This window comes from Cupriavidus sp. 05T42, assembly GCF_056396345.1.
In genome coordinates this window covers 1-57,379 of the sequence record NZ_JBFTLH010000015.1, presented here as the reverse complement: position 1 = coordinate 57,379, position 57,379 = coordinate 1, and the positions used below count along the sequence as shown (strand labels likewise).

Below are 57,379 nucleotides of genomic sequence, written 5' to 3'. Positions count from 1 at the left end.
GGAAGCACGCCAGCACGTCGAGCCCGCGCGCCAGCGCGGTCACGAAATGGCGGTCTTCCTTGCGGTTGTCCACCTTGGGCGTGGCGGGCGGGAGGTCGGGGAGGGAATCGGCCTGGCTATCCATGTGCGTGGCTCAAAGGTTGCCGGAGGCAAGCTGCTCGCGCAGCTTCGCCTTGAGGATCTTGCCGGACGGCGCCGCGGGTAGCTGCGCCACCACGCGGATTTCGGCCGGCATCTTGTAGGGCGACAGGCGGTCGCGCAGGAAGGTGCGCAGCGCGGGCTCGTCCAGCGTCATGCCGCCGCGCACCTCGACGAAGGCGATCACTTCCTCGTTGCCCTCGGTGGCCCGGCCCACTACGGCCGATTGCAGCACGGCGGGGAACGCATTGAGCGACTGCTCGACTTCCTCCGGATACACGTTGAAGCCCGAGTGGATGATGATTTCCTTCGAGCGGCCGACGATGGACACCGCGCCGTCCGGATCGATGCGCGCGAGGTCGCCCGTATGGAGCCAGCCGTCGGCATCGATGGTCTGCGCCGTGAGGTCCGGGCGCCGGTAGTAGCCTTTCATCACGTTGGGGCCGCGCACCAGCAACTCACCGCTGCCGTCCGGCAGGGGGGAGCCGAGGCGGATTTCCACGTCCGGCACCACCGGGCCGACCGAGCAGTCGGCGCGCGGGGCATCCACGCGGGTCTGGCACACGGTGGGCGAGGTCTCCGTCATGCCGTAGCCGTTGTTCAGCACGATGCCGAAGGCGTCTTCGAACGATGCCTTGAGCGACGCCGTGAGCGGCGCGCCGCCCGACTGCGCCATGCGCAGCGAAGGCGTGCGCAGCGACTGGCCCTGCGCGCGGCTCCATTCGATCACCTTGGCGTACATCGCCGGCACGCCGTGCAGCACGGTGAGCTGTTCCTCGACCAGCGTGCGCGCCAGCTTCTCCGGGCGGAAACGCGGCTCGTAGTAGACCGTGGCGCCGTTGGACACCGGGCCCACCAGCAGCACGGACAGCCCATAGACGTGCGAGATCGGCAGCACGCCGTAGACGCGGTCGCCGGCCTGTACGCGGGCCTGCAGGCGGTTGGAATGGCCGATGAACATCAGGTTGGCGTGCGTCAGCATCACCGCCTTCGAGGCGCCCGTGGTGCCGGTCGTATAGATCAGCGCGGCCACCTGCTCGCGGGCCTCGGCGGCTACCGGCTCCGCCACGGCCGTCTCGTCGATGGCGCTGACAAGCAGCTTGCCGACGTGTGGCCACACGGCAGCATCGGCCCACTGCGCGCCGCGCGCCAGCCCGTGCTCGCGGGCTTCGGGGAAATCGTTGTCCAGATAGAAGGTCACGCGCGCGCCGGCGTGCTCGACGATATTGGCAATCTCGCGCGCCGACAGCCGGGCATTGACCGGCACCGACCAGGCGTCGATGGCGCTCAGCGCCAGCAGCAGCACGGCGCAGCCGACGCTGTTCTCGGTCACCAGCACCACGCGGTCGCCGCCGCGCACGCCGAGCGCGGTCAGCGTCTGGGCGGTCTCGCGCACGGCCAGGTCCAGTTCGCCATAGCGCAACGCGCGGTGGGCATCCATCACGGCCACGCGGTCAGGATGGCTGGCCACCCACGGGCCCATGGTCTGGTGCAGGCGCTGGAAGGCGGGGCGGAAGGAGTCGGATTGGGCGGGGGTGGACGCGTGACCAGAACGGTCCGCGGGGGAAGCGGTACTGCGCATGCATGTCTCCGGGCAAGGCTTCCGGCGTGAAGTCGCCGGTATTGATGCGTGGCATCGTCCCATCGATCCCCGGAAGCTGTCAACCGCAGCGTGGAATGATGGTTCTGCAATGCAGAATTACTGAGATTTCCGTCTATGGGCTTTTCGCGACATGTCTTCAATGTCTACCCCGCCATAACCCGCCGAAATGCGAGGTCTGAAAGACAATGCATATGAGAACGCTTATCATTGCGGCTTTCACGGAATTCGCAGCAACATGAAGCAGGGCATTTCGACCGGTTATCGCGTGGCGGTCGCGTCGCGGGCGATCGCCGGCATCCTGGGCGGCTACGGGCTCGCAGCACTCGCCACGGGCTGCGTCTCGCTCGCGCTGGCACGCTGGACCGATATGGCGCGCGCCGAAGCGGTAGTCACCGCCTCCCTGCTGTCGTTCCTCTGGTACGCGCTGGCCGTGATCTGGGTGTTCGCCGTCGAGTCGGCATGGCGCGCGTGGATCGGACTGGCCGTGCCCTGCGCGGTCCTGGGACTGGGCTGGCTGGCCCTGCGGAGCGCGTAATGGCCGAATTGCGAAAGGGTCAGGGGCTGCGCCAGTCGATGGCGTGGCTGCATACGTGGGCGGGCCTGCTGGTGTGCTGGGTGCTGTTCCTCGTCTTCTGTAGCGGCACCGCCAGCTATGTGAAGGACGAGATCACGCTCTGGATGAAGCCCGAACTGCACGCGCGGCTGGGTGGCGACACAGACGCCGACGCGACCCGCCGGGCTGCCGACGGCGCCATCGCCTTCCTCCGCGAACAGGCACCCAATGCCGAGCGCTGGTTCATCAATCTCCCCGACGACCGCCGTCCCACCACCTCGGTGTTCTGGCTGCGCCAGCCGCGCCCCGAGGATGCCGGCAAGGGCAACCGCGCCCGGCTGGAGACGCGCACGCTCGACGCCGTGACCGGCACGCCCGTGCCCGGCGCCCGCGAGACGCGCGGCGGCGAGTTCCTTTACCGCCTGCATTTCGATCTCCACTACATGTCGGCGATCTGGGCGCGCTGGATCATCGGCTTCTGCACGATGTTCATGCTGGTGGCMATCCTGAGCGGCGTGATCACCCATCGGCGCATCTTCGCGGACTTCTTCACCTTCCGCGCCTGCAAGGGCCAGCGCTMGTGGCTCGATGCGCACAACGCCACCGCCGTGCTGGCGCTGCCGTTTCACCTGATGATTACCTACACGGGCCTCGTGACGCTGCTGTTCCTGTACATGCCGTGGGGCGTGCAGGCGGTCTATAAGGGCGATACGAAGCGGTTCGACACCGAGCTGGGCCTCCGCGCCCCGCGCGTGCAGGCGTCTGGCGTGCAGGTACCGCTGGCCCCGGTGGGCCCGATGCTGGCGCAGGCGACCGCCCGGTGGGACGGCGTGGCCCCGGCCCGGATCACGGTGGAGCGCCCCAACGACGCCAACGCCCTCGTCACGATGACGCGCGATGCCGGGCGCAGCCTGTCGTCGGTGCAGCCGACCGTCCTGTTCGCCGGCACCACCGGCGCGCTCAAGGAAACCTTCGGCGACGATCCGGCCAATGCCAGCGCCACGCGTGGCGTGATGGTGGGGCTGCACATCGCGCACTTCGCGCCGCCGCTGCTGCGCGGGCTTTTCTTTGCCTCCGGGCTGGCCGGCTGCCTGATGGTGGCGACCGGCGCGCTGCTCTGGGCCGTGAGGACGCGCAAGAGCCACGCCCACACGATTGCTGCCACGGGCCGCACGCCGTTTGGGCTGCGGCTGGTGGAAGCGCTCAACCTTGGCGTGATTGCCGGCCTGCCGATCGCATTCGCCAGCTACTTCTGGGCCAACCGGCTCGTGCCGGTGGGTATCGCGCAGCGGCCCGACATGGAAATCCGCATGTTCTTCGCGGCCTGGGCCATCGCGGCGCTGGTCGCCCAGATCCGCCCGACGCGCGGCATGTGGCGCGTGCTGCTGGGCATCGGCGCCGTGCTGTTCGCGGGCCTGCCGCTGCTGAACGCGCTGACCGGCACCGCCCATCTGGGCGTGACGCTGCTGCATGGGCCGGCGGTGCTGGCGGGCTTCGACCTGACGGTGCTGGCGATTGGCCTCGGGCTGGGCGCGGCGGCGTGGTGGCTCGGGCGGACTCGTCCGGCGGCACGCGGCGCAGACGCGTCGGCGCGCACCGGTGCCATGGGGGAGGCGTCATGAGCGCACCCGCCATGTGGCCGGCCTGCGTGGCCGGCATCGGATTCGCCGTGGGCGGCTTCACCTGGCTGGCCCAGACCATCGACCGGCATCACGCCGACATCTTCGGCCGGGGCGCCGAGCCCCCGCCGGCCCGCGTGCGCCGCCTGCGCTGGCAGGGCTGGATCGCGCTGGCACTGGCCCTGGCGGCGTGCGTGGCCGCCCAGGGCTGGGCCTTCGGCGTGATCTATTGGGCCGGCCTGCTCACCGTCAGCGCCCTGACAGTGGTGGGCGCCTTCTCTTATGCACCGCAGGTCACGCCGCGCATCGCGCGCGGGGCGATCGGCATCGGTGTGGCGGCTGCGCTGAGCGCGATCCTGATCGTGCAGGCGTAGCGGCACAAACGAGCGTCGCCGTCAGAGCGACGCCACCATCCAGACGGATACGGGAAAAAACCCGCCCGCCGCGATCAGCGGCGCGGACGGGCATGAAATCGTTTTACTTGGGAGTGTCACCTTGTCTTATTCCGTACCGCGTGCCGGACGTGCATCCCGCACGCCGCTGCGCCATCTCGTGGCCGCGCTGGCCGCTGCCGGCGTGCTGCCGACCATCGCCTTCGCCCAGGAAGCGGCCCAGCCCGCCGCCAGCGCGGAGAGCGCCACGCTGCCCGCCGTCACCGTCCATGCCGACGCCTCGGCAGACCAGCTGCCCGCGCCCTATGCCGGCGGGCAGGTCGCACGCGGCGGCCGCCTTGGCGTGCTGGGCAACCAGGACTTCATGGATGTGCCGTTCAGCGTGACGTCGTACACGTCCCAGCAGATCCAGAACCAGCAGGCGCGCAGCATTGCCGGTGTGCTGGCCGATGATCCGGCGATCCGCACCGCCTACGGCTTCGGCAACTTCGCCGATACCTTCGTGGTGCGCGGCTTCCCGCTGACCACCGACGACATCCAGTACAACGGCCTGTTCGGCATCGCCCCGCGCCAGCTGGTGGCCATCGAAGGGCTGGAGCGCGTGGAAGTGTTCCGCGGCGCCAGCGCCTTCCTGAACGGCGTGTCGCCGAGTGGCTCCGGCACGGGCGGCATGATCAACCTCGTGCCCAAGTACGCCACGGCGGCGGACATCACCCAGGCGACCATCGACTATACGAGCGACTCGCAGGTGGGCGGCCATGTGGATGTGGGCCGCCGTTTCGGCAAGAACAAGGAATTCGGCGTGCGCGTCAACGCCATGGCGCGTGGCGGCGATACCCCGGTGGACAACGAGAGCCGGCAGCAGCGCCTGTTCACGCTGGGCCTGGACTACCAGGGCGACGCGTTCCGCGTGAATGCGGACTTCGGCTACCAGAAGCAGCGGATCAACCGGGGCCGCAGCACGGTCCAGCTGTCGGGTACGGCTTTGCCGGCGGTGCCGTCCGCCTCGACGAACTTCGCCCAGCCATGGACGTATTCCGAGCTGGAAGACACCTACGGCACGATCCGCGCCGAGTACGACGTCACCAGGAACTGGACCACCTACGCCGCCTTCGGCGCGCACCACAGCAACGAGTTCGGCAACTACAGCGGCGCGAACGTCGGGAATAACGGCTTTGGCACGGCCACGCGGCTGACCGTTCCGTTCAAGCAGGATACCTACACCGGTGAAGTGGGCGTGCGTGGCCGCTTCGAAACCGGCCCGGTCAAGCACACGGTGAACCTGAGCTGGTCCGGCCTGGAGCAGGAGAAGAGCAGCGCGTTCCAGTCCTCGCCCGCGTTCCCAACCAATCTCTACAACGCGCCGACCGTGCCGTACCCGGCCGCCCCGACCACCGGCAATATGGCCGATCCGAACGTGACGGGCCGGGTCAACATCAACGGGGTGTCGTTCTCGGACACGCTGTCGTTCCTGAACGACCGCGTGCTGCTGACCGGCGGCGTGCGCCAGCAGGTGATGAACATCCGTGGCTACGCAACGGCCACGGGCGTGCAGACGGCGAACTACAGCGAGTCCGCCACGTCGCCGATGTTCGGCCTGGTGGTCAAGCCGCTCCAGAACGTCTCGCTGTACTACAACTACATCGAGGGTCTGGCGCAGGGCGGCACCGCGCCGTCCAACACCATCAACGCCGGGCAGGTGTTCGCGCCGGCCAAGTCGAAGCAGCATGAAGTGGGCGCGAAGTACGACGCGGGCAGCTTCGGCACCACGCTGGCGTTCTTCCAGATCGAGCAGCCGACGGGCGTCACGCAGGGCAATGTGTTCGCCGTGCGGGACCAGCGCAATCGCGGCGTGGAGTTCAGCGTGTTCGGCGAGCCGCTGCGCGGCGTGCGCCTGCTGGGCGGCGTGTCCTATATCGACTCGAAGGTGTCGAACACGGGCAACGCCAACACCGAGGGCAAGCCGGGTGTGGGCGTGCCGATCTACACGCTGACGATGAGCGGCGAGTACGACCTGCCGTTCCTCCCGGGCGCGACGGTGTCCGGCCGCTATATCCAGACCGGCCGCCAGTCCGCCAACACGACCAACACCATCAGCCTGCCGTCGTGGAACCGATTCGATCTCGGGGCGCGCTACGCGTTCAAGGCGTCGCAGCTGCGCTATACGGTGCGGGCGGGCGTCGAGAACATCGCGGACAAGGACTACTGGGCGTCGTCGAGCGGCGGCATCCTCGTGATCGGCCAGCCGCGTACCTTCAAGCTGTCGATGACCGTGGACTACTGAGTCCGCAACCAGTCGCGCGGGGACTGGCCGACCTTGGCCAGGAACGCACGCGACAAGGCCGACGGGTTGGCGTAGCCCAGCTCGTCGGCCATCAGTTTCAGCGGCACGCCGTCACGCAGGCGCGCCTGCGCAAGGCTGATGCGCCAGTCGGCCAGATAGTCKGCTGGCGTCTGCCCCACCACCTCCCGAAACGTCGCCGCGAACGCGCTGCGCGACATCCCGGCGCAACCCGCCATCGACTCCACGCTCCATGCCTCGCCCGGTGCCTCGTGCACGGCGACCAGCGCCCGCGCCAGGCGCGCATCGGACAGGCCAGTGATCAGGCCCGGCTGGATGCCGGCTTGCTCGGGATGGTCGAGCAGCCAGCGCAGCAGCTGGATCAGCACCACTTCGAACAGCCGGTCGGCCAACAGGCGCTGGCCACAGCGCACGCGCTCCGTCTCGGCGAACAGCAGCGCGAGCGCGGGATCGAGCCCATCTACCTGTGCCAACGGCAGCACGATCAGGGGCGGCAGGGCGCGTGCCAGCGGATTCATGGCCCCGCCATCGAAATCGAGCGTGGCGCAGGTGAACTGGGAACCCTCCACCGGCGGATTGTGGAAGGTGTGGACGGCGTAGCGCGGATAGAACAGCAGCGACGGTTCCTCGATCACCAGCCGGGTGGGCAGGGCGCTCGCGCCATGCGTGACCCCGGACGCCAGGCGATTCAGCCGGCACCCCGGGAGCCTCTCTCACTGTCGCTCTATATATAGGAGTTCATCATGACCGCACGTGTTTCCCTGCCCAACGCCAGCAACGCCCCCGCCGGCAGCGCCGCCGCCCTGGCCCAGATCCAGGCCGCCTTCGGCACGACCCCGCAGATGTTCCGCGCCGTGGCCAATTCGCCGGCCGCGCTGCAATCGATGTGGGGCGCGTTTGGCGCGCTCGGTGGCGGTGTGATTCCGGCGCAACTCGGCGAGAAGATCGCCGTGGCCGTTGCCGACCGTAACCGCTGCGAATACTGCCTGGCCGCCCATACGGCGCTGGGCCGCAAGGCCGGCGCCACCGCTGAGGAGATGGCTGCCGCCCAGGCTGGGCGTGCCGAGGATGCCCGGACGGCCGCCGCGCTGGCCTTCGCGCTGAAGCTGGTGAACGACCGGGGCCAGGTGTCGGACGCCGACGTGGCCCAACTGCGCGAAGTCGGCTTCGGCGACGAAGAAATCGTGGAAATCGTCGTCCACGTGGCCTTGAACCTGTTCACCAACTACGTCAACGTGGCGCTGAACGTGCCGGTGGATTTCCCCGGCGTGAAGCTCAACCCACGTTGAGCCGGTAAGCCGCCGTCTAGCGCAGCAGGTTCGACCGCGCCAGCTCGATGACCTCGTCGGCGCGGCCGTTCATCACGGCCTTCATCGCCCACAGGCTGAAGCCCTTGACCTGCTCCGCCTTCAGGGACGGCGGCATCGCCAGTTCCTGCGTGTTGGTCACCACGTCGAGCAGGGCGGGCCCGTCATGCGCCAGCATGGTGGCGATGGCCTCCGGCAGCAGCAGCGGGTCTTCCACGCGCTGGGCATGCACGCCGATGGCGCGCGCCATGGCCGCGAAATCGGGATTCTGCAGCGACGTGCCCGACTCCAGGTAGCCAGACGCCTTCATCTCCAGCGCGACAAAACCGAGCACGCTGTTGTTGAAGATCACCACTTTGACGGGCAGGCCCTGCTGGGAAAGCGTCAGGAAATCGCCCATCAGCATTGCAAAACCGCCGTCGCCGGACAGGCTGATGACCTGCCGCCCCGGATAGGCGGACTGGGCGCCAATCGCCTGCGGCAGCGCGTTCGCCATCGACCCATGCGCGAGCGAGCCGATCAGCCGGCGCTGGCCGTTCATGCGCAGGTAGCGCGCGGCCCAGATCGTCGGCGTGCCGACGTCGAAGGTGAAGACGGCGTCCTCGGCGGCCTGCTCGCTCAGCAGGCGGGCCAGGTACTGCGGATGGATGGGCTTGCGGCCACTGTCGCCCGTGGCGAGGTCGTCCAGTTGACGGCGTGCGTCGCGATAGTGGCGCAGGCTCGCCGCCAGATGGGCTTCGTCGGCCTTGGGGGCCAGGCGGGGCAGCAGGGCGTCCAGCGTGGCGCCGACATCGCCGACCAGCCCCATGTCCAGCCGCGTGCGGCGCCCGAGGTTTTCCGGACGGATATCGATCTGCACGACCTGCGCGCCCTCGGGGTAGAACTGGCGATAGGGGAAATCGGTGCCGAGCATCAGCAGCGTGTCGCATTCCTGCATGGCGTGGTAGCCGGAGCTGAAGCCGATCAGCCCGGTCATGCCCACGTCGTACGGATTCTCGTATTCGATGTACTCCTTGCCGCCCAGGGCGTGCACCACGGGTGCCTTCAGCGTGGCCGCCAGTTGCACCACCTGGTCGTGCGCGCCGGCGCAGCCGCGCCCGCACAGCAGCGTTGTGCGCTGGCTGCCGCGCAGCAGGCTGGCCAGGGCGTCGAGCGAGTCGGCGTCCGGCGTGACCACGGGGGGCCGCAAGGCGATGGCGGCGGGCGCGGACTCGGCGAACGTGCCCTCGCGCAGCGCCACATCGCCCGGAATCACGATCACGGCCACGCCCCGCCGGCCCACTGCCGCGCGGATCGCGGATTCGAGTACGCCGGGCAACTGCTCGATGCTGGTGACGAGTTCGCAGTAGTGGCTGCACTCCCGGAACAACTGCTCGGGATGCGTCTCCTGGAAGTAGCCGCGGCCGATTTCGGCGCTCGGGATATGGGCGGCGATGGCCAGCACCGGCACGCCGGAGCGGTGGCAATCGAACAAGCCATTGATCAGATGCAGGTTGCCGGGGCCGCAGCTCCCGGCGCAGACGGCCAGCTTGCCGGTCAGGTGCGCCTCGGCGCCCGCTGCGAATGCGGCGGTTTCCTCGTGGCGGGTATGGATCCAGTCGATGTCGCCGCGCTGGCGCAGCGATTCAGTGATGCCGTTGAGGCTGTCGCCGACGACGCCGTAGATGCGTTCGACGCCCACTGCGTGCAGGACGCGGGTGATGAGGTCGGCTGCGTGGTTGGCCATGGTGCTCTCCTTGTACGATCGGTGCCTGCGAGCGAGGCGGAATCCCAAGGTACAAGGGTAGGCGGTGATGGCCGGGGAGGATAGCGCGCGGGGCCGGTCCTGTCCGATCCGCACGGCGCGTCGGCATGTCGAATGCGCCCGGACCATGAAAAAGGCCGCCATGGCGGCGGCCTTGCGGGGGCGCGGCGCGTCGCTTAGGCGTGCAGCGCGGCCGGTTGCAGCGATTTGCCGGTCAGGCTGGCTACGGCGACGGCCATGGCCTGCTCGCGGGCCTCGGCGGCGGCCGGCGCGGGCATGAAGCGCTCGGGGGCTTCGCGCGCCAGTTGCTGGAGGTGGCGCAGCTTGGCCTGGAGGCCGGGTTCCACGCGCGAATCGGGCGTCACCGTCGACGGGCAGGCCACGCCGAGGATGTCCAGTGCCTGGCGGAAGTTCTCTACCGTCAGGCCCTCGACCGGATTCACCTGCACGAGGTGGCGGCGCTGCGCATCCGTCATCGAGGCCGGTGCGGCCGTCGACAGGATCACCCAGCTACCCGGCGCGGCACGCTGTGCGAACCACGCGTCGATCTCGGCGCCATGGCCGCCCGCCACGCGCGGGGTCATGCCTTCCACCTGAAGATCGAGCTGTTGCAGGATCGCGGCGGGCGTGCCACGACGCCAGGCGTCGGATACCACCACGCGGGCGCCGGCAATGCCGAACAGCCGGCGCAGGAAGCCCAGCGCGATCGGATCGAAGAAACGGACATCCCTCAGGGTGCCGCTGGTTGGCGTACCGCCCAGGCGGGCAGCGGAGCGGTCCGAGTAGAGGACGCCGGGTACGTCCAGCATGATGAGGCGTTCAGACATGATTTCCCTGTGGTAGTCGGTACTGTTTGGTCGAGACAAGCGTACTCGGCAATTCGGCTTCTGCGGCGACACAAAACGTGCGTAAGTGCAACAGTTCTGTAACTTCTACACCGGAGGCGTAAATGCCCGTTACCCCTTGTTCTCAAATGTTTCCGGCCGACACACCTGCCTGAATCCGGGGTCGATTCCGGCGCGGATGTGGGGCCAATGGAGAAGAAAACGAATGCACCAGCGCATCGGTTGACACGTCGCGATTAGGGGAATTACTAGGATTTACCCGAGGCGGGATTGGAGGCCGAGAAGGGGCGGGCAGGGACGGTGGGGCGATGGGGGGGCGGTGAGGCGGCTTACCGCTTGCGCAGTAAACGCATTTCGAAATGCTCGAATGATTGCTGGCACGCCGCGCTGCAAAACAGCACGGTCGGGCCCACGGGTTGCTCGCAGCCATGACAGGCGCCGCACGGCTTGAGCCGTGGCGCCCAGTCGCGGCCCGCCGCGTCGAGATCATCATGAAAGGACGAATCGTCCTGCACTGCCTTGCGTAGCGCCATGCCTGGTCCTTGCTGTGCGTCTCGATTGAGAGGCAAGCGATCATGCTAGCCGGGCCGTGACCCGGGGAGAATCAGCATTCGCTTATTTACGACAGCAAAGACCGGAAACTTTAACAATGGCGTGACATTGCTGCGGCGCAGCGTGGCAGGGCTACTGGAACTGGAAGCGCGACACGTCAGATTCCAGCGCGGCGGCTTCCTCGTCGAGCCGGTTGGCGTGCTGTGCCACGGTGTCCACCAGCGCGCCGTTCTGCGCCCCGGTCTGCCCGAGTTCCGCGAGGGCATCGCCCACGGTGCGGATGCCGGCGGCCTGTTCCTCGGCCAGCGCGCGCAGATGGCCCGCGAGGCTGTGGCTGCGATCGACCGCCGACTCGATCCCTTCCATCGCCGCCACCACGGTGCCGCTGAGGCTGGCGCCGCGTTCGATCTCGCGCGTGGCGTCGCCGACGATGCCGCCGATCTCGCGGGCGGCGTTGGCGCTGCGCTGGGCCAGCGCGCGCACTTCCTGCGCGACCACCGCGAAGCTGCGCCCCGCCGCGCCGGCGCGCGCGGCTTCCACGGCGGCGTTGAGCGCGAGGATATTGGTCTGGAACGCAATGCCCTCGATCACCGTGACCACCTCGGCGATATTGCGCGAATGGCCCAGCACGTTGGCCATGGTCCCGTTCATGTCGCGTACCACCGCCATGCCGGCGCCCGATGCAGTGCGCGCCTGGTTGGCCATCGTGCTCGATTCATTGGCCTGCTCATGCACCTGTTCGACGAGCGCGGTCAGGCGAGTCATGCTGGCCGCCGCGTGGCGCAGTGCCTCGGCCTGCTGCGCAGTGCGTGCCGCGAGTTGCTGGTTGCCGTCGGCAATATCGCCGCTGGTGTCCGTGATCTCGTGCGCTGACTCCTGAATGCGGGCCAGCACGCCGGCCAGTTCGTCGCGCATGCCAGCCAGGAAATAGAGCAGGCTGGTCTGATCGTCCCTGCGCAGGTTGATATGCGCGGTCAGGTCGCCGCTGGCGATGCGGTTGGCCGCCGCCGCGGCGTCGCGCGGTTCGCCGCCGAGTTCGCGCGTCAGGCTGCGCGCTGCAAACCACGCCAGCGCGCCGGCCGCCACGAAGMTGGCCACGAGCAGCGCGGCCATCAGCGTTTGTGCGCCGATCTGGCTCGCGGCAACGCCCGCCACGGTGTCGGCGGCCTGCCGCTCCAGGCCGGCGCGCGTGGCTTCCATCAGCGCGCCGAGCTTTTGCAGTTGCTCGCCCAGGAAATGGCCGTCGACGGAAACGGCGCTGTCGAACTGCAGGGCGTCCAGCGGCTGCTTGTTGATCAGCGCCACGTAGCCTTGCATCAGTTCACCTGCCGCTGCGCGCTCCTTTTGCAGCGCCTGTGCCTGGCGCGGCGCGGCCTGGCGCACGCCGTCCACGGCGGCGTCGAGCTGGCGCATGGCCTGCTGGATGTCCGCGCCGGCAGCGTCGCGCTCGGTGGTGCTCGTGGCCAGCGTCAGCGCCAGTTGCGCGCGGCCCAGCATAGCCAGTGCGGCCTGCGCGCGTTCCGCCGAAATGGCGCCGCGCATGTCGCGTTGATACAGGATGTCGGTGTCCTGCTTGAGGGAAACCAGATTGAGGATGCCGATCAGGCCGACCACGGCGCCGAAGACATAGACCAGAATGAATGCGGCGGACAGCCGCGCCGCCAGCGGCAGTCGCACCAGCCGTTGCCACACGGCTTCGCCGCGTGCGCGCGGCAGACTCAGTTGGATGGCTTGCAACACGAAACAGACTCCTGCCGGGATTGCCCCGGCCATGCCATGACCCGATGCCCGCCGCGTGGCTGCCTGACCGTGCCGCCCGGTGTGGGCGACCGGGGCATATTCCCGTTGCGGTGCGCCGCCATGCTCGGCGAACGGTGTGACGCAGGCGTGACACCGTCGCACAACGGGGAGATCGGCGCAGGCCGCAGAGGGCGGGTTACGGCTGGAGCAACGGCTGGCCGGGTGGGCCCGTCAGGTCGGCGCGGACGGTCTGGTCGAGGATGTCGAGCCGGTAGCCCTGCGCGTACACGACATTGACGGTGACGCCGTTGGCCGGGCAGAGATCGAGCGTGCGGCGCATGCGCGAGACCAGCCCCGCCAGCGCGCGCGAGAGCGGTGGCAGGTCATGACCCCAGATCATATGTTCGATCCGCTTGCTGGCCAGGATGCGGCCCGCGTTGGCGAACAGCAGCGTGGCAAGGTCGAACTCCTTCGGCGTCATGGCGATGCGGCGCCCATTCAGCATGGCGAAGCGGCCGGGGCTGTTCAGCTCGTAGGGGCCGGCGCGCATCGGCAGGTTGTTGCGGAAGCGCGCGCCGCACATGCGTCGGCGCAGAGCGGAGATGCGCGCCAGCAGCACGCGGTTGCTCAGGGCCTCGAGCACGTAGTCGTCGGCGCCGGCGTCGAGCGCCTCCACGAGGTCGTTGTCGTTGTTATGCTGCCCGCCGATCATGATGATCGGCATGTCGCGGGCGCGCACGGCGCGCACGGCACGGATCACGTCGATGGCGGAAATGTCTTGCAGGTCGCGGTCGACCAGCAGCATGTCGTAGCTGTCATGGCTGAGGCCGTGGATCAGGTCCCGGCCGGCAAGGAAGAGGGTGCACTGGAAACCCGCGAGGGAGAGCAGGTCCTGGATGGGGTGGAGGCGGGCCGCGCGGCTGGCCAGTAAGGCAATGTTGGTCGAAACACTCATGCTACAACTACCAGAAAACTGAAACGGATTGACGGAGAGGAACCGTCAGAGCGTAGCGGCGGCATGCCCGGCCGGACAATCGCCATTCCCTTAAATGTGGGATCGCCGCGAACCGGGTCAGGCTTATCCACAGAACGTGTGGATAACTGGCGGGTGGGCGGAGGCGCACCGGCGCCGGCACGCCATTGCATCGGCGCGCCTAAAAATGAGGCAGCCCGACCGGCATATGGCGATCGGGGGGATGCCCTCATGTGACGGGTATGCCAGAATACGGCTCATCCATGTACGGGCCCGCAGCGCCGAACCATCCGCCTATGTTGATGAGTCCTAGCGTGATCGCCGCAGTGATGGTCGCCTTCCATATCGTGGGCGTGATGGCCGCATTGCATGCCGTGATGACGGTCCGCACCGCGCCCGGCGCCATTGCGTGGGCGGGGTCGCTGGTGATGATGCCGTACTTCGCGCTGATTCCGTACCTGATCTTCGGCCGCAGCACCTTCGCCGGCTACGTCAATGCCCGCCGTTTCAATAATGACCGCCTGCGCGAGATCCGCCGTGGCATGACCGCGTCCGAGCGCGAGGCCATGTCAGCCTGTGTGGTGACCGCGCCGGCGCAGGCCTGCATGCGCGCGCTGCCCGGTCTGACCGGCATGCCGTGCCTGGCCAACAACGACGTGCGCCTGCTGATCAACGGCCAGCAGACCTTCGAAGCCATCTTCGCTGCCATCGACGCCGCCACGCAGGTCGTGCTGGTGCAGTTCTTCATCGTCCATGACGACGAACTGGGCCGCGAACTCCAGCGCCGCCTGTGCGAGCGCGCCCGCGCCGGCGTGAAGGTCTATTTCCTGTTCGACAGCATCGGCTGTCACGGACTCGGACGCGGCTATGTGCGCACGCTCCAGCAGGCAGGGGTGKAGGCGCGGCCCTTCGCCACGCATCCCGGCTTCGTCAATCGTTTCCAGCTGAATTTTCGCAATCACCGCAAGCTGGTGGTCGTGGACGGCGCGCGCGCCTTCCTGGGCGGGCACAACGTCGGCAACGAATACCTGGGCGCGCGGGCGCCGCTCTCGCCGTGGCGCGATACGCATATCGAAATTCGCGGCGCGGCGGTGCTGGAGCTGCAGATGGCGTTTGCCGAGGACTGGTATTGGGCTGCGAAGGAGGTGCCGTACCTGATGCTGCCGCCGCATGGCGATGTGGGCGAGATGATCTGCCAGGTCGTGCCGTCCGGCCCGGCTKACGCGCAGGAGACCTGCTCGCTGTTCTTCGTCGAGGCGATCCAGTCGGCGCAGAAGCGGGTCTGGATCACCTCGCCGTACTTCGTGCCGGACGAGGCGGTGTTCGCCATGCTGCGCCTTGCCGTGCTGCGCGGGGTGGACGTGCGCATCCTGATTCCGTCGCGCCCGGACCACCTCGTGGTGTACGCGGCGTCCACCATCTACGCCTACCAGGCGGTGTGCGCGGGCGTGAAGGTCTACCGCTACCAGCCCGGCTTCCTGCATCAGAAGGTGATCCTGATCGACGATGAGGCCGCCGCCGTGGGCACCGCCAATCTCGACAATCGCTCGTTCCGGCTCAATTTCGAGATGATGGTGATGACCGCGCATCCGGCCTTCGCGCGGGACGTCACGCGCATGCTCGAGGCCGACTTCGCCGAGGCGCGCGAGATCAGTCGCGACGAATTTTTGGCCTCGCCCGCGCTGCTCCGGGTGGCGATGCACGTGGCCAAGCTGTTCGCCCCCATCCTCTGAGCAAATCCGCTGCCGCCGTTGTCCACATTGGCGGCTGGCGCTCCTTGTGTACACTGTCTACTATACAAAGCAGAATGAGTGGACGATGTCCACATGGGAGTTTGATATGAGCCGAGTCGCCGCCACGCCGCCCACGCGGAGCACTTATCGACATGGCGATCTACGGCGCGCCTTGCTCGAAGCCGGGATCGATCTCGCACGCACTGGTGGCCCGGAGGCCGTGGTGCTGCGTGAAGCCACGCGCCGCGCGGGCGTGGTGCCGAATGCCGCGTACCGTCACTTCGCGAGCCGGCAGGACCTGTTGGAGGCGGTGCGCGCCGCGGCCTTGTCCGGCCTGGCCATGGCCATGGAGACCGAACTGGCAGCGCTGCCCGCCAATGCCTCCGCCACCGAGCGCGCGCGCGGGAGCCTGCGCGCGGTGGGTGCGGGCTACCTCCGTTATGCGCTGGCCGAGACAGGCCTGTTCCGCACCGCCTTCTCGGTGCCGGACGACGTGGAGGACGACCCGGACCCCGCCAAGGCCGGCAACAGCGGCCTCAACCCGTTCCAGTTGCTGGGCGCCGCGCTCGATCATTGGGTCGATGCGGGCCTGCTGCCAGCGGCGCGCCGMCCCGGCGCAGAGTATGTCGCCTGGTCCGCCGTCCACGGGTTAGCCATTTTGTTGATCGACGGCCCCCTGCGCAGCCGCGCGCAGGAACAGGCCGGCATCATCGGTGCGCGGCTGTTGGACATGGTGGAGAACGGCCTGACGGTGGCCTGAGACCAAAAAAATGCCACGTGGCGGGGACCACGTGGCATCCAAGTAAAAGAATGCCAGCGAGGGGTCAACTCTGGCACTCCATCGGGTGCCTGCATTGCACAGGCGGGGCCAAGTGTAAGAAGACGATTCTGATTCGTGAATAGGAATAGTCCGAAAATGGATTTCCGCCCCGCAAATACTGTCTAACGGCCATGGGGCGACGGTCGAAGCCGCCCTCGGCTTTGATGCAGGTCAATGGGAGTGCACGATGAATGGGGCGCGCGGTTGGATGATGGCGGGCATTGCGGGCGCCACATGGATGCTGGGCGGCTGCGTGGCATATCCCGGCTATGACACGTACTACGGCAGCTATCCGTCCGGCTATGCCTCGTCAGGCTATGACTCGTCGGGGTATTACGGCGGCTACTACAGCGGCTATCCCGCCTTTGCCTACGGCTATCCGTATGCCGGGTATCCGTATTACTACCGACCCTGGTATGGCGGCTTCTACGGCAGTGTCTGGTATGGCAGCGGCTATCGCGGCTACTACGGGCGTGGATATCGTGGCTATTACGGGGGCTACCACGGCTACCACGGGGGACACGGCGGGTACCACGGCGCCTATGGCGGCTACCGTGGCGGCGGTTATGGCTATGGCGGTGKGGGCGKGGGAAGAGGCGGCGGCGGGCGCGGTMGACGCTGAGTGCCAGCGCGCCCGCGCGATGCCGGCAGGAGCAATGCCTACGGCAACTGCCGAAGCTGTCCGATCACGGACATCAACCGCCCGTGTGCCACGATGACCGACGACTCGTCCTGCAGCGCCTCCTGATAGCGCTTGCGAAACGCCTCGTCCCCGCGCTCGCTGAACAGCTTCTGCGCGGCGGCGGCCACGGCCCGGCAGGTATCGTCATGATGTTCGTCGCCCTCGAGTTCTTCGTCGATCTCGATGATGAGGCGCGACAGCGGGTCCAGCCAGCGAAAGAAAGATTCTTCGGTGACCAGCTGCACGAACTGCCCGGCTGGAATCGGACCGTGCAGACGCTCGTATTGACCACGGTCGTAGCCGATGACTTCCTTGTGTACCTGGAGCAATGCCGCGCGCAGGGCGCGCAGGCCTAAGCGGCGGGTTTCCTGGGTGGCAAGGAACTGTTCGCTGGGCATGCCTTTTCTCCACTTTCCTGTTCCAGGGCAGGGCGTGTCGACATGACCCGTCGGCGGGGTCCTCCCGGGAACCGCCATCGCCTGCCCGATCGTTTTCGGTATGCATCGCCATGCGGCATGACATGGAGTATGCGTGAGTCAGTATAGGAAGCGCACGTGGCGCAGACCAGCGCGCAAGCCTAGCGAGATACCCGTATTGCGGCCCTGCGGCAAACCGTGGCGGCCATGTGGGTGAGTCTGAAACAAGATGTCGATGGTGCGATGCAAGGCACCGCTCAGGCACCCGGACCTTGCAACGATGCCCCCGCCGTGGCGATGATTTCCTCTGGGGAAGGATGTGCGCGCGCAGTCAACCGCATGCGTGCGAGCAGCGGAAGATGATCGGACGCCAGCCGCGTCAGCGCGCTGCGATGGCCCGCCACCGACACCAGGTGCGCGCGTGGCGAAGTCCAGATCCGGTCCAGCGCGAGGAAGGGCCAGCGCGACGGAAATGTCGAGACATGGGGTGTGCGTTCGAAGTACGCATGCAGCCAGCGCAGCGGGCGCCCCCACAGGAACCACTCGTTCACATCGCCGAGCAGGATGGTGGGCTGCTCGGGCGCCTCCGCCAGCGCGGTGAGCAGCCGGCGCACCTGCCAGCGCCGCTCGCCGGGCATCAGTCCGAGGTGCGTGGCAATCACGCGCAGCGCGAAGGTGTCGTGCTCCACGGCGTTGCATTCGAGCATGGCGTCGATGGCGCCGCGCGGCTCATGCCCCTTCACGCTGAGGTCGATATGGCGGATGCGCAGCGGCCGGTAACGCGTGAGCAGGCCGTTGCCGTAGTCGCCGTCCTCGCGGACCAGCGTGGGGCCGGGAATGGCGTGCAAGCCGCTGTGCGCGGCGAGGAAGCGCAGCATGTCGAAGCCGGTATGGCGCGACTCCACTTCCTGCAGGGCGATCAGGTCCGCGCGCAGTTCCGTCACCACATCCGCGATGCGCTTCGGCACGAAATGCCCATCGGTGCCCACCCCGCCGTGGATGTTGTAGCTGGCCACGGCGATGTCCGCGTGCAGGGACCCGGAGGCGTCCGACGCGGGATTCGATGCGGGAGGCAACGGCGCGTTCATCAGGCCCCCTCGCGCGAAGGCGCGCTGGTGCACGGTGGCGGGTGCCGCGCCGCCGCTGTCGCGGCCGTCGCTGCCGCATGGAGTTCGGCGTTCGCCGCACGCTCCCGGCGCTTGCGCCGCCGGCGCAGCAACACTGCCACGGTGATCGGAATCAGCAGCACCAGCGCCAGCAGGGCGAAGGTGCCCGCGCCGGGGTCTTTCGCCACGGCGGCAATCCGGTCCACCAGCGAGGCCGTGACAACAATGCCCGGCGTCATGCCGATGGCAGTGCCCAGCAGGCAGTCMCGCAGCCGGATGCGCGAGGCGCCCACCACCAGGTTGACCAGCGTGAACGGCGCCACGGGCACAAGCCGCAGCACCACCATCGCCAGCACGCCATGCTGGCGCACCTTCTGGCTCACGCGGTTCAGCCGGCGTCCGCCAAGGCGCCGCACCGCGTGGCGGCCCAGCAGCCGGCCCGCCGTATAGCCGCCGGCCGCGCTCAGCACCGAGCCGCACAGCGCCAGCAGCGCGCCGTACCACGGCCCGAACACGACCAGCGTGACCACGATCAACAGCGTCACCGGAAACATCACCAGCCCGCCCGCCACGAAGGCGGCCATCATCGCGCCCGGCGCAAACGGCATGTCGCGCACGCGCTCGATCATCGTCAGCAGGTAGCGGAAATCGGCCCACTCGCGCAGCGGCGTATAGCGCCACGCGAAGGCCATGCCGCCCAGCACGAGTACCAGCAGCACGAACACCGCCACCCGGTTGGCCGCGTGGGGGCGGGCCTCCTGGCTGACGAACTCGGCCATGATCTGCTCGCTGTCGATGGGCTMGATGGGGTMCAGCAGCCGTGCATCGGGCAGCGCGGCATCCACTTCTTCCGGCACGGTCGGCGAGAACCGCTCCAGCGTGCGCCCGTCGCTGCGGTGCAGGGTTTCGATGGCGGCGTGCAGGGCGCCGGCATCCGCCAGCGCGGTGTCGAGTTCCTCCGGCGTGACGGCGAGGTGCTCGCTCAGCAGCCGCCCGCGCATGGCCCGGATGCCGGCGGCGATCTTTGGATGGCCGTTGGCCTCCACCACGAGGTTGCATTCGGTATCGAGCCCGAACGAGCGATTGCTGAGATTGGCCGACCCGATGGTCAGCAATTGGTCGTCTACCACCATGACCTTGCTGTGGACGTTGACGCAGGCGTCGCCAAGGTCCGGCACATGCGGGCAGTACAGGTGGAACCGTTCGTGCTGGTCCGCGCCGCGCAGCCGCCGGCAGAGCCGCGCGCGCAGCACCCCCATGCTCGCTTCTTCCAGCCAGCCGCTCTCGGTGCGCCGCGAGACCAGCGCAATCTCCGGCCCCTCGGGCTCGCGCAGGCGCTTGGTGAACGCGTCGGCGATCAGGCCGGAGCTGAAATACTGGTTCTCAAGGTAGATGCCCTCGCGCGCCGCGCCGATGGCATCCAGATACAACTCGCGGATCTCGGACACGCCGGGATCGTCCTCGCACGCCGGCGCGGTCCGGCTGATGCCGACGTCCACATTGGTGAGGTCAGGCTCGACGCGCTCCGGCCACGCATCCCCCAGCGGCTGGTCCGGCACGCGCGGCTGGCGGCCCGTGGCGCGCAGCCAGCGCGCCGCCGCGAGGTCGCCCAGCKCGGCGGCGGCGTCGCCATCGACCACGCACTGCACGTCATGGAAGGGCGGATAGGGCTTGCCATCCAGATCCACGCGGCGCGGGTCGTCGGCCAGATGATGATGGGTGTCCCAACGCCGGATGGTCAGGTCCAGGCCGCCCACAAAGGCCACCTGATGATCGACCACCACGACCTTCTGATGATGCGAGGCCCCGGGCGGATGGTTGCCATCGAGCCGGAAAGACAGCCGCCGATGGGTCTGCCAGTGCATCTTGGCGTCGGGCAGCCACTCGCGCTCCAGCGCGAACACCATCGCGAAATCCCAACTTAGCACGTAGATCCGCAGCCCACGCCGGCGTTTGCACAGCGTGTTCAGGAACTCGCGCAGCGTGGGCGGCAGGCCATCGGGCGGGTCATCGCCGCCCGGGTTCATCACCATCCGGCTGTCGATGTCCCAGCCGAGGATGAACACGCTGTGCGTGGCCTTGGCCAGCGCCTCACGGAGTGCGGAGAAATACGCATCGGCGTCGACCAGCATCGAAAACCGCTGGCACGGCTCCACCCGCCAGCAGTTGTGGCCGGGACGCAGGAGCGGGGAATTGGGAAGGGCGTCGGACATCACCCCGCCACAGGCGCAAGTTTTGTACCGGATGGGGATCTGGGGCTGAGGCTAGGGTTTGGCGATGGCGGAGCACMGCCGCCGGTGTGCGCTTTACTCGGCTTTGTAATTTTGACAATCGACGGAGAGGGATGGCGAGCGCGTCAGCCGCGCCGCGCCGCCTCACGCCAAGCCCCCGGCGGCAGGCCGAAGCGGCGGGCGAACGCGCGGGTAAAAGTCGTCTGGTCGGGATAGCCGACGCCGAAGGCGATGTCGGTCAGCGGCATCGTGCCGGCCATCAGCCATTGCACGGCCTGATCGAGGCGCAGGCGGGTCTGGTAGCCGTGCGGCGTGTCGCCGAAGGCTTCGCAAAACAGGGTATGGAAGTGGCGGGCGCCCCAGCCGAAGCGGCTGGCGAGTTCGTCGGCGCGGGGTGGTTCGGCGAGGCTGGCGCGCAGGCAGGCGTCGATCGCCATGACCGGGAAGCGGGCGGCGTCGTGCCGGGTGAGGTCCTGCCCGAGCGAGGTGGCCAGATTGCCGGCGAGGATGGCCGCGCGCTGCCAGTCGTGCTGCGGCGGGGCGCCGGGGTGGGTTTTCGGGATGGTGACGAGCGTGCGCACTTGCGCGGCGAGCGGGCCCTCCAGCGCGAAGGTGCGCGGGCGGGCCATCAGCCGGGCCGGCAGGGCCACGGAACTGGCCGGGAAGTCGGCCACAAGCTGCAGGTTCTCGGTCAGGCCCACGCAGACATGGTGTTCGCCACCGGGCACGACCAGGCCGTGTTCGGCATCCACACGATAGGCGTGACCGTCGATTTCCAGTTCGATGGCGCCGTCCACGCCGAACAGCAACTGGTGGTAGTCGTGCGCATGGCCGAGCGGCTGCGGCTGGAATCGCCGCGGCTCGACCAGCGGGGCGGCGTGGTCAGCGCGCTTCGGCACGTTGCGTCCGTCCCTGGGTCTGGCACAGCCACACCCCGCCGCCGGCCACGGCCATGCCGAGCCACTGGAGCGGCACCAGATGGTCGCCAAACAGCAGCGCGGCCTGCACGGCGGCCAGCGGCGGGGCGAGGAACATCAGCGCGGCGGCGTTGGCGGCGCGCCCGCGGCGCACCAGCCCCAGCAGCAGCCACGTACCGAGCCCCGACAGCACCAGCGCGGCATAGGCCAGCGACGCCCACAGCGTGACGCCCGGCTCCCAGTGCAGCGCGCCCGGGCCGCCGTTGACCGTGACCAGCGCGCCGGCCACCAACATCGCGCCGGCATTCTGCCAGGCCGAGCTGGCGCGAATGTCGGCCTTGGCGATGGAGGTCTTCTGCAAGAGCGTACCCATGGTGATGGAAACAATGGCCAGCAGGCCGATCAGCACGATCCACGGCGACACCGCGTGCGGCGCGCCGGCCCGCATCGCCGGCAGGACGACCAGCCCCACGCCGGCCGCGCCGAGCGCGAGCCCGCGCCAGGTGCGCATCGAAGCTAGCTCTTTTAATAGTGGGATGGCAAGCAGCGCGGTCAGCAGCGGCTGCAGGGCGCCCAGCAGCGCCATCACGGACGGCGACAGCCCGTGCGCCACGGCGCCGTAGCCGGCACACAGGTAGATGCCCTGCATCAGCGCGCCAGCCAGCAGGTGGCGGGGCACCTCGCGCGCCGCCGGCCACGCCGCCCCGGCCAGCACCGCCGCCAGCGTGAACATCAGCCCGGCCAGCGCAAAGCGGGCGAGCAGGAACAGGCTGGTGTCGGCCACGGGCACGACCGCCTTGCCGACGATAAAGCCGGTGGACCAGATCAGGACGAAGGCCAGGCCAGGCAGCCAGGCGGGCAGGGGGCGCGACATGGAAGCGGTACTCGATCAGATTCCGGGCGGCCGGTCAGTGGCCGCATTGGGGGAGATTGTCCGGCAGGGTAGCGGGGCGGGAGGGGGCTGTCTTGGCGATTCCTGCAATCGACCTTCAGACAAATCCGATGGACCTCATGGACAATATGCGCCTTGTCCACGTCTTCCGGCCCCGATCGGGCCGTTCCCGCCATGCCAACGACCGCGCCGCATCACCGCCTGATCCAGGATCTCGGCCTCGTGCCCCATCCGGAGGGGGGATTCTACCGGGAGACCTACCGCGACGCCACGCGGGTCCGCCGGGCCGACGGCGTGGAGCGCGCCGCCTCCACGGCCATCTATTACCTGCTGTGCGATGACGCGTATTCGGCGTGGCACCGCATCTGCGCGGACGAAGGCTGGCATTTCTACGCCGGCGGGCCGCTCGACGTGCATGTGATCGATGCCGCAGGCCGGTTGCACACCCACCACCTCGGCAACCCGCTGCACGACGCGGGCACCGCGTTCCAGGCGGTGGTGCCGGCCGGCTGCTGGTTCGCGGCCGAGCGGGTGGCGGGTTACGCCGGCGGCTATTCGCTGGTGGGCTGCACGGTGGCGCCCGGGTTCGAGTTCAGCGAGTTCGAACTGGCCGACGCCGCCGCGCTGGCCGTCGCCCATCCGCATCACGCCGAGGTGATCGCCCGGCTGGCGCCCCGGCTCCCGCAGGGCTGACCGGCCGCGCTCCCTACGTTCGCCGGCAAGTTTTACGCGTAGCGGGCGGGCCTGGCCGCTGCCGTACGCCGATTTGGTGGCGTCGGGCGGCGTCGGGCGGCCGGGAACGGCTTTTGCAGAACCGGTCCACGGACCCGTTTTCGCAATGTCCGCATCCCCACCCCGCAAAAACCCCACAGAACGAGGAGTCATCATGGATAAGTCCAAGATCCCGGTCGGCCAGCGTCCGGCCCTGAGCCTGTTGCTGGACGACCATCGCGCCGTCAAGAAGCTGTTCAAGCAGTTCGAGGAAGCCAAACAGGACAGCGCCAAGCAGTCGATTGCGGCGGAAACCTGCCACGCGCTGAGCATCCACGCCCAGATCGAGGAGGAGATCTTCTATCCCGCCCTGCGCGGCGTTTCGGACAAGATCGACGACATGCTGGAYGAAGCCAAGGTCGAGCACATGGTGGCCAAGCAGTTGATCGCGAAGATCGAATCGGGCGATAAGGCCATGCTCGACGCCAACTACAAGGTGTTGACCGAGTACGTCGGGCACCACGTGGAGGAAGAGGAAAGCGAGCTGTTCAAGGCGGTGATCCAGGCCAAGGTCGACCTCAAGGCGGTGGCGGCGCAGCTCGAGGAGCGCAAGCACGAACTGGAAGGCGTGACGGCCTGATCGTTGGCGCGGACGAAAAAAGGCCCATCCGAGGTGGATGGGCCTTTCTTTATCGCTGCGATGCGTGGCGTTTAGATCGCTTTATCGCCCTTAACCTTGATTGGCGAGCAGATCGGCCAGTTCATCGGCGTGTTCTTCCTCGACGGCCAGGATCTCTTCCATCATGCGGCGCGTGGTCGGATCTTTGTCGCCCAGGTACTGGACGATCTCGCGATAGCTGTCGATCGCAATCCGCTCGGCCACGAGGTTCTCGCGGATCATGCTGGCGAGGTCGTCGCCCTCGGAGTACTCCGAATGGCTGCGCGTCAGCAGGCCGTCCGGCGACAGGTTGGGTTCGCCGCCCAGTTGGACGATGCGCTCGGAAATCTGGTCCGCGTGGCCTTGCTCCTCGTTGGAATGCTGGAGGAATTCGTCAGCAACGCTCTTCGAGTTCGGGCCCTTGGCCATGAAATAGTGGCGGCGATAGCGCAGCACGCAGACGATTTCCGTGGCGAGTGCGGTATTGAGCAACTCGATCACGGTGCTGCGGTCGCCGTCGTAGCCCTCGGTGACGGCGCCGTCTTCGATCTTCTTGCGGGCACGTTCGCGGAGAGTCTTGATGTCGGTGAGGAAGGGTTGGGATTGCATTGTGATGGACTCCTTTGCCAACCGTGAGCGGGGACTTGTGTGGGCACTTTATGTGGGGATTTGGTGCGTATCTATCTTAGAGTTCCGCGCACGCCGCGCGGCGTCAGCCCGTGCCCCATTCTGCTATCGGGTTCGGTCCTACAACCCGCCCGCCGGGGCTAGGCCGGCAGCAGCCGCGCGCGCAGGAAATCCACAAAAGCAGTGACTTTGGGCGATGCCACGCGGCGGCGCGGGAACACCGCGTGGAAGTCCTGCGCCGGCCCGGTCCACGCCGGCAGCACGCGGCGCAGCCGGCGCGCGGTCACGTCCGGGGCGAGGCTGCGGTCCATCGCCAGCGAGAGTCCTTCGCCGGCACACAGCGCGTCGTGCAGCAGCGCGGGGTCGCTCGCCACGATCACCGGATTGATCGGAAAATCCCGCGCACGGCCGGCGGCCTGCCGCAGGGGCCACGCATAGCCGCGCTCGCGCCGCGCCTGATGAAGCGCCAGCGTGGCGTGGTCGAGCAGGGCGGCGGGATGGTCTGGCACACCGTGCCGCTTCAGGTAGGCGGGGCTGGCATAGACGCCGGTCGGGAAACTGCCGAGCCGGCGTGCGATGAGGTCGGAATCGGGCAGCACGCCGAGGCGCAGCGCCACGTCGATCTCTTCGGCAACGAGGTCGAGCGGCACGTGCGAGGCAAGGATCTCCAGACGCACTTCGGGATAGGCCGCACGGAAGGCGGCCAGCAGGGGGGCGATCCACGTGGTGCCGAACGAGTACGGCAGCGTCACACGGAGCCAGCCGCGCGGGCCGTGCTGCAACTGCTCGACGGCGGCCTGGGCGTCGTCGAGGTGGCGGGCCAGGAGCTGGCTGTGCTCGAAGTAGGCCGCGCCGGCGTCCGTCAACGCCAGCCGGCGTGTGGTGCGGAGGAGCAGTTGCGTGCCGAGCTGGGCCTCCAGCGCCATCACGCGCCGGCTGACCGTGGTCTTGGGCATCTGCGACGCGCGCGCCGCCGCCGTGAAACTGCCCGATTGCACCACGCGCACGAAGATCAGCGTGTCGTTAAGGTCTGCCGCCATCGTTCTGGTCCCTGCTAAGGCCCGCTTTTAGGAGAAATGCGATTGTCCCATCAATGGGCCAATGCTGCCCGGATCCGGGGACTAATCACGACGCCACTCGCTCCGTAAGATCGCCCCATCGAATCCAACAAGGCAGGAAGGCGATCATGAAATTGAGCGAGTACGTGACCTATGACGCGGTCGGGCTGGGCCAACTGGTGGCGCGCGGTGAGGTGAGTGCGGGGGAACTGGCGGAAGTGGCCCGCCGTGCGATTGCCGCCGTGAATCCGAGGATTGGCGCGGTGGTGGAGGACTGGCCGGCCGATGCAGCCGGGTCTTCGGCGGCACCCGGCAGTGGGCCGCTGGCCGGCGTGCCGTTCCTCGTCAAAGATCTCGCGCTGTCGATGGCGGGCAAGCGGCTGGAGCTGGGCTCGCGGCTGGCGGCGGGCCTCGTGGCGCCATCGGACTCGTTCCTGATGCAGCGGCTGCGCGCCGCCGGGCTGGTAACAATTGGCCGAACGGCTACGCCGGAGATGGCGTTCAGCACCGCGACCGAGTCCCTTCAGCAGGGCGCCACGCGCAACCCCTGGCAGCCGGCGTTGAGCGCGGGCGGTTCCAGCGGCGGGGCCGGTGCCGCCGTGGCGGCCGGGATAGTGCCGCTGGCGCATGCGACTGATGCCGCTGGGTCGATCCGCGTGCCGGCGGCGTTCAACGGCCTGTTCGGGCTCAAATCCACGCGTGGCCGGGTCTCGAACGGTCCCGGTCTGGACGAAGTCTTCGCCGGGCTCGGCGTGCAGGGCGGGCTGAGCCGCACGGTGCGCGACAGCGCCGCGCTGCTCGACGCCATGCACGGCACCGCCGCCGGCGAGCCGTATCACACGCCCGCGCCGTCCCGACCCTTTCTCGACGAAGTGGGGCGGGAACCGGGCCGGCTGCGCATCGGCGTGATGGTGCCGCCGTTCAGCGGGGCTGGCGTGGCCCCGGTCATGGCGCAGGCGGTGGCGGGCGTGGCCGCGCAGTTGGCAGGGCTGGGCCACCATGTCGATGACGTCACGCTGCCGCTGGGCGCATCGTGGGAGGCGGTCGTCCTGGCGAATGCGCGCATCTGGTGTGCCACGCTGGTCGGCTGGATCGATGGCGTGGCAGCGGCCACCGGGCGCCCCATCGACGCCACCACGCTGGAGCCGCAAACACTGGCGGCGTACCGCTACGGCCAGCGCGTCACCGGCCCCGCCTTCGCGGCAGCGCTCGACGTGCGCAACGCGGTGACGCGGGCCACGGCGACCTGGTTCGATGACATCGACGTCCTGCTGACGCCAACGATGCCGGCCCTGCCTGAGCCGGTGGGCACCTATGCCGCCGGCGCGGCAACCATGGATGGACTGGACTGGACCGACCGCGTGTTCCGGCACTCGCCCTACACGCCGGCGTTCAACGTGGCGGGGCTGCCGGCGATGTCCGTGCCGCTATGCGTGGACGCGGCGAGCGGGCTGCCGATCGGCATGCAGTTCGGGGCGGGGTTCGCGGAGGAGGGGATGCTGTTCCGGCTGGCGGGGCAACTGGAACGGGAGATGGGCTGGGCGGGGCGCCGGCCAGCCGTCTGGGCTGGCGCGGCGCAGGCTTGATGGGCGATCAATACCCGTAACGGTTGTAACCGGGGTTGTAACCTTGGTTGTAGCCCTGGTCATAGCCCTGCTGGTACTCGACCTGCCCGTAACCCGCCGGTGCGGCCGGCGCGCACGGCACGTAGGCGCGCTGGTAGTTGCTGTAGCAGTAGCCCGGTGGCACCTGCGGGGCGGCGTAGGCCACCGGCTGCGGCGGCGCGTAGACCGGCGCCGGTGCAGCCACCACGGGCTGGCTGAAGACCGCCGCGCCGATGGCCAGCGCCGCGATGGCGCCCACCGCCAGCGCAGCCGCGGCGCCGTCCGACCCGCCGCCACCGTGATGGCGGCCGCGGGCCGACGCCGGCCCGGCGGCCAGCATGGCGGCGCAGAGAACGGCAATACCGGTGTAACGAATCGATTGGCGCATGTCGGGCTCCTTGTCGGCCGATGATCGGCCTTGCTCGATGGAAGCCATCATGCCCTGCGACGCATTACAGTGGGTTACGCGATGGTGAGCAGATGTTACGGCTGCAACATATGGCGCCGTGCCCGGAAGCGACCCCGCTTACTCGCTGGCTTCGGCCAGGAACCAGGCGCGGCGCTGGGCCTCGTCGATCCAGTTCTCGAGCAGGCTCGCCGTGGCCACGTCGCCGTGGTCGTCGCAGACGGCGTGGGCGTCGAGCATGATCGCGGCCAGTTGCAGATTGTCGGCGCGCAGTTCCGCCAGCATGTCGCGCGGGGCCACGCGGTCGGCATCGTTGTCACGCAGGCGCTGCTGGCGGGTGACATCGCCGATGGAGCGCAGCGTGGTGGCGCCGAGCTTGCGCACCCGCTCGGCAATGTCGTCGGTGATGGCGAAGATCTGCGCCGACTGCTCGTCGAGCATCAGGTGATAGTCGCGGAAGTGCGGGCCGGACATGTGCCAGTGAAAGTTCTTGGTCTTCAGGTAGAGCGCGAAGACATCGGCAAGCAGCGGGTTGAGGTGCGCCGCGATGGCGGCGACGCCCTTGGCGTCCGGGACGGACGTGGCGACGGTGGTGGCGGTGACGAGGGAGGGTGCGGGCATGGTGGCTCCTGGTTGTCAGGGGGTTCGGCCCGCCATGATCGGGCCACGCCCCGCGCCGGCGTTGCCGCCGGCCCCCGGAATTGTCGATAACGCACGTTGGCGCGCCGGGCCGGGGGCGGCCGGGCAGGCTGCCCGCCGAGCCGGACCAGACTATACATACATATAGTTCCGCCGCAGGGACGGGCCTCGTATCATGCCAGCACGCATCCCGGCAAGTCGGTCCGGGCCCGCTGCGTGTTTCAGTCCGGTCGAGGTAGTCGCTTTGCACAACAAACAATTATTGGCCATCGTTGACGACGACGACTCCGTGCGAGTCGCCACGTCGCGCCTGGTTCGCTCCCTGGGCTGGGAAGTCATCCTTTTCGACACCGCCACGGCGTTCCTGAACTCCGGCTGTGCCGCCGAGGTGGATTGCGTGATCTCCGATGTCCAGATGCCCGGCATCACTGGCATCGAGATGCATCGCCGGCTGACAGAAGCCGGCGTGCACGTGCCCGTGATCTTCATTACCGCGTTTTCCGTGGAAGCCACGCGCAGGCAGGCGATGAAGAACGGTGCACTTTCCTTCCTCAATAAGCCGGTGGACGGCGCCGCACTGCAGGCGTGCCTGGATCGGATCGGCAAGGCGGCGCCGAGCGCATAAGTGCCGTGCCCTGCGGTGCGTCACTTTTGCCACCCGCTATGTATAATTCCTGCGCACACATCCCGCGGGATCGATGGCACGTCCGTGCCCGATCGCACCACGACTGTGCAAGCGACCGCCCCGCAAGACTGCCGACGGCCAGCGGTAGTTGAAACCGCCGAAGTCCCCCCCGAGGAGCCACCCCGAGCATGTCCGAGCCAACCGCCGTGCACAGGCCKAAATCCGAGAATCCGCGCGCGCTGCTGACCCTGGCGGCCCTGCTGACGCTGGGGATTTTCCTGATCGATGTCCTGACGCCGCTGACGATTGCCGTCGCCGTGCTCTACGTGGTGGTCGTGCTGCTGGTGGCTGCCACCGGCTCGCAGCAGGCCACGCTGTATTCGGCCATCGGCTGCGCCGCGCTCACCATCTTCGCCTTCCTGTTCCAGCGCACGGTCACCGAGGACGCCGGCCCGCTGGCGCGCTGCGTGTTCAGCCTGCTGGCGCTGGCCAGCACCTCGCTGCTGGCCATGCGCAACCTCGCCAAGACCGCCCAGCTCCACGAGGAAATGCAGATCCGCGCCACGGCCGAGGCTGCGCTCGCACGCAGTGAAGCCTTCCTGGCCGAAGCGCAGCAACTGAGCCAGACCGGCAGCATCGCCATGCGCGTGCCCGGCGACACGATGACGTGGTCCGACGAGGCCTACCGGATCTTCGGCTACGACCGCACGGTGACGCCGGGTCCGGACCTGGTCCTGGCGCGCGCCTTTCCCGAAGACCTGCCGCTGGTGATATCCGTGCGCGACCAGATGCGGCAGGGCGTGCACCTGATCGACGTGCGGCATCGGCTGCGCATGCCGGATGGCACGGTCAAGCACGTGCACCTGGTGTCGCGCCTGCGCGAGTCGGCGTCGGACTATACCGAGTACGTAGGCGCGCTGATGGACATCACCGCCGCCGTCCAGACTCAGCAGGCCTTGCAGCGCACCTCCACCGAACTCGCGCACGTGATGCGCATGACCACGCTGGGCGAGCTGGCGGCGTCCATCGCCCATGAGGTGACGCAGCCGATCGCGGCCATCGTMACCTGTGGGGACTCCGCGCTACGCTGGCTGAACCGGGCGCAGCCGGACGTCGCCGAGGCCACCCAGTCCATCGACCAGATGATCCGCGACGCGCGGCGCTCCAGCGACATCATCCGGCAGATCCGCTCGATGGCGCAGAAGCGCGATCCGGTCTACGCCGAGACCGCGCTGGACAGCCTGGTGCGCGAGTCGATCGAACTGATGCGCCGGGAGCTGCAGGATCACCATGTGGAGTCGGCGATCGACCTGGCGCTGCCGGACGCGATGATCTGCGGCGACCGCGTGCAGCTTCAGCAGGTGCTGATCAATTTGCTCCTGAACGCCGTGCAGGCGATGGAGGGCACCGGCCGCCCCCGCAAGCTTTGGGTCAACACCGCGCTGGCCGAGTCGCGCCAGGCGCAAATCACCGTGCGGGACGCCGGCAAGGGCATCGCACCGGAAGAGGCCGGGCGGCTGTTCAGCGCGTTCTTCACCACCAAGGCCGAGGGGATGGGCATGGGCCTGTCGATCTGCCGCTCCATCGTCGAGGCGCACGGCGGCCGCATCTGGGCCGACTCGCCACCCGAGGGCGGCGCGGCCTTCCACATCATGCTGCCGCTGCATCTCGCCGATGCACCGGACGGCGAATGCGCGGCCCTACGGCAGACCGCGGAAGCAGGGAGCGAACATGGGCAATGAGTCGGGCGCGGTCAACGAGGCGGCGAGTGGCGTGGTCTATGTGGTCGATGACGACGAGTCGATGCGGATTGCCGTGGCGATGCTGCTGCGCTCCGTCGGGCATCAGGTGCAGACGTTCGCCTCCGCGCAGGAATTCCTGGCGTGCGAGCGGACCGACGCGCCAAGCTGCCTGATCCTCGATGTCCGGCTCAAGGGCCAGAGCGGCCTCGCCGTGCAGGAGCAGATCGGCGCGGACCAGGTCAGCATTCCCATTGTCTTCATGACCGCCCATGGCGACATTGCCATGTCGGTCAAGGCGATGAAGGCGGGTGCGACGGACTTCCTCGCCAAGCCGTTCCGGGACCAGGACATGCTGGACGCCGTGAACAGCGCCCTGGCGCGCGACGCCCAGCGGCGCGTGGCCGATCAGTCGAGCGCGGACTTGCGCCAGCGCTTTGCCACGCTGACCCAGCGTGAGCGGGAAGTGATGGCACAGGTGGTGCGCGGGCTGATGAACAAGCAGATCGCGTCGAACCTGGGCCTGAGCGAGATCACGGTAAAGATCCACCGTGGCCAGGCCATGAAGAAGATGGGCTCGCGTTCGCTGGCCGACTTCGTGCTGAAGGCCGAAGCGCTCGGCATGACGCCGGCGGCTTCGCAGTAAGCCATCAGCGATCGCGTCAGACCGGCGCCCACGTCGAGATCAGGGCCGCCATGCCGCAGCAGGCGGTGCAGACACCAAGCCAGTAGCAGATCATCTTGCGTTCGCGTCGCGTGACGGCGACGGGGTAAGACACGTGCTGGGCGGACATGGTCGGGGTGTGGATGTGCATGATGGGCTCCGGGTGGGCAGGCCGGAGCATCGGCGTGCCGGATGCCTGTCGCGATGGCCCGCTGTCGGGGCATCGCAAGAGGCGGTCGCTGGGTGCGTGGGCCTGGACTCAGGCGTCCGACTTCTCGGGCGATGCCGAGACGCCGGTCAGGTCGCGCCCGGCCAGTTGCAGCGTGGCGGAGGCATTCGCGGGCTGGTCGAAGCGTGCGCCCTGGGTGTACGGGTCGCGCGGGGAATCGACACGGGCACCATCGGTGTAGGGGTCACGCGGCGAGTCGACGCGGGCACCATCGGTGTACGGGTCACGCGGCGAGCTGACGCTGGCGTGGGCCACGGAGGCGAGGCCGCCGAGGCTGCCCAGCACGAGCAGGGCGGTTGCGGAAACGATGCGTTGGGTGCGTGTGGTCATGGGAATCTCTCCATCAGTGAGGGTGCAGCTTTGGGTTTCCTGGCGGCTGCCGCGCATTGCTGGCTGCCTGGAATCAAGCTTAGAGACTCACGCCCCGAAAATCATTTGTACATCCGTCGCCGCCGATAGCGCATTCGTTGCGGGACCTCATCCTTAGGTTTAACTCGCCGCAACCCCGGCCACGACGGCCTGCGTGAGCAGGACGTCGGCGAGGATCATCGCGTCGGCATTGCGCGCACGCGGACGCTGCGGGCGGGGCTTGTAGATGGCATCGCCGGGCTCGATCTGGCGTCCGCTCATCGCGCAGAAGCCCGCCACGCGCGCGAAGGCCGTGCCCCATTGCTGCTCGCCGTAGCGGCAGTGGGTGGCATCGTTCCACGACAGCACAGCGGTGTGCGAATCGGGCATGTAGATGATGCGGATCAGCACGCCGGCCAGATCCTGGCGACCGCAGCGCTGGTAGGACACGGGGCTGCCGGCCGGTTGGTCGGACTGCGCAAACAGCAGCCCGAGTGCCTGCTGCCAGGGGTCGGGGCGGTTGCGCGTGGGCGCAACCTGGTCTGTCACGAGGTTGTCTGCAAGCATGATGGGGCTCCGGGTTGAGGGCGACGGCTGCTCAGGCAGCCTTGCGCTCCAGGCTGCGTTTTACGCGCCAGTTGTAGGGGGTCTCGCCCACAAAGCGCTTGAACACGGTGGTGAAGTGAGATTGCGAGCGGAAGCCGCAATGCATGGCGACGTCGAGAATCGACTGGCCGCTGGCGCTCAGCAGCGACTGCGCATGTTCCACGCGCCGCCGCAGCAGGTATTCGTGCGGCCGCAGGCCGGTGGCGCGGCGGAACTGCGCCGCGAAGTGCATGCGGGTAAGGCCGGTGCTCTGCGCGATATCGGCCAGACCAATCGCTTCGGACAAATGCGCGTCGATGTAGTCCGTGGCACGGCGCAGGCGCCACGGCGGCAGCGGCGCCAGGCTGCCGCCCGGGGCCTCCGTCGCACCGGCCTGGAAATGCCGCGCCACGAGGCGCGAGACGATGGCCAGGCTCACGCTCTCGACGAAGATGCGGCTCGCGCCGGCGTCTTGCACCTGGGTCATCGCCAGGGCCTGGCCGAGCCGTTCGAGCGCCGGATCCTGCAGCAGCTTGGGCGAGTCGAGCACGATGTCGCCGGCATGGGGGCGATCGAACAGGTCGGCGTGGCATTCGGCCAGCACCGCCTGCGTGGCGTAGAGGTGGAGCACGTCGGCGGGCGCCTGGAAGGTGGCGCGCACCGGTACGCCCGGCGCGGTCACCTGCACGGCCCCGGCGGTGACCCGCCCATCCACCAGCGGCCGGCCCGCATGCACGAACGCCAGCGTGGTGCAGCGCAGGTTCATGGCGATGCAGTGGTGGGCGTCGGCGCCGGGATGGGAAACCTGGAACGGTTCGCTGGGCTCGAGCGTCCAGCGCGAGACCGGGATCTGGGCGCCCGTGTCGTGGGAAGGTGCGCGCCACTGCTGCTCGGCGCCGATGAGTCCTGGTGGCGCGGGTAGGCGGGCGGTACTGACCGGGAAGAGCGAAGCGTGATGCATGACGGCCCCTTTGAACTGAACGTTGAAGCGGTTCTGGGCCGCTAGACCCAGCATGGCTTCAAGGTATATCAGGCAAAGAAGGCCGAATAGCCCTACAAACGGTTGCGCACGGTGTCAAATGGTTTGCGCAACTCATACCTTGGTTTAGTCGGCGGGGGGCCGGCCACCAAGGGAAATGGGCTTCCGAAGAAGCAAAACGGGCTTCCGAGGAAGCCCGTCGCCCGCTAGATATTACGCGGTCTCATAAGGATATGCGTTCAGGCGCTGACGGGCGCGCCGCCCGCCGCCGATTCCTTGGCGAACAGGCTCTTGGACGTCGCCACATGGCCGGCCAGCACCGGCCGCAGCACCACGATGGCCAGGAAGGCCGCCGTCAGGTCCATGCCGGCCACGGTGTAGAGCACCGTGGACCACGTGCCGGTGGCCTCCATCATCAGGTTGCCGATCGGCACGAACAGCGCGCCAATCCCCTTCGCCGTGTAGAGCACGCCGTAGATCTTGCCGATGTGCTTGGTGCCGAAGGCGTCGCCGGCCAGTGCCGAGAACAGCGAGTAGACCTCGCCCCAGGCCAGGAACACCACGGCGGACAGGATCAGGAACGCGTACGGGTTGCTGCCGAAGTACCCCAGCGCGATGATCCCGATGCCCTCCAGCGTGAAGGCGATCACCATCGTCTTCTCCCGGCCGATATGGTCCGAGATCCACCCGAACATTGGCCGCGAGATGCCGTTCATGATGCGGTCCAGCATCAGCGCCAGCGGCAGGGCCGCCATCACGAAGAAGTGGAGATCGACCTTGAAGTCCTTGACGCCGAGGTCCTTGGCGATGACGCCAAGCTGGGCCACGGCCATCATGCCCCCCGTCACGACCAGGATGAACATGATGAACATCAGCCAGAACAGCCTGGTGCTCATGGCCTCCTTGAGCGTGTAGTCACGCGTGGCCTGGGCCAGTTTGTTCGACGCCCGGGTTTCCTGGCTACGCGGCGAACGCAGGAACCACGCGGCAACAAACGCGATGGAGCCTTGCAGCACGCCGAAGAAGAAGAACGTGTCCTGGAAGCCGGACGTCTCGATCATCGCCGCGATCGGCAGGATCGTGGCCGCCGAGCCCGCGCCGTAGCCGCCGGCGGTCAGGCCAACCGCCAGCCCGCGCCGGTCCGGGAACCATTTCAGGGCATTGTTGATACAGGTGGCATAGATCGACCCGACGCCAATCCCGCCCACCGCCGCGCCGAAGTAGAAGCCCGCCAGCGTGGTGGCCTGCGAGTTGATGATCCAGGCCGCGCCGATGAACAGTGCGCCGAACGCCACCATCAGGCGCGGGCCGAACTTGTCGATGAAGTAGCCCTCGATCGGCGCGAGCCAGGTCTGGACCAGCACGAACAACGTGAACGCCACCTGGATCTGCGCGCGCGGCCAGCCGTAGGTCTGCTGGATTTCCGGCACGAACAGCGTCCAGGCGTACTGGATGTTGGCCGTGGCGACCATACAGACGACGCCGAAGGCCAGCTGGATCCAGCGGGTCCGTTCCGATGCCTGCTGGTTCGGGGTGAGTGCGGCGGAGGATGGACTAGTCATGGCGCGCTCCCTGGGTGGTTTGTTGTGGCATGTTTTGTCTCCTGTTTCCTGGATGCGATGTGCGCTCGCGAAAAGGAATAAATCGTATGCCGGCCCATTTATCGATTGGGCGGTCAAATACAAAGTATGTGATATACCAGCGCAGCGCAAGATAAAGACGCAGCAGGGTTTTCACCAAATACAGTGATTATCGGAATCAATGCGGCTGGCTCAGATGAGGGACGAATCAATAATGGCAAAAAAAAATGCCCGCAGGCGTCCCGGCGGGCGGAGGCACGTTGCGTGACACCAGTCCGCAGCATGTAGTCGCAGTTATACGCACAAAATAAAGGGCGCGTACGTGGTTTTCCGCCAAATGACAAAAATGTAATGGAGATAATCCAGGCAGGGCGATGGATTAAATCGCAAATTGACGCGATGCGGAAAAATGAAAATACGTGGGAATAAGCGACGGGACGTCGCGCGGGAATAAATGCGGCMAGTCCGATTGATGGATTATCAGCGGGGACGAATCAGATTAACTCATGAATCCGCGCGGCAACGCGCGGCGGGGGCGAGGGAAACCTCAACCCCAGTGCCGCACCCGCCCGGTATCCACGTGCACGAAGTTGTCGCGCGTGTAGAGGCCCACGCCGCCGCCGCCCAGGGACACCGCCGCGTCGCGCAGGTCCGCCAGCGGCACGCCGGGCAGGCGGATGTCGATGGCCATGCCATCCATATGCAGGCTGCGCCGGGCCACGCCACCGCCCCGGGTCTTGCGCAGGCGCTCATTGGTGACCGGGCTGCGGTAGCCGGAAATCACCTCGTACGCCTGCTCGGCGCCCAGCACCCCGCGCAGGTCGGAGAGCAGCCCGAACAGCTTCGGGTCGATGTTGCCCACGTCGCCCGAGTAGTGGTCGCGCAGGAAGCGGTTCAGCGCCTGCTGGGCGTCCGGCAGCACCTGATCACCCATCGCGTAGACCAGCGAGATCTGCTCGCCGGTATGCGTATGCGAGAACGACAGCGCCCGCGCGCCCGGCACGCTGGCCAGCGCCAGACGCGGTACCGACAGCGCTGACAGACCCGCAGCTAAGGCCACACCGCCGGATTGGCGGAGGAAACGGCGACGGGCTGGCGTGTTGTGGGAATACGTCATGGCGATGGCGGCGAAGGGGGCGATGCGCGAAATCGGCGGTTAGGAAGGACGCGCCGGACTGGCGGCAGCATCGGTCGTGGGGCTTTGCCGCCGCACGGCACGCTGCTGTAGCGCCTGATCGAGCACTTTGTCCTGCCCGTAAATGTCAGCGAGGAAGTATACCCGGCCATCGGCCCGCGCAATCGCCGTGCCGTAGGCCAGCACCACTGGCAACGGCGCCTGCAGTGACACCGTGTTCGAGCTGCCCTTGGTCATGGCCTGACGGATGCGCGCCTCGGTMCAGTCCGGCTTGTCCTGCAGGACGAACTTGGCGAGTTCGACCGGCGCCTCCACCCGGATGCAGCCATGGCTGAAGTCGCGCCGGTCGCGCTGGAATAGCTGCGGCGAGGGCGTGTGATGGAGGTAGATGTTCTGGTTGTTCGGAAACACGAACTTGATGTCGCCCAGCGCGTTCAGCGGCCCAGGCCGCTGGCGGATGCGCATCTTGCCGGCCAGCACCGCGCTCAGGTTGGCCTCGTTCAGCGTCGGCACGGCCGTCGTGCCGGACACGAACTCGAAGCCCTGCCGCGTGAAATAGCCCGGATCGCGCCGGAAGTGCGGCACCAGTTCGGCCCGCGCGATGGAGGGCGGCACGTTCCAGTAGGGACTGAACTCGATGTAGCGCATGTCCTCCTCGAACAGCGGCGTGCGCGTGTCCAGCGCCTTGCCGACGATGACCTTCATCTCCAGCCGGATGTCGAGCTTGCCGTCGCGATAGTCATAGGCGCGCAGCACGAATTCCGGCACGTTGACCACGATCATGCGCGGGCTGTCGGCCAGCGGGGTCCAGCGCAGCCGCTCCATGGTCAGCGCGATCTGCCTGACGCGTGCCGACGGGGGCGTATTCAGCTGGGCCAGCGTGCCCTTGCCGATCACCCCATCGGCGGTCATCCCATGACGAGACTGGAAGGTCTTCACGGCCTCCACCAGCGCGCCCTTGTAGCCGTCCGGTGCGGGCGTGCCTGCCGGCAGGTCGCCCAGCGCCGCCAGCCGTTGGGCCAGTTGGGGCAGGGCGCTGTAGGGCTGCCCCGGCGTCAGCTTGCCGCCGGGCGGCGCGGGCAGCGGTGCATTCCACAGCGGCTCGGCGGCCAGCGCGCGATAGCGGGCCAGCGCCGTGCGCAGCGTGCCATAGAGCGGGAACGCCGGCGGCGCTTCGCGAATCGCATCGGGCAGCCGGTTGGCGGCCAAGGCGGCGCGCAGGGTGGCGTCCGGGTCGAACGGCTTTTCCTTCGAGACATCGAAGCCCGCATGCACCTTGCGCGGATCGACGCGCCCCCGGTGCAGATCGGACAGATAGTGTTGCATCGACTGGGTCAACGCCCCGTCGATACGCTCCACGGCTTCCGGCGCCAGCGCGGGTCCGGCAGCGGCCTGCGTGACGATGCGGCCCAGCGACTCGGCATCGTAGTCCTGGGCTTCTAGCCCATCGGCGCCCGCATCGCTCAGTGCCGTCACGGCCTGCCGCGCGGCCTGCGTCGGCTTGCCATCGACAAACCAGAGCGGCTCCGCCCACGCACTGGCCGCGCCGCAGAGCAGCCACGCCACGCAGGTCGCGGCAAGGCGGTAGCGGGCACGGGAGGGGGAAGGGGCGGGCGGTATCGGCGGCGTTACGGCAAATGTCATCGTCATTGGCATGGGCGAGTGCATTGCGGGAACGGGGTATCGTACCCGATCGCCATGCGACGGTCGCTCACCCGGACGGCAATCTCCTCGTMGTGCGTGACCAGCATCAGTGCCGCGCCGGTGTCCGCGCAGGCTTCGAGGATCAGCGCCAGGGTGTCCTGCTGCGTTACCGGGTCCAGCCGCGAGGTGGGTTCGTCGGCGAACAGGAAGGCGGGCGTCAGCAGTAGCGCACGCAGCAGCGCAAAGCGCTGGAGTTCGCCGCCAGACACCGCACCCGGCCGGCGCGCGAGCAGGTTCGGCGCCAGTTTCAGCCGCTTGAGCAGCGGCGCGATGCGCGCCCGGTCGATCCGGTGCAGCGCGGCCAGATCCTCCAGCGCGCGGCCAATGCTGGCATGCGGGGCGAACGCGCCGGCCGGGTCCTGATAAAGTTTTTGATAGCGCACTTTTGCGATCCCATCCGGCCGATGTACCGTGCCGCCGTCCGGTGCGACCAGCCCGAGCAGCACGTTGCCGAGGGTCGATTTGCCGCTGCCGCTGGGCCCGGTGACCGCCAGTCGCTCGCCGGCGTGCAGGGTCAGGTCGAGGGAACGGAACAAGGTCCGGTCGCCGAATTGCTTGGTCACGCCGCACGCGCGCAGGATGTCATCGCCACCGGGCGACGGGGCGGTCAGCGGCGGCCAGTTCGCTGGCTCGGCAGCCACCAGCGCGCGCGTATAGGCATGCCCGGGCGCACCGAGGACCGCCGCGGCGTCTCCCCGTTCGACCAGCTTGCCGTCGAGCATGACCGCCACATCGCCGCCCAGCGCACGGGCCACGGCGATGTCGTGCGTGATCGTCAGCAGCGCGCATCCTTCGCCGAGCGCCGCCTGCAGCCGGGCCACCAGTTCATCGCGCCAGACTCGGTCGAGGCCTTTGGTGGGCTCATCGACAATCAGCACCGGCGCGCCGCCCGCCCGAGTGATGGCGAAGGCCACCCGCTGCGCCATGCCGCCGGACAGCGTCGTCGGCCACGCCTGCGCCGCGTGCGCCATGCCCAGCCCGTGCAGGTCGTGCAAGGCCCGGCGCCACGCCTGCGCGTTGCCGATCCCGGCCAGCGCATGCGTCTCCGCCAGTTGCCGGCCCACCCGCATGGTCGGATCGAGCGCGAACCACGGCTCCTGCGGCAACAGCGCCAGTTGTCGGCCCCACATCGCCCGCCGCGTGGCGGGGTCGGCGGCGTCGCAGCGGCGGCCATCGACCGTGAGGGTGCCGCCCGCGCGCAGGCCGCGCGGCAGCGTGCCCATCAGCGCATGCGCCAGCAGGCTCTTGCCGGAGCCGCTTTCGCCGAGCAGCGTCAGGGCGCGTCCGGCCTCCAGCGTGAACGACACCGGCGCAAGCAGCTGGCCGTCGGCGCTGTCCACGGTCAGCGCATCCACGGCCAGCAGGGGATGGGTGTCGATGCGGGTCATGCGTCGGCCTCCGCCGGCGCGCCGGTCGATACCAGCACCAGCCCCAGGATGGCGATCCCGAGCAGCAGGATCGGCCAGGCGATGATCCACGGCGCCTCCGCCGCATAAGGGAGCAACTCGGTCATCATCAGCCCCAGTTCAGCCGCCGGCGGCTGCGCGCCCAGGCCGACAAAGCCCATCGCCGCCAGCGCCAGCACCGCCGCGCCGGCGCCAAAACTCATCAGCGTGGCCAGCAGCGGCGCCAGCTCGGGCAGCAGATGCCGCCGCACGATATAGCCGGGACCGAAGCCGAGCAGCCGCGCCGCTTCCACATGATGGCTGGCCAGTACCACGCGCGCCGTGGCCCGCGTCACGCGGTAGTACTCGACCCACAGCACCAGCGACAGGCCGACATAGAGCGGCCAGTAGTCGCCCGGCGCGAACGCGCTCAGCAACAACACCAGCAGCAGGCCCGGCAGCGCCAGCACCGCGTCCGCCACGGCGCCGGTCAGGCGCTCGGTCCAGCCGCCGCGCCACGCGGCCAGCAGGCCGAGCAGCGTGCCCGGCACGGCGGCASAGGCCACGCTCAGCAGCGCCAGCCCGAGCGAGAGCCGCGCCGCGCTCKCCAGCCGCGCCAGCATGCTGCGGCCCAGATGGTCGGTGCCGAGCGGCTCGGCCAGTTGCGGCACCTGGAGAATGCCGTAGAGGTTCTGCTCGAACGGGGCGCGCGGCGCCAGCCAGGGGCCGACGATGGCGAACAGCGCCAGCACCAGCAGCAGGGCGGCGCCGGCTTTGCGGCGGGGATGCCAGGTCATCGGCCCCTCCCGATGCGCACGCGCGGATCGATCGCCGCGCAGGCCAGATCCACCAGCGTATTGAGCGCCACGAACAGCAGCCCCATGACCAGCGCCGTGCCCTGGATCATCGGCACGTCCCGCCCGAAGATCGCGTGAACCAGCGCATGGCCGATGCCGGGCCATGCGAACAGCGTCTCGATCACCACCACGCCCTCCACCAGAAAGACCAGTTGCACGCCGAGGTAGGCCACCAGCGGCACGGCGGCATTACGCACGCCGTGGCGCAGCAGCGCGGCCCGGTCAGAGAGCCCCTTGGTGCGCGCGAACAGGAAATACGGCGAGGCGGTCACCGTGGCCATCGCATCACGTGCCACGCGCATCGCCGTGGCGGCGAGGCCCAGCCCCAGCGTGAGCGCCGGAGCGATCAGCGAGCCGTGCGCGGCATCGCCGCCGGCTGGAATCAGGCCGAGTTGGACCGCCAGCACGGCCACCAGCACGATGCCGAGCACGAACGGCGGCAGCGCGCGCAGCAGCACGGACAGCCACAGCGTCAGCCGGTCCAGCCGGCCAGCGGGCCGCAGACCCGCCGCGAAGCCGAKCGGCACGGCGATGGCGCACGACACCGCCAGCGCCGCCAGCGCCAGCGACAGCGTATGGCCCAGTTGATGGGCGATTTCGGCGGCCACCGGCGCGCCCGTCACTGCCGAGACGCCCAGGTCCATCCGCAGCAGGTGCCCCCACCACGCCACGAGGCTCTCGAACCACGGCAGGCCGAGTCCCAGCTCCATGCGCACCGCTTCGGCGGCCTGCGCGGTGACCATGTCGTAGCCATAGCGGCCGGCGGCGATCCGGAACGCCATGTCGCCGGGCAACAGCCGCATCATCAGGAAGCTCACCGTGCCGACCAGCGCAGCCACCACGAGCGCCTGCACGCCACGCTGGAGCACGATGCGGCCAAGCTGGCGCGTGGTGTCGCGCCGGAGGGTGGCGGTAGGCACGGCCACCGGGTCGGCGCCGGGCAACGCGGCGCGGGTCAGGTTTTCCATTGCAGTTGCGTCAGCCGGTAGGAACGTTCGAAGGGATCGATGGACACCCCAGCCAGCCGGGGGCTGGCCGCCAGCGTCTGGCGATACCAGACCACGGGGATCAGCGGCATCGCGTCGTGCAGCGTGTCCGCCACCTGCCGACGCAGCGCCTCGGCGCGCGGGCCTTCCGGCGTGGACGGCAACGCGGCCAGCGCGGCCGTCACCGCCGGCGAAGACCAGCGCATCGGCCCCCAGTCCCCGCCCTGGACCGCGAAGTCCTGCGCCACCGCACCGAAGGCGTCCGGCACCACGCCGAAGTTGCGCGCCAGCAGGCCCACTTCGAGCGTGCCGTCGCGATGCCCGAACGGAATGTCGCTCGAATTGCCCACCGCCACGCGCACCGTCAAGCCCACCTGCCGCCACTGCTCCTGGATGGCGGCGGCGATGACCGGCAGCTCGGGCCGGTCCGGGAAGGTGCGCAGCGTCAGCGCGAGCCGATCCGGGCCGCGCTGCAGGACGCCGTCGGCATCGGGCCGGAAGCCGGCCTCAGCCAGCAGGCCGCACGCGGCGGCAGGGTCGTAGGCCAGCGCAGGGAGTCGCGGATCGTGCCAGCCGGGCAGGGCGGGCGGGAACAACTGGCCTGCCGCCAGCGAAGGATCACGCAGGATGGCACTGGCGATGCCGCGCCGGTCCAGCGCCAGTGCCAGCGCGCGGCGCACTCGCGCATCGGCCAGCAGGGGATGGCTGGCATTGAGCTTCAGCAGCGTGGTGCGGGGAACGGTCACGGCATGCACGGCCACGGCGCGGCCACGCTGGAGCCGTGCGATGCTGCCCGGGTCGAGCCCATAGGCCAGCTGGGCTTGTCCGGCCTCGGCCATCAGCGCGCGCATCTCGGCGCGGCCCACTGACAGATACTCGGCCCGCGTCACGGCTGGCCGGGCGCCGTGCCATCCGTCGAACGCTTCCACGGCGAAGTGCTGCGGCGGCGCGAGTTCGGTCACGCGGTACGGGCCCGATCCGATGATCGCGCGCACCGTGCCGTCGGCGCCGAACGAGGCCGGCGCCAGCACCTGCGTGCTGCTATGGGAGAGCAGGGCTAGCAGGGGGGCGAAGGGGCGCGCGAGCCGGATGCTTACCGCACCGGTTTCGGCATCGATCCCCGCGATGGGCGCCGCACCCAGCACCCCGGCGGCATGGCGGGCGCGTCCGAGGGCAGCGACCACATCGGCGGCCATCACCGGCGTGCCGTCATGGAAACGCGCGCCCGGCCGCAGTGCGAAGCGCCATTGCAGGCCGTCTGGCGACATCTGCCAGCCGGCCGCCAGCCCCGGTACCGGCACGCCGGCCGGGGCGTAGTCGACCAGCGTCTCGGTGACCTGCATGCGCGAGAACAGGTAGCCGTTGCGCAGCGGATCGAGGCTGGACAGCTCCCACGGCCCGATCACGCGCAAGGTCGGCCGCGGCTGCGCGAACACGGCTTTCCCAGCGCCCACCGTCGACACAATCGGTGCCGCCAACGCAGCCTTCAGCAGCCGCCTGCGCTTCCCAATGTTCCCCATGGCGTCAGTAGCTGAGCCGCAGGCCCAGCCGCACCGTGCGGCCCGCGCCCGGCAGCACCCAGACGCTGCTGTAGGAACTGGCGTACCAGGTCTTGTCGAACAGGTTGTCCACGTTCAGCGTCACGCGCACGGTCTTGCTGTACTGCCAGTAGGCCAACAGGTCTGCCAGCGTGTAGGCGGGCAGCGAGAAGCTGTTCTGCGCATCGCCTGACCGTTTGCCGACGTAGCGCACGCCGCCGCCCACGCCGTAGCGCTGGCCGATGGGCGCAGCGTCCTCGTAGACCGCCATCAGGCTGCCGCTGGTGCGCGGGATGTTGAGCAGCGGCGTGCCGACGGGCAGCGTGCTGTCCTCGGTGATCTCGGCGTCGGTATAGGCCAGGTTGCCGCTCAGGCGCCAGTGCTTGCCGAGCTGCCCGGCCACGTCCAGTTCCACGCCCCGGCTGCGCGCCTCGCCGGCGGCCACCGAATAGGACGGATCGACCGGGTTCGCGGTCAGCACGTTGCGCTTGCGGATCTCGTACACCGCCAGCGTGCCGCCGATGCGGCGGTCGTCGCTGTCCACCTTCACGCCGGCCTCCACGGCGCGGCCGTGCTCGGGCGAGAACGCGTTGCCTGCGGCGTCGCTGCCGGCGTTGGGCCGGAACGAGCGGCTGGCGTTGGCGAACAGCGACACGTTGTGGCTGGCCAGATAGGTCAGCCCCACGCGCGGCGACACCGCCGTCTGGTGCTGGCTCGTCTCCGTGCCGCGCAGCCGGTTGTCGAGCGACTGGTTGAACGTATCGAAACGCACGCCCGCCAGCAGCCGCCAGCGCTCGCCCAGCCGCAACTGGTCCTGCGCATAGAGGCCGAGGCTGGTCTGGCGCTCGTAGGTGTCGGTGTTGGGGGCCAGCGCGGGCGGCGTCTGGCCGTACACGGGCTGATAGATGTCGATGGCGTAGGGCGCGGCGGCGCTGGGGTTGCGCCGCAGCTGCACCTGCGTATTGGCGAAGCGGTAGGTGTCGATGCCGACGATCACCTCGTGCCCGACTGGTCCGGTGGTGAACTTGCCGGTCACATCGGCCTGCAGCGACACATCGTCGGACTGATAGTCCCGATAGCGCCGCTGCCGCGTCAGCGTACGGTTGTCCGCCTGCAGCGCGCTCGCCTCGGTCGAATAGCCTTCCAGGCTGCCGCCGCGATAGGCCACGGCCAGCCGGCCCTTCCAGTCGGGCGAGAACTGGTGCTCCACACTCAACTGGTGCGACTGGCTGTCCAGCCGCATCGCGCCGTCATTGGGCTCGCCCAGGAAGCGCGAGCGCGGCACCGCGCCGAGCCGTCCCTGCACCGCCACCACGCCACGGTCCAGCGGCGTGGTGAAGCGCTGGAATTCGCCCGCGTACTGGACGATGGTGTCGGCGCCGAGCATCCACGTCAGGGACGGCGCCACCAGATAGCGCTGGCTGTCGATGAAGTCCCGCGTGCTGCCCTGGTGGTCGGCCACGGCCACCAGCCGGCCTGCCAGCGTCTCGGTAATCGGCCCGGTGAGGTCGGCGGCGGCACGGTAGCCGTCGCGGCTGCCCACCTGGAGATCGTAGGTCTGGCCGGGCTGGAAGCGCGGTTGCTTTGTGACGATGTTGAGGCTGCCGCCGGGCTCGCCGCTGCCATAGAGCGACGAGGTCGGCCCCTTCAGCACCTCCACGCGCTCGATGGTGGCGGCATCGCGCGGGGCGGTGAAGCCCCGGTTTGCCGTGAAGCCGTTGACCAGATAGGCCGCGCCGGTGTTCTCGTTGCCGGAGAAGCCGCGGATCGCGTAGTTGTCCCACAGCCCGCCGAAGCTGTTCTGGCGCGCCACGCCGCTCGCGTAGTCGAAGGTCTGGTCCAGCCGCGTGGCGCCGATATCGTCCAGCAGCGCGCGCGGCAGCACCCGCACGGACTGCGGCACCTCGCGCAGCGGGGTCTCGGTCCGCGTGGCGCCGCTGGCCAGGGCCGGCGCGTAGGCGTCGTCCGCCTGGCTGACCACGGATACCTCGGGCAGGAGCGGGGCGTCGTCGGCCTCGGCGGCAGTGGCGGCCATGGCGGTGGTCGTGACAAGCGCGGCGTAGCGCAGCCGGTGGCGGCGAGCGGAAAAATAACGAGTTCGCATCGGAAAAGATGGTCGGCGAGGGAAAAGGAACAACTTCCTTTTTGCAACAGGGTTGCATTATAGGGAAATTTGCGACGGATACGCCACCACTTTTTCCGCAGATCGACATGCGAAACAACCGCAACAAAACTATTGAAAAGGCCCCCGAAAAAATTGACTTCAGCCGCGCGGGCCGGCGGCGTAGCCTGTGCGGATCCCTATCCTGACCGCCCCCATGCCCGAGCTGGCCGACCTCGTCACGCCTTCGCCGCCCTCGTGGATGCCGCAGACCACTGGCTGGCTCGTGGTGGGACTGGTCATCCTGGCCGGTCTTGCCTGGCTGGGCTGGCGCGCCGGGCGGCGCTGGTATGCCAATCGGCATCGACGCGCGGCGCTGGCGGAGCTGACGCGCTGGACGCCCCAACTGGCTGGCGACGATCGCACCCGGGCCCAGGCCCTGCTGGGGCTGGCCGAACTGCTCAAGCGGGTGGCTTTGGCCGAATGGCCGCGCGAGGCCGTCGCGCCCTTGTCCGGCCCCGGCTGGCACCAATTCCTCCACGCCCACGCGGGCACGGCCGCCGACGCGGTGCCCGGGCTCGCCGCGCTGGTCGATGACGCCGAGTACCGGGGCGCCACCGTGCTGGCCGCGTGGCCGCCGCAACAGGCCCATGCCACAGCCGATGCCTGCCGGCGGTGGATCGCCGCCTACCGTCGGGATAGCCGGGATAGCCGGGATAGCCGGGACTCGCCGCCCAACCGCCAATGATCGTCTTCGCCTATCCGTGGCTGTTCGTGCTGTTGCCCCTGCCGCTGCTGGTCTGGTGGCGGCTGCCGCCGTACCGGGAGCGCAGCGCCTCCGTGCGACTGCCGTTCTTCGAGGAAGTGGCCGATGCGGTCGGCCTGAAGCCGGCCACCGGCGCCCACGTGCCGCGCCGCAACCTCGTCCAGCGCGTATTGGCCCCGATTGCCTGGGCGCTGGTGGTCACGGCGCTGGCCCGGCCGCAGTTCCTGGAGCCCCCTCTATATAAGAAGGAGCCCGTGCGCGACCTGCTGGTGGCGCTGGACCTCTCCCAGTCGATGGACACCCGCGACTTCCGCGATACCGCCGGTGCGCTGGACACCCGCGTGCATGCCGTGCGCCAGGTGGTGGGGGATTTCGTCGCCCACCGCCCCGGCGACCGCATCGGCCTCATCGTCTTCGGCGACGCCCCGTACCCGCTCGCCCCCTTCACGCTGGACCACGCGCTGGTGCGCACGCTGATCGCGGACATGGTGCCCGGCATGGCCGGCGCCAGCACGGCGCTGGGCGATGCCATCGGCCTCGGCATCAAGCTGTTCGACAACAGCCACGCCGCGGAGAAGGTGATGATCGTGCTGACCGATGGCAACGACACCGCCAGCCGCATGCCGCCGGCGCAGGCCGCCGAGATTGCGCGCACGCGCGGGGTGGTGGTGCATACGATCGGCATCGGCGACCCGGCGGCCACGGGCGAGGCCAAGGTCGATCTGGATATGCTCAAGCGCATCGCCAGCAGCACCGGCGGGCGCTATTTCTTCGGCGCCGACCAGAACGCGCTGGCGGCGATCTACGCCACGCTGGACCGCGTTACCCCGCATCAGGAAAAGACGCTGAACTGGCGCCCGCGCCGTGAGTTGTTCATGTGGCCGCTCGGCGTGGCCGTGTTGATCGTGCTGGGCTACCAGCTGGCGATGGCCGTCTACGCGCGCTGGACCTTCCGCGCCGCCCCACGCGCCTCCCGGGAGCCTGCCGCATGAGCGCGCTGTTCGAATCGCTCGCCCAGTTCCACTTCCTGCGCCCGTGGTGGCTGCTGGTGTTGCTGGCCGCCGTGTGGCTGCCGTGGGCGGTGGGGCGGCAGGGGGATGTGCGCCGGCGCTGGCGCGGCACCATCGCCCCGCATCTGCTCGATGCCCTCGTGGTGGGCGAGAAGCGCCGCCGCGCAGTGCGCCCGGTGCATGGGATTGCCGCGCTGCTGGCGCTGGGCGCCATCGCGCTGGCCGGCCCCACCTGGGAGCGCGAGCGCCCGCCGTTCCTGGCTGACAAGGCGCCGCTGGCCATCGCCATCGACCTCGGCACGACCATGGACGCCATCGACGTCAGCCCCACCCGTCTGGAGCGCGCCAAGCTCAAGGTCAAGGCGCTGCTGGCGCACCGCGACGGCGGCCGCACGGCGCTGTACGCCTACGCCGGCTCCACGCATATGGTCCTGCCGCTGACGGACGATGCGGACCTGCTCCAGACCTTCGTCGACGCGCTCCAGACCCGCATCATGCCGGTGCCCGGCAAGGACACCGCGCTGGCCGTGCGCACCGTCGACACGGCGCTCGCCAAGGAGCCGGTGCCCGGCACGATCCTGTTGCTGACCGATGGCGTGGAAGCCGGCGCCGCCAAGGCGATACAGGCGCAGCACGGCAGCCGGCGCACGCAGGTGGTGGTGCTCGCCATCGGCACGGCGGAGGGCGGGCCGCTGCGCGCGGGCGACGGCGCCGCGCCGGGGCTCGATGCCGATGGCCTGCACGCGCTGCGGGACAGCGGTATCCCGGTGGCCACGCTGACCACGGACAGCGACGCCGATGTGGCCTGGGTGCAGCGCCACGTGCAATCGCATGTGGAGCAGACCCACGCCAGTGACACGCAGCGCTGGCGCGACGCCGGCTGGCCCCTGACCATCCCCATCGCGCTGCTGGCGGTGCTGTGGTTCCGGAAGGGCTGGTCCGTGCGATGGATCGCCGGGCTGGCCGTGGCGATGGCGCTTGGCGCGCCGCCTGCGCCTGCACAGGCTCAGGCTCCAGCCCAGGCCGAAGAGAAATCATGGACCTGGGCCGACCTCTGGCTCACCCCCGACCAGCAAGGCCGGCGCGCGTTCGAACGTGGCGATTACGCTATCGCCGCGCAGCGCTTCACCGATCCGATGTGGCGCGGCGTGGCCTACTACCGCAACGGCCAGTACGCGGAGGCCGCGCGCGCCTTCGGGCAGGTCAACACKACGGATGGCCAGTTCAACCTCGGCAACGCGCTGGCGCGGCAGGAAAAATATAAGGAAGCCTCGGCGCGCTATCGGCTGGTGCTGCAACAGCGGCCCGGCTGGCAGCCGGCGCAGAAAAACCTCGCGCTGATGACGCAGATGCTGGCGCGCAAGCCGCCCCCGCAGAGCGACGAGGAGTCGCCCGACATCCCGCCAGACAAAATCGTCKACGACCCGAGCAAGCCCCCACCGCCGCCCAGCGACCAGACCCAGCAGATGGGCCGCGTGCAGCAGAATGCCGAGATGTGGATGCGGGCGATCCAGACCTCGCCCACGGAGCTGCTGGCGCGCAAGTTCGCGCTGCAGGAGGGCAAGCCATGAGCGGGTGCCGGATGCGTCACGCCGTGGGCGTGGTCCTGCTGTGTGCCGCTACGCTCGCCCACGCGGCCGGGCCCACTGTGCACGTGAAGGTGGTCGGGCCGCAGCCGGTGGTGGCGGGCCAGTCGGTGCAGGTGGAAGTCACCGTGCTTGCGCCGAATTTCTTCCTGTCCGCGCCGGCCTTCCCGGTGCTGCAGATCCCGGGCGCGGTGGTGACCATGCCCGACGACCGTGGCATCAACTCCACCGAGACCATCGACGGCGCCAGCTTCGCAGGCATCCGCAAGACCTACGTGGTCACGCCGCAGGGCGCCGGGGACTTCGCGCTGCCGCCCATCGAGTTCCGCTTCACCCACGCCGGGAGCGATGGCAAACCGCAGGCGGCCACCGTCACGCTGCCGCCGACGACGATCCACGCCAGCGGGCAGGCGGGAAAGAGCGGGCAGGGCACGGCGACGCTTCCGGCTGGCGCGCTCCAGGTGACCCAGCAGTTCGACAAGCCCATCGACGAGAACACCAAGCTGCGCGCTGGCGACGCGCTGGTGCGCACCATCACCATCGTCGCGCCGGGCACCCCAGCGATGATGATCGCCCCGCCGGCCCCGCCCGCCCTTCAGCCGCCGCGCGGCGTGCGCCAGTTCCGTGCCGATCCGGTCCTGCAGGACGACGCCTCCGGTGGGCGCCGCATCGAAACCATTACCTATGTGTTCGAGGACAGCGGCCGCCACACCTTGCCGGCGGTGCCAGTGAGCTGGTACGACGCCGCCACGGGAAGGCGCGCGGCCTCGACGGCCCCGGCGGTGACCGTGATCGTGGCGCGCGCGGCACCCGGGCTGGGGCTGTCGCCGTCGGGCGGGCTGGCATGGCGCCCGCCGGCCTGGCTCGACGAGATCGACTGGCGCATGACCGGCGCCATCGTCCTCGCGGTGCTGGTGCTGGGCTACGGGATCTGGCGATGGCGTAGGGGGCACGGTGCCGTCAGTGCCGCATGGCGCGCCCGCTGGCATCGCACCACGGAGACGTGCAGCAACCTCTGGCACCGCTCCGGCCTGCCGCCGCTGAATCCCGGCCAAGGTCCCGGCCAGGACTAGTTCTTTTCCGAAATCATTCAGATCGCACAAAAAAAGTTTGCATTCCTTTCGCTGCATGGAGCCTGCAAACTCCTCAGTGTTCACTGAAGTGCACTGGACGAGGGGTGGCATGTCACAGGGGCAGCGAGGGAAAGCTAAGTTGGGTGCGAAGGTGGCCCATGAATCCACATGGCGCGGCCGACTCTGGCTGGTGGCCCTGGCGGGCGCGATGGCGCTGGCTGGCGCGGGTGGCTCGTACTGGTATGCCTCGCGCAGCGGTCCAGGCGCGGGTGCGGGTGCATCGGCCGTCAAGCCGGGCGATGGCATCAGCGGGCCGCTCGGCATGGTCCATGTGCCCGGCGGCGAGTTCCTGATGGGCAGCGACCACAAGATGGCCCAGCCCAATGAACGTCCGGCCCACAAGGTGCGCGTGCCGGGCTTCTGGATGGACCAGCATCACGTCACCAATGCCGAATTCCGCAAGTTCGTCACCGCCACGGGCTACCTGACCACGGCCGAGCGCGCGCCTGACTGGGAGACCATGAAGGTCCAGCTTCCGTCCGGCACGCCGCGTCCGCCCGATAGCGCGATGGTGGCCGGCGCGATGGTCTTCGTCGCCACCAACGGCCCGGTGCCGCTGCGCGAGAACTGGCGCTGGTGGCGCTTCGTGCCCGGTGCGGACTGGCGCCATCCCACCGGCCCCGGCAGCAGCATCGAGGGCAAGGACGATCATCCCGTGGTGCAGGTGTCCTATGAGGACGCCGAGGCCTACGCCAAATGGGCCGGCAAGCGCCTGCCGACCGAGGCCGAATGGGAATTCGCGGCGCGCGGCGGGCTGGAGCAGGCCACCTACGCCTGGGGCGATCAGTTCGCGCCGGATGGCCGCCAGATGGCCAACGTCTGGCAGGGCCAGCAGGTGCAGCCGTTCCCGGTGGTCAGCGCCAAGGCCGGCGGCGCGGCGGGCACCAGCCCCGTGCGCACCTTCCCGGCCAACGGGTACGGGCTCTATGACATGACCGGCAATGCGTGGCAGTGGGTGGCCGACTGGTATCGCGCCGACCAGTTCCGCCGCGAGGCCGCCGAGATGAAGACCGTGGTGCTCAACCCGGCCGGCCCCCGTGACTCCTGGGACCCGAGCKAACCCGGCGTGCCCGTGAAGGCGCCCCGGCGCGTCACGCGCGGCGGCTCCTTCCTCTGCAACGAGGACTTCTGCCTGAGCTACCGCCCCAGCGCGCGGCGCGGCACGGACCCGTACACCAGCATGTCGCACCTCGGCTTCCGGCTCGTGATGGATGACAGCCGATGGACAGCCCTGCGCAAGCAGCCCGCCACGGCGATGCAGCCCCCGCCCCAGGACAGCGCGATGCCCCTGTCCGCCCAACTTTCCTCAACCGGAGTCAATCGATGAACGCGAAAGGACTTCCCTCGCAGCGGGCTACGGCGCGCCGCTGGCAACTCGCGGCCACGGCCGTCGTCGCGGCGCTCGCGATAGCGGGCTGTAAGCGGGCCGATGAGAACAAGCCTGCCGAGACGCAGGCCCCGGCCGCCCCGGCTGCTCAGGCCCCGGCCCCGGCAGCGCCGCCGCCCGTGACATCGACGACACCTGCCCCCACCACCCCCGTCCCGGCCACCGCCCCGGCGCAGGGCGCCTCGCCGGTGGCCGCCGCCCCGGCTGGCGCACGCAGCGGCAAGCCCAACATCGTCGTGATCTTTGGCGACGATGTCGGCCTCGGCAACGTCAGCGCGTTCAGCCACGGCGTGGTCGGCTACAAGACGCCGAACATCGACCGCATCGCCAAGGAAGGGATGATGCTGACCGACTACTACGCCGAGAACAGCTGCACGGCGGGCCGCTCCACCTTCATCACCGGACAGACCGTGTTCCGCACCGGGCTCTCCAAGGTGGGCCTGCCAGGCGCGCCGGTGGGCCTGCAGGACCGCGACATCACCATCGCCCAGGCCCTCAAGCCGCTGGGCTACAACACCGCACAGTTCGGCAAGAACCACCTGGGCGACCAGGACCGCTTCCTGCCCACCAAGCACGGCTTCGACGAGTTCTTTGGCAACCTGTACCACCTGAACGCCGAGGAGGAACCCGAGCGCCCGTACTGGCCCAAGGACAACCCCGACTTCCTCAAGTACTACAACCCGCGCGGCGTGATCCACAGCACGGCGGACGGCAAGATCGAGGACACCGGGCCGCTGAACCGCAAGCGCATGGAGACCATCGACGACGAAACCACCGGCGCGGCGATCCAGTACATCCAGAAGCAGGCGCAGGGGGACAAGCCGTTCTTCCTGTGGATGAACTTCACGCGCATGCACCTGTTCACGCACGTGCGCCCCGAGTACCGCGGCAAGGCCGGGCTGGGCGGCGGCCACGAGTACGCGGACGGCATGTGGGAGATGGACCAGAACGTGGGCAAGCTGCTCAAGTCGATCGATGACGCCGGCATCACCAACAACACCATCGTGGTCTACACCACGGACAACGGGCCGAACTTCTTCACCTGGCCGGACGCCGCCAATACGCCGTTCCGCAGCGAGAAGGATTCGAACTGGGAAGGCGCCTACCGGGTCCCGGCGATGATCCGCTGGCCGGGGAAGATCCAGCCGGGCACGGTTTCCAACGGGCTGATGTCCGGGCTCGACTGGTTCCCCACGCTGCTGGCCGCCGCCGGTGATGGTGATGTGAAGGATCGCCTGGTCAAGGGCACCACGCTGGGCGGCAAGAGCGCCAAGGTGCACCTGGACGGCTACAACCAGTTGCCGATGCTGACTGGCCAGACCGAGAAAAGCGCGCGTAACGAGTTCTTCTACTTCAACGACGATGCCGAACTCGTGGCCATGCGCTATGACGTGCTCACGCAGGGCGCCACCCAGCCCACCGCGTGGAAGGTGGTGTTCTGCGAGCAGCGGGCGCGGGGCGGTTTCGAGGTCTGGAAGGAGCCGTTCACCTGCCTGCGCGCGCCAAAGTACTTCAACCTGCGCATGGACCCCTACGAGCGCGCGGACACCGGGCCGACCAATCTTTACCACCAGCTCGAAACCGAGAACCCGTACCTGTTCATCGAGGGTAACCGGCGCGCCATCCAGTTCCTGCAGACCTTTGTCGACTATCCGCCCAGCCAGTTGCCGGCCAGCTTCACGATTGACCAGGCCGAGGCAAGCGTGAAACGCAAGGTGGCCGAGCAGATGGCCAAGGCGCAGTCCGCCCAACCGCCGAAGAAGTGACGGCGGCGGACCGGAAGCTGGAACCCGCCATGGGCGCGCGCCAGAGTCGTGGCACGCGCACCGCCGCCCAGGCGGCGGTGCGGGCCGGCACGGCCTGGCGGGTGCCCGCCGCGCTGCTGGTCCTGTCCGGCGCGGCCGGGCTGGTCTATCAGGTCCTGTGGGTCAAGCAGCTCTCGCTGGTGCTCGGCGTGGATGTGCACGCCGTCACCGTCGGCGTCAGCGCGTTCTTCGCCGGGCTGGCGCTGGGCGGCTGGACCATTGGCCGATGGGCCGACCGCGCCGCTTCGCCCTGGCGGCTCTACCTGTGGCTGGAATGCGCGATTGCCGTGCTGGCGCTGGGCGCTACCCTGGCGCTGGCCCACGCGGCGGCGCCGTTCGCGTGGCTGGAAACCCGCGCCGGCATCGTGGCGTGGGCCTTGCCCGTGCTGCTGGTGGCCCTGCCGGCGGTAGCCATGGGCGGCACCATGCCCGTGCTGCTGCGCGCGATCCGTCCTTCCGGAGAACTTGGCGCCCATGGCGGGCGGCTCTATGCCGCCAATACCGCCGGGGCGATTGCCGGCACGCTGCTGGCGGCGTTCGTCGCCATTCCGCTGCTCGGTGTGTTCGGCAGCGCCTGCGCGGCGGCAGGGCTGAACCTGCTGGCTGGTGCCGGGGCGCTCTGGCAGAGCCGGCGGGTGCAGGCCGTCGCTGTTGCCTCTCCTTCGCCATCCATCGCGCCTGCCACGGGCACCGCGCAGCGGCGGCTGGCGCTGGGGCTCTACGCCGTGGCGGGCGGCATCGCGCTGGGCTACGAAGTGGTCTGGTCACAGGCCATCGTCCAATTCCTGAGTACGCGGGCGTTTGCCTTCGCGGTGGTGCTGGCGACTTATCTGGCCGGGCTGGTGCTGGGCAGCGCGCTGGTGGCGCGCCGCGTGGACCGTTCGCGTGACCCGTGGAGTGCCTTCGCGCTGCTGGTGGTCGGGGCGGGGCTGGTGGCGCTGGTCGAATTCGCGTGGCTCGGGGAATGGCTGCCGGCCCTGCAATCCGCCGCCTACGCGCGGGTGCTGGAGGGCACGGGCAACCTGCTCGTCGCCTCCAGCGCGCGCTTTGCCGTGGCGGCGCTGTGCATCGTCTTCGTGCCCACCGTGTTGCTGGGCGCGGCGTTTCCGTACGCGGTGCGGCTCTCGGTCGATCCGGCACGGGTCGGGGCCGGGCTGGGCGCCGTGCTGGCGCTCAACACGCTGGGCGGCATCKCCGGATCGGTGCTGGCGGGCGTGGTGCTGGTGCCGTGGATTGGCGTGGTGCATACGCTGGGCGTGCTCGCTGCCGCCAGCGCGCTGGTAGCCGTGCTGGCGATGGCCTTTGGCGATGGCGTCACGCGTCGCGCCCGGGTGGCGATTCCGCTGCTGGCCGTGATCACGCTGATGGTGGCCGTGGCCACGCCCGCAGACCGGCTGGCTCGCCTGCTGGCGCAGGCGCGTGGCGGCGAACTGGTGTTCTACGAGGAAAGCCGGGGCGCCACGGTGGCCGTGGTCGAGCAGGCCAAGGGCACGCAGAGCTTCCGGCGGCTCTATATCCAAGGGGTGTCGAACTCGGGCGATACCATGACGTCGCTGCGCTATATGCGCCTGCAGGCGCTGTTGCCGCTGATCGTCCACAACGGCACGCCGCGCTCGGCGCTGGTGATCGGGCTCGGCACCGGCATTACCGCCGGCGCGCTGCTCCAGTACCCGGGCCTGGAACACCGCGTGGTGGCGGAGCTGCTGCCAGCCGTGGTGCGCGCCGCGCCGAACTTCCGGGGCAATTTCGACGCCAGCCACGACAAGCGCATCGACATCCGCCTGCGCGACGGCCGCCGCGAACTGCTGCAGGGCACGCAGCGCTACGACCTCGTCACGCTGGAGCCGCCGCCGCCGTCCGCGAGCGGCGTGGTCAACCTCTATTCGCGCGAGTTCTACCAGTTGGCCGCCAGCCGCCTGCAACCGGGCGGCATCGTCGCCCAGTGGCTGCCGCTGCCGACCCAGAACCGCGACGACACCCGCTCGCTGGTGCGCAGCTTCCTCGACGTCTTCCCGCATGCCTCGCTCTGGACTACCGAACTCCACGAGATGCTGCTGGTGGGCTCGGCCGAACCGCTGAAGCTCGATGCGCCGACGATCGCCGCCCGCTTCCAGCAGCCCGAAGTCGCCAGCGCGCTGCGCGCCGTCGGCGTGGCCTCGCCGGCGGCACTGCTGGCCACCTACATTACGGACCGCGATGGCCTCGACTGGTTTGCCGGCGATGCCCCCGCCGTGACCGATGACCGCCCGCGCATCGAGTACACCGGCTGGGTGCGCCAGAAGGCGTTCGTGCCAGTGCTGCGCGAGCTGCTGGCGCTGCAATCGGACCCGCCGCTCACCGGCGGCGACGATGCCCTGCAACAGGCGATCCGCCGGGAGCGCGACAACCTCCAGACCTTCTACGCCGCCGGCCTGGACGCCTACGAGGGCAACCGGCAGGCCTGGAGCCACCACATCACCGAGGCGATCCAGGCCGACCCCGACAATCCCTACTACCGCTGGTTCACCGGAGGCGGCCGATGAGTGCCCGCGACGACATCCTCACGCTGCAGGCCCGCATGGGCGAGTCCATCGTCGGGCAGGCGCGCATGATCGAACGGCTGCTGCTCGGCCTGCTGGCGGATGGCCACCTGCTGGTGGAGGGCCTGCCGGGGCTGGCCAAGACCCGGGCGATCAAGAGCCTGGCGCGCCATCTGGACGCGCGGCTCTCGCGCATCCAGTTCACGCCCGACCTGCTGCCGGCCGACATCACCGGCTCCGATATCTATGTGACGGACGCCGGCCGGGGCGACTTCCGCTTCCAGGCCGGGCCGATCTTCGCCAACCTGATCCTCGCCGACGAGGTCAACCGCTCGCCCGCCAAGGTGCAGGCCGCGCTGCTAGAAGCCATGGAGGAGCGGCAGGTGACCGTGGGGGGCCAGACACACAAGCTCGAGCCGCTGTTCCTGGTCATGGCGACGCAGAACCCGATCGAGCAGGAGGGCACTTATCCGCTGCCCGAGGCGCAGATGGACCGCTTCCTGATGCATGTGAACGTGGGCTACCCCGAGGCCAGCGCGGAGGCCGAGATCATCCGGCTGGCGCGCAGCGAGGAAGCGCCGCCGCCGCAGGCCGCTGGTGGCGCCACGGCGGACAAGCTCTCGCCCGAGTCCGTGTTCGCGGCGCGGGCGGCCATCCACGGCATTGCCGTCAGTGAGCCGGTGGAGCGCTATATCGTCGCGCTGGTGCAGGCCACGCGTGACCCGGGCCAGTTCGACGATGACCTCAAGCGCTGGATTCAGGTGGGCGTGAGCCCGCGCGGGTCGATCGGGCTGGACAAGGTGGCGCGCGCCATCGCCTGGCTGCGCGGGCGCGATCACGTGACCCCGGACGATGTGCAGGCCGTGGTGCACGACGTGTTCCGCCATCGGCTGATCCTGTCCTACGAGGCCCACGCCGCGTCCGTCAGCGCCGATGCGGTGATCGACCGCCTGCTGCAACGCGTGGCCGTGGCCTGACAGCCACCCCACCATGCCGCGCGACTTCGCCGCCCGCGACCGAGCCGCCACCGGTGCCGGCGCGGCCCCCTCGACCGCCACGCCGGGCGTCAACGTCGACATGAACGCGCTGGCCGCCCTGGAGGCCACGGCCCGCGACTTCCACTTCCGCACGCGCCAGCCGGTGCACAGCCTGCTGTCCGGCCGGCACGGCTCACGGGTGCGCGGGCGCGGGCTGGCCTTCGAGGAGGTGCGCGGCTACCTGCCCGGCGACGATGTGCGGACCATGGACTGGCGCGTGACGGCGCGCACCGGCAAGCCGCACGTGCGCGTCTATGCCGAGGAGAAGGAGCGCCCGGTGCTGCTGGTGGTGGACCAGCGCATGAACATGTTCTTCGGCAGCCGGCGCGCGATGAAATCGGTCGTGGCGGCAGAAGTGGCCGCACTGGCCGCGTGGCGCATCGTGGCCGATGGTGATCGCGTCGGCGGCATCCTGTTCGGCGATACCGACCTGACCGCCAGCGCGCCGCGCCGCAGCCGGGATGCCGTGCTGCACCTGCTGGGCGATCTCGTCGCCCATAACCGCCGCCTGCATGCCGAGGCAACCGCCCGGCGCGGCGCCGACCAGTTCAACGCAGCGCTGGAGCGCGCGGTGCGGCTGGCGGGCCACGACCATCTCGTCATCGTCATCAGCGACTTCGACGGCGCCGACGACCGCACGCGCCGGCTGATGCTGGCGCTGCGCAGCCGTAATGACGTGCTGTCGGTGCTGGTCTACGACCCCTTCCTGCTGGAGTTGCCCGATTCCGGCCACCTCGTGGTCAGCGACGGCGAGCTGCAGGTGGAACTAGGCTTCGGCCGCGCCGCGCTGCGTGACCAGATCGGCAGCTTCGCCAGCCAGCACAGCCAGGCGCTGTTCGACTGGCACCACGGCATCGGCGTGCCGCTGCTGCCGGTTTCCGCCGCCGAGGACGTGGCGGTGCAGCTGCGGCGGCTGTTGGGGTAGCTAGCACGCGCAACGCGATAGCCATATGCGACAAGTCTCATTTTTGCGGGACGGTCGACCTTCGACAAGAAACGGCTGAATAGTCGGGCAAGGCCGTTTTCCCCCCATGGAAAAGTGTTTACCGTGCAGCGCGCGGGGCGTCGCATCGCCCCTGCCGCCAGTTCAAACACGCGAACCTTGGGGACCTGACGTCTATGGCCATCGAAAAGACATGCGGCTACTGCGACAAGCGTGGCCTGCTCATCCTGCCCGTGCGCTATGCCGTCGCGCCCATCGACATGGGGCTGCCGGCAGTTACCGCGCCCTTGAAGGTCGAAGACACCGCCCGCAGCGTCGGCAAAGGCCAGAAGCAGGACCTGACGCTGCATGGCAGCGCGCGCTACACGACCCGCTTGCTACGCTGCGGCTACCTGTATGTGTATGACGAAAAACGCGATCGAATGGACGCTTACTGGATCTCAGAGGATGGCTACTACGATGGCTACTAC

At 68.9% G+C, this 57,379-nt stretch carries 52 protein-coding genes and 1 pseudogene (1 of these 53 cut by a window edge); 24 read left to right on the top strand and 29 right to left on the bottom strand.

Features of this window, described 5'->3' with window-relative positions:
- Together AC1EJR_RS19705 and AC1EJR_RS19700 are read right to left on the bottom strand one after the other, a co-directional pair.
- On the bottom strand, positions 1–124 hold the beginning of the coding sequence (locus tag AC1EJR_RS19705) for an IclR family transcriptional regulator (protein WP_092296612.1). It extends 707 nt beyond the left edge of the window; only the first 124 of its 831 coding nucleotides appear in the window; its start codon is at positions 122–124; its stop codon lies beyond the left edge, outside the window.
- Between the two features lie 9 nt (positions 125–133).
- Positions 134–1,720 (bottom strand): class I adenylate-forming enzyme family protein, encoded by a 1,587-nt coding sequence (locus tag AC1EJR_RS19700; protein ID WP_441593238.1) that lies wholly within the window; start codon positions 1,718–1,720, stop codon positions 134–136.
- 286 nt (positions 1,721–2,006) lie between these two features.
- Between AC1EJR_RS19700 and AC1EJR_RS19695 the strand changes: the two genes are divergently transcribed.
- The 4 genes from AC1EJR_RS19695 to AC1EJR_RS19680 all read left to right on the top strand — a co-directional run bounded on the left by AC1EJR_RS19695 (position 2,007) and on the right by AC1EJR_RS19680 (position 6,589).
- Positions 2,007–2,276, top strand: a complete 270-nt coding sequence (locus AC1EJR_RS19695; protein WP_369823484.1) for a DUF3649 domain-containing protein — start codon at positions 2,007–2,009, stop codon at positions 2,274–2,276.
- A complete protein-coding gene (locus AC1EJR_RS19690; protein ID WP_477147434.1) occupies positions 2,276–3,916 on the top strand; it encodes a PepSY-associated TM helix domain-containing protein in 1,641 nt (546 codons plus the stop codon). The genes AC1EJR_RS19695 and AC1EJR_RS19690 overlap by 1 nt, the downstream gene beginning before the upstream one ends.
- Positions 3,913–4,287: a DUF3325 domain-containing protein gene (locus AC1EJR_RS19685; protein ID WP_441593236.1), complete on the top strand. Its 375-nt coding sequence runs from the start codon at positions 3,913–3,915 to the stop codon at positions 4,285–4,287. The genes AC1EJR_RS19690 and AC1EJR_RS19685 overlap by 4 nt, the downstream gene beginning before the upstream one ends.
- A gap of 121 nt (positions 4,288–4,408) precedes the next feature.
- Positions 4,409–6,589, top strand: coding sequence for a TonB-dependent receptor (locus AC1EJR_RS19680; protein WP_477113487.1), 2,181 nt, complete (start codon positions 4,409–4,411; stop codon positions 6,587–6,589).
- Here AC1EJR_RS19680 and AC1EJR_RS19675 read toward each other — a convergent pair.
- Positions 6,583–7,266: pseudogene (locus AC1EJR_RS19675) on the bottom strand (helix-turn-helix transcriptional regulator); the annotation flags it as partial. The gene AC1EJR_RS19680 and the pseudogene AC1EJR_RS19675 overlap by 7 nt on opposite strands.
- An 84-nt stretch (positions 7,267–7,350) precedes the next feature.
- Here AC1EJR_RS19675 and AC1EJR_RS19670 point away from each other — a divergent pair.
- Positions 7,351–7,896, top strand: coding sequence for a carboxymuconolactone decarboxylase family protein (locus AC1EJR_RS19670; protein ID WP_477147433.1), 546 nt, complete (start codon positions 7,351–7,353; stop codon positions 7,894–7,896).
- A gap of 16 nt (positions 7,897–7,912) precedes the next feature.
- Here AC1EJR_RS19670 and poxB read toward each other — a convergent pair whose 3' ends face one another.
- From poxB to AC1EJR_RS19645, 5 genes are all read right to left on the bottom strand, one after another.
- Positions 7,913–9,640: a ubiquinone-dependent pyruvate dehydrogenase gene (gene poxB, locus AC1EJR_RS19665; RefSeq protein WP_092296592.1), complete on the bottom strand. Its 1,728-nt coding sequence runs from the start codon at positions 9,638–9,640 to the stop codon at positions 7,913–7,915.
- A gap of 194 nt (positions 9,641–9,834) precedes the next feature.
- Positions 9,835–10,485 (bottom strand): HAD domain-containing protein, encoded by a 651-nt coding sequence (locus AC1EJR_RS19660; RefSeq protein ID WP_454757868.1) that lies wholly within the window; start codon positions 10,483–10,485, stop codon positions 9,835–9,837.
- Positions 10,486–10,832: 347 nt separating this feature from the next.
- Positions 10,833–11,036: a hypothetical protein gene (locus tag AC1EJR_RS19655; protein ID WP_092296587.1), complete on the bottom strand. Its 204-nt coding sequence runs from the start codon at positions 11,034–11,036 to the stop codon at positions 10,833–10,835.
- A 151-nt stretch (positions 11,037–11,187) separates the two neighbouring features.
- Positions 11,188–12,795, bottom strand: coding sequence for a methyl-accepting chemotaxis protein (locus AC1EJR_RS19650; RefSeq protein WP_477147432.1), 1,608 nt, complete (start codon positions 12,793–12,795; stop codon positions 11,188–11,190).
- Between the two features lie 196 nt (positions 12,796–12,991).
- Complete coding sequence (locus tag AC1EJR_RS19645; RefSeq protein WP_092296581.1) at positions 12,992–13,750, bottom strand: response regulator transcription factor; 759 nt, start codon at positions 13,748–13,750, stop codon at positions 12,992–12,994.
- Positions 13,751–14,064: 314 nt separating this feature from the next.
- Between AC1EJR_RS19645 and cls the strand changes: the two genes are divergently transcribed.
- The 3 genes from cls (at position 14,065) to AC1EJR_RS19630 (ending at position 16,943) form a co-directional block, all read left to right on the top strand.
- Positions 14,065–15,501: a cardiolipin synthase gene (cls, locus tag AC1EJR_RS19640; RefSeq protein ID WP_477147431.1), complete on the top strand. Its 1,437-nt coding sequence runs from the start codon at positions 14,065–14,067 to the stop codon at positions 15,499–15,501.
- A gap of 106 nt (positions 15,502–15,607) precedes the next feature.
- Positions 15,608–16,261: a TetR/AcrR family transcriptional regulator gene (locus AC1EJR_RS19635; RefSeq protein ID WP_092296575.1), complete on the top strand. Its 654-nt coding sequence runs from the start codon at positions 15,608–15,610 to the stop codon at positions 16,259–16,261.
- Positions 16,262–16,508: 247 nt separating this feature from the next.
- On the top strand, positions 16,509–16,943 hold the full coding sequence (locus AC1EJR_RS19630; RefSeq protein ID WP_477147430.1) for a hypothetical protein: 435 nt from the start codon (positions 16,509–16,511) through the stop codon (positions 16,941–16,943).
- A 38-nt stretch (positions 16,944–16,981) separates the two neighbouring features.
- On the opposite strand, the gene AC1EJR_RS19625 is transcribed toward AC1EJR_RS19630, so the two are convergent.
- The 5 genes from AC1EJR_RS19625 to AC1EJR_RS19605 form a co-directional block, all read right to left on the bottom strand.
- Complete coding sequence (locus AC1EJR_RS19625; protein ID WP_092296569.1) at positions 16,982–17,401, bottom strand: hypothetical protein; 420 nt, start codon at positions 17,399–17,401, stop codon at positions 16,982–16,984.
- A gap of 275 nt (positions 17,402–17,676) precedes the next feature.
- Complete coding sequence (locus tag AC1EJR_RS19620) at positions 17,677–18,507, bottom strand: endonuclease/exonuclease/phosphatase family protein (protein WP_092296855.1); 831 nt, start codon at positions 18,505–18,507, stop codon at positions 17,677–17,679.
- Complete coding sequence (locus tag AC1EJR_RS19615; protein ID WP_477147429.1) at positions 18,507–20,738, bottom strand: VTT domain-containing protein; 2,232 nt, start codon at positions 20,736–20,738, stop codon at positions 18,507–18,509. Before AC1EJR_RS19615 ends, AC1EJR_RS19620 begins: the two co-directional genes overlap by 1 nt.
- Positions 20,739–20,881: 143 nt before the next feature.
- The gene (locus AC1EJR_RS19610) at positions 20,882–21,655 is read right to left on the bottom strand and encodes a helix-turn-helix transcriptional regulator (protein ID WP_477113490.1); all 774 of its coding nucleotides are present in this window, start codon (positions 21,653–21,655) and stop codon (positions 20,882–20,884) included.
- Entirely contained in the window at positions 21,639–22,547 is a 909-nt protein-coding gene (locus tag AC1EJR_RS19605) for a DMT family transporter (RefSeq protein WP_477113491.1), read from the bottom strand. Before AC1EJR_RS19605 ends, AC1EJR_RS19610 begins: the two co-directional genes overlap by 17 nt.
- 192 nt (positions 22,548–22,739) lie before the next feature.
- Between AC1EJR_RS19605 and AC1EJR_RS19600 the strand changes: the two genes are divergently transcribed.
- Entirely contained in the window at positions 22,740–23,258 is a 519-nt protein-coding gene (locus tag AC1EJR_RS19600; RefSeq protein WP_477113492.1) for a cupin domain-containing protein, read from the top strand.
- Positions 23,259–23,451: 193 nt separating this feature from the next.
- On the top strand, positions 23,452–23,916 hold the full coding sequence (locus AC1EJR_RS19595; protein ID WP_092296557.1) for a hemerythrin domain-containing protein: 465 nt from the start codon (positions 23,452–23,454) through the stop codon (positions 23,914–23,916).
- A gap of 90 nt (positions 23,917–24,006) precedes the next feature.
- On the opposite strand, the gene AC1EJR_RS19590 is transcribed toward AC1EJR_RS19595, so the two are convergent.
- Together AC1EJR_RS19590 and AC1EJR_RS19585 are read right to left on the bottom strand one after the other, a co-directional pair.
- Positions 24,007–24,543, bottom strand: coding sequence for a ferritin-like domain-containing protein (locus tag AC1EJR_RS19590; RefSeq protein ID WP_177219954.1), 537 nt, complete (start codon positions 24,541–24,543; stop codon positions 24,007–24,009).
- A 158-nt stretch (positions 24,544–24,701) separates the two neighbouring features.
- Complete coding sequence (locus AC1EJR_RS19585; protein ID WP_477113493.1) at positions 24,702–25,601, bottom strand: LysR family transcriptional regulator; 900 nt, start codon at positions 25,599–25,601, stop codon at positions 24,702–24,704.
- Between the two features lie 146 nt (positions 25,602–25,747).
- Between AC1EJR_RS19585 and AC1EJR_RS19580 the strand changes: the two genes are divergently transcribed.
- Positions 25,748–27,205, top strand: coding sequence for an amidase (locus tag AC1EJR_RS19580; RefSeq protein WP_477113494.1), 1,458 nt, complete (start codon positions 25,748–25,750; stop codon positions 27,203–27,205).
- A gap of 7 nt (positions 27,206–27,212) precedes the next feature.
- Here the strand turns inward: AC1EJR_RS19580 and AC1EJR_RS19575 are convergent, their stop codons facing one another.
- Both AC1EJR_RS19575 and AC1EJR_RS19570 read right to left on the bottom strand, forming a co-directional pair.
- Positions 27,213–27,611, bottom strand: a complete 399-nt coding sequence (locus tag AC1EJR_RS19575; RefSeq protein ID WP_092296849.1) for a mechanosensitive ion channel protein MscS — start codon at positions 27,609–27,611, stop codon at positions 27,213–27,215.
- Positions 27,612–27,749: 138 nt separating this feature from the next.
- On the bottom strand, positions 27,750–28,250 hold the full coding sequence (locus AC1EJR_RS19570; protein ID WP_092296546.1) for a Dps family protein: 501 nt from the start codon (positions 28,248–28,250) through the stop codon (positions 27,750–27,752).
- 193 nt (positions 28,251–28,443) lie between these two features.
- Between AC1EJR_RS19570 and AC1EJR_RS19565 the strand changes: the two genes are divergently transcribed.
- From AC1EJR_RS19565 to AC1EJR_RS19555, 3 genes are all read left to right on the top strand, one after another.
- Complete coding sequence (locus AC1EJR_RS19565; protein ID WP_369823483.1) at positions 28,444–28,893, top strand: response regulator transcription factor; 450 nt, start codon at positions 28,444–28,446, stop codon at positions 28,891–28,893.
- Positions 28,894–29,081: 188 nt separating this feature from the next.
- Complete coding sequence (locus tag AC1EJR_RS19560; RefSeq protein ID WP_477113495.1) at positions 29,082–30,635, top strand: sensor histidine kinase; 1,554 nt, start codon at positions 29,082–29,084, stop codon at positions 30,633–30,635.
- Entirely contained in the window at positions 30,625–31,278 is a 654-nt protein-coding gene (locus AC1EJR_RS19555) for a response regulator transcription factor (RefSeq protein ID WP_092296537.1), read from the top strand. The genes AC1EJR_RS19560 and AC1EJR_RS19555 overlap by 11 nt, the downstream gene beginning before the upstream one ends.
- A 16-nt stretch (positions 31,279–31,294) precedes the next feature.
- Here AC1EJR_RS19555 and AC1EJR_RS19550 read toward each other — a convergent pair whose 3' ends face one another.
- The 12 genes from AC1EJR_RS19550 to AC1EJR_RS19495 form a co-directional block, all read right to left on the bottom strand.
- Positions 31,295–31,447 (bottom strand): hypothetical protein, encoded by a 153-nt coding sequence (locus AC1EJR_RS19550; RefSeq protein ID WP_177219953.1) that lies wholly within the window; start codon positions 31,445–31,447, stop codon positions 31,295–31,297.
- 108 nt (positions 31,448–31,555) lie between these two features.
- Positions 31,556–31,855, bottom strand: a complete 300-nt coding sequence (locus tag AC1EJR_RS19545) for a hypothetical protein (protein WP_441593209.1) — start codon at positions 31,853–31,855, stop codon at positions 31,556–31,558.
- A 159-nt stretch (positions 31,856–32,014) separates the two neighbouring features.
- Positions 32,015–32,440 (bottom strand): DUF3331 domain-containing protein, encoded by a 426-nt coding sequence (locus AC1EJR_RS19540; RefSeq protein ID WP_477147428.1) that lies wholly within the window; start codon positions 32,438–32,440, stop codon positions 32,015–32,017.
- Between the two features lie 31 nt (positions 32,441–32,471).
- A complete protein-coding gene (locus AC1EJR_RS19535; protein WP_092296846.1) occupies positions 32,472–33,419 on the bottom strand; it encodes a helix-turn-helix transcriptional regulator in 948 nt (315 codons plus the stop codon).
- Positions 33,420–33,676: 257 nt separating this feature from the next.
- Positions 33,677–34,999: an oxalate/formate MFS antiporter gene (oxlT, locus tag AC1EJR_RS19530; protein WP_441593207.1), complete on the bottom strand. Its 1,323-nt coding sequence runs from the start codon at positions 34,997–34,999 to the stop codon at positions 33,677–33,679.
- A gap of 565 nt (positions 35,000–35,564) precedes the next feature.
- Positions 35,565–36,134 (bottom strand): YcbK family protein, encoded by a 570-nt coding sequence (locus AC1EJR_RS19525; protein ID WP_441593205.1) that lies wholly within the window; start codon positions 36,132–36,134, stop codon positions 35,565–35,567.
- Positions 36,135–36,173: 39 nt separating this feature from the next.
- Positions 36,174–37,796 carry a L,D-transpeptidase family protein gene (locus AC1EJR_RS19520; RefSeq protein WP_477147427.1) on the bottom strand — a complete coding sequence of 541 codons (1,623 nt, stop codon included), beginning with the start codon at positions 37,794–37,796 and terminating at the stop codon, positions 36,174–36,176.
- Between the two features lie 2 nt (positions 37,797–37,798).
- Complete coding sequence (locus AC1EJR_RS19515; protein WP_477147426.1) at positions 37,799–39,244, bottom strand: ABC transporter ATP-binding protein; 1,446 nt, start codon at positions 39,242–39,244, stop codon at positions 37,799–37,801.
- On the bottom strand, positions 39,241–40,038 hold the full coding sequence (locus tag AC1EJR_RS19510; RefSeq protein WP_477147425.1) for an ABC transporter permease: 798 nt from the start codon (positions 40,036–40,038) through the stop codon (positions 39,241–39,243). The genes AC1EJR_RS19515 and AC1EJR_RS19510 overlap by 4 nt, the downstream gene beginning before the upstream one ends.
- Positions 40,035–41,066, bottom strand: coding sequence for an ABC transporter permease (locus AC1EJR_RS19505; RefSeq protein WP_477147424.1), 1,032 nt, complete (start codon positions 41,064–41,066; stop codon positions 40,035–40,037). Before AC1EJR_RS19505 ends, AC1EJR_RS19510 begins: the two co-directional genes overlap by 4 nt.
- Positions 41,054–42,520 (bottom strand): ABC transporter substrate-binding protein, encoded by a 1,467-nt coding sequence (locus AC1EJR_RS19500; protein ID WP_477113498.1) that lies wholly within the window; start codon positions 42,518–42,520, stop codon positions 41,054–41,056. Before AC1EJR_RS19500 ends, AC1EJR_RS19505 begins: the two co-directional genes overlap by 13 nt.
- An 88-nt stretch (positions 42,521–42,608) precedes the next feature.
- Positions 42,609–44,657: a TonB-dependent siderophore receptor gene (locus AC1EJR_RS19495; RefSeq protein ID WP_477105473.1), complete on the bottom strand. Its 2,049-nt coding sequence runs from the start codon at positions 44,655–44,657 to the stop codon at positions 42,609–42,611.
- Positions 44,658–44,913: 256 nt separating this feature from the next.
- Between AC1EJR_RS19495 and AC1EJR_RS19490 the strand changes: the two genes are divergently transcribed.
- The 10 genes from AC1EJR_RS19490 to AC1EJR_RS19445 all read left to right on the top strand — a co-directional run.
- Positions 44,914–45,471: a DUF4381 domain-containing protein gene (locus AC1EJR_RS19490; protein ID WP_477113499.1), complete on the top strand. Its 558-nt coding sequence runs from the start codon at positions 44,914–44,916 to the stop codon at positions 45,469–45,471.
- Positions 45,468–46,481, top strand: a complete 1,014-nt coding sequence (locus AC1EJR_RS19485) for a vWA domain-containing protein (protein ID WP_477113500.1) — start codon at positions 45,468–45,470, stop codon at positions 46,479–46,481. The genes AC1EJR_RS19490 and AC1EJR_RS19485 overlap by 4 nt, the downstream gene beginning before the upstream one ends.
- Positions 46,478–48,070: a vWA domain-containing protein gene (locus tag AC1EJR_RS19480; protein ID WP_477147423.1), complete on the top strand. Its 1,593-nt coding sequence runs from the start codon at positions 46,478–46,480 to the stop codon at positions 48,068–48,070. The genes AC1EJR_RS19485 and AC1EJR_RS19480 overlap by 4 nt, the downstream gene beginning before the upstream one ends.
- On the top strand, positions 48,067–49,158 hold the full coding sequence (locus tag AC1EJR_RS19475) for a BatD family protein (protein ID WP_477113502.1): 1,092 nt from the start codon (positions 48,067–48,069) through the stop codon (positions 49,156–49,158). Before AC1EJR_RS19480 ends, AC1EJR_RS19475 begins: the two co-directional genes overlap by 4 nt.
- A 208-nt stretch (positions 49,159–49,366) precedes the next feature.
- Positions 49,367–50,545 carry a formylglycine-generating enzyme family protein gene (locus AC1EJR_RS19470; protein WP_477147461.1) on the top strand — a complete coding sequence of 393 codons (1,179 nt, stop codon included), beginning with the start codon at positions 49,367–49,369 and terminating at the stop codon, positions 50,543–50,545.
- Positions 50,542–52,371 carry an arylsulfatase gene (locus AC1EJR_RS19465; RefSeq protein ID WP_441593188.1) on the top strand — a complete coding sequence of 610 codons (1,830 nt, stop codon included), beginning with the start codon at positions 50,542–50,544 and terminating at the stop codon, positions 52,369–52,371. Before AC1EJR_RS19470 ends, AC1EJR_RS19465 begins: the two co-directional genes overlap by 4 nt.
- 29 nt (positions 52,372–52,400) lie before the next feature.
- Positions 52,401–54,932 (top strand): fused MFS/spermidine synthase, encoded by a 2,532-nt coding sequence (locus AC1EJR_RS19460; protein ID WP_477147422.1) that lies wholly within the window; start codon positions 52,401–52,403, stop codon positions 54,930–54,932.
- Entirely contained in the window at positions 54,929–55,906 is a 978-nt protein-coding gene (locus AC1EJR_RS19455) for an AAA family ATPase (protein ID WP_477113503.1), read from the top strand. The genes AC1EJR_RS19460 and AC1EJR_RS19455 overlap by 4 nt, the downstream gene beginning before the upstream one ends.
- A 13-nt stretch (positions 55,907–55,919) precedes the next feature.
- Entirely contained in the window at positions 55,920–56,891 is a 972-nt protein-coding gene (locus AC1EJR_RS19450; RefSeq protein ID WP_441593182.1) for a DUF58 domain-containing protein, read from the top strand.
- 194 nt (positions 56,892–57,085) lie between these two features.
- Positions 57,086–57,379: toxin VasX (locus AC1EJR_RS19445; RefSeq protein WP_477147421.1), on the top strand; the 294-nt coding region annotated here is incomplete at its 3' end.

What these genes read in the sequence shown, in the direction of transcription:
- AC1EJR_RS19645 (WP_092296581.1), bottom strand. Translation starts at nt 13,750, where the DNA reads ATGAGTGTTTCGACCAACATTGCCTTACTGGCCAGCCGCGCGGCCCGC.
- AC1EJR_RS19700 (WP_441593238.1), bottom strand. Translation starts at nt 1,720, where the DNA reads ATGCGCAGTACCGCTTCCCCCGCGGACCGTTCTGGTCACGCGTCCACC.
- AC1EJR_RS19565 (WP_369823483.1), top strand. Translation starts at nt 28,444, where the DNA reads ATGCCAGCACGCATCCCGGCAAGTCGGTCCGGGCCCGCTGCGTGTTTC.
- AC1EJR_RS19525 (WP_441593205.1), bottom strand. Translation starts at nt 36,134, where the DNA reads ATGACGTATTCCCACAACACGCCAGCCCGTCGCCGTTTCCTCCGCCAA.
- AC1EJR_RS19570 (WP_092296546.1), bottom strand. Translation starts at nt 28,250, where the DNA reads ATGCCCGCACCCTCCCTCGTCACCGCCACCACCGTCGCCACGTCCGTC.
- AC1EJR_RS19620 (WP_092296855.1), bottom strand. Translation starts at nt 18,507, where the DNA reads ATGAACGCGCCGTTGCCTCCCGCATCGAATCCCGCGTCGGACGCCTCC.
- AC1EJR_RS19540 (WP_477147428.1), bottom strand. Translation starts at nt 32,440, where the DNA reads ATGCTTGCAGACAACCTCGTGACAGACCAGGTTGCGCCCACGCGCAAC.
- AC1EJR_RS19475 (WP_477113502.1), top strand. Translation starts at nt 48,067, where the DNA reads ATGAGCGGGTGCCGGATGCGTCACGCCGTGGGCGTGGTCCTGCTGTGT.
- AC1EJR_RS19655 (WP_092296587.1), bottom strand. Translation starts at nt 11,036, where the DNA reads ATGGCGCTACGCAAGGCAGTGCAGGACGATTCGTCCTTTCATGATGAT.
- AC1EJR_RS19590 (WP_177219954.1), bottom strand. Translation starts at nt 24,543, where the DNA reads ATGCAATCCCAACCCTTCCTCACCGACATCAAGACTCTCCGCGAACGT.
- AC1EJR_RS19575 (WP_092296849.1), bottom strand. Translation starts at nt 27,611, where the DNA reads ATGCGCCAATCGATTCGTTACACCGGTATTGCCGTTCTCTGCGCCGCC.
- AC1EJR_RS19670 (WP_477147433.1), top strand. Translation starts at nt 7,351, where the DNA reads ATGACCGCACGTGTTTCCCTGCCCAACGCCAGCAACGCCCCCGCCGGC.
- AC1EJR_RS19625 (WP_092296569.1), bottom strand. Translation starts at nt 17,401, where the DNA reads ATGCCCAGCGAACAGTTCCTTGCCACCCAGGAAACCCGCCGCTTAGGC.
- AC1EJR_RS19555 (WP_092296537.1), top strand. Translation starts at nt 30,625, where the DNA reads ATGGGCAATGAGTCGGGCGCGGTCAACGAGGCGGCGAGTGGCGTGGTC.
- AC1EJR_RS19605 (WP_477113491.1), bottom strand. Translation starts at nt 22,547, where the DNA reads ATGTCGCGCCCCCTGCCCGCCTGGCTGCCTGGCCTGGCCTTCGTCCTG.
- AC1EJR_RS19580 (WP_477113494.1), top strand. Translation starts at nt 25,748, where the DNA reads ATGAAATTGAGCGAGTACGTGACCTATGACGCGGTCGGGCTGGGCCAA.
- AC1EJR_RS19495 (WP_477105473.1), bottom strand. Translation starts at nt 44,657, where the DNA reads ATGGCCGCCACTGCCGCCGAGGCCGACGACGCCCCGCTCCTGCCCGAG.
- AC1EJR_RS19550 (WP_177219953.1), bottom strand. Translation starts at nt 31,447, where the DNA reads ATGCACATCCACACCCCGACCATGTCCGCCCAGCACGTGTCTTACCCC.
- AC1EJR_RS19545 (WP_441593209.1), bottom strand. Translation starts at nt 31,855, where the DNA reads ATGACCACACGCACCCAACGCATCGTTTCCGCAACCGCCCTGCTCGTG.
- AC1EJR_RS19685 (WP_441593236.1), top strand. Translation starts at nt 3,913, where the DNA reads ATGAGCGCACCCGCCATGTGGCCGGCCTGCGTGGCCGGCATCGGATTC.
- AC1EJR_RS19485 (WP_477113500.1), top strand. Translation starts at nt 45,468, where the DNA reads ATGATCGTCTTCGCCTATCCGTGGCTGTTCGTGCTGTTGCCCCTGCCG.
- AC1EJR_RS19585 (WP_477113493.1), bottom strand. Translation starts at nt 25,601, where the DNA reads ATGGCGGCAGACCTTAACGACACGCTGATCTTCGTGCGCGTGGTGCAA.
- poxB (WP_092296592.1), bottom strand. Translation starts at nt 9,640, where the DNA reads ATGGCCAACCACGCAGCCGACCTCATCACCCGCGTCCTGCACGCAGTG.
- AC1EJR_RS19450 (WP_441593182.1), top strand. Translation starts at nt 55,920, where the DNA reads ATGCCGCGCGACTTCGCCGCCCGCGACCGAGCCGCCACCGGTGCCGGC.
- AC1EJR_RS19600 (WP_477113492.1), top strand. Translation starts at nt 22,740, where the DNA reads ATGCCAACGACCGCGCCGCATCACCGCCTGATCCAGGATCTCGGCCTC.
- AC1EJR_RS19465 (WP_441593188.1), top strand. Translation starts at nt 50,542, where the DNA reads ATGAACGCGAAAGGACTTCCCTCGCAGCGGGCTACGGCGCGCCGCTGG.
- AC1EJR_RS19455 (WP_477113503.1), top strand. Translation starts at nt 54,929, where the DNA reads ATGAGTGCCCGCGACGACATCCTCACGCTGCAGGCCCGCATGGGCGAG.
- oxlT (WP_441593207.1), bottom strand. Translation starts at nt 34,999, where the DNA reads ATGACTAGTCCATCCTCCGCCGCACTCACCCCGAACCAGCAGGCATCG.
- AC1EJR_RS19660 (WP_454757868.1), bottom strand. Translation starts at nt 10,485, where the DNA reads ATGTCTGAACGCCTCATCATGCTGGACGTACCCGGCGTCCTCTACTCG.
- AC1EJR_RS19535 (WP_092296846.1), bottom strand. Translation starts at nt 33,419, where the DNA reads ATGCATCACGCTTCGCTCTTCCCGGTCAGTACCGCCCGCCTACCCGCG.